This window comes from Leptolyngbya sp. CCY15150 (genome assembly GCF_016888135.1).
In the GTDB taxonomy this organism is placed as follows: Bacteria; Cyanobacteriota; Cyanobacteriia; order RECH01; family RECH01; genus RECH01.
Map to the genome: position 1 here is coordinate 1 of NZ_JACSWB010000129.1, position 57,671 is coordinate 57,671.

Genomic DNA, 57,671 nt, shown 5'->3' on the forward strand with positions numbered 1-57,671 from the left:
CATTGCAACCCGCTACGAGAAGAAGGCTGAGAACTACCTCGCCATGCTGACTCTAGCTTCTATCATGCTGTGGCTATAGTTTTAAAACAGAGCCTAGGGTGCCTATGCTTCATCTCGGGGAACTATGGGGCTGGTGCTGATGTCGTGAAAGGCAGCGATCGCTCCCAGCCGTTGACCTATATCTGTTCTGGATTCTGTTCTGGATAGGATTGTATGGAGATCGAGGCGGGCCAATGGAGCGGAATCGACTATGGTTATGGATGATGTTGTGTGGATAGTAGAGTGAGCTATGGGTTGGCGGCGCGTTTGGTTGGGCCTAGTCGGATTCTTGCTGACCGTTAGTTTATCCTGTGCGCAAGCCCAGACTCCAGTACAGTCGGCTGCTCCAGGGTCTGAGAGTCCAGCTCCGGAGCTGTCAGTGCCGCAGGAGGAATCTCCCGATTTGGCCATGGCTCTGCCGTCGTCTACGGTGGCGATCGCAGCTACGGCTGGCCCAGCGGGATTGTATGACCCACCTCGGGGAGATGTGCGCTTGGCGGTGATCAGCGATTTGAACAGTGCCTACGGTTCCACAGACTACGACCCAGAGGTTGATAAGGCTATCGAACTACTGCCGTTCTGGCAGCCTGATCTGGTGGTTTGCAGCGGCGATATGATTGCTGGGCAAAGCCTGAGCCTCAGTGCCGACCAAGTTCGGCGTATGTGGGATGCTTTTGATGCCCATGTGGCGGCCCCTCTGCGCACCATGGGGTTACCGTTTGGCTTCACCGTGGGCAATCATGATGCCTCGGCTTCTCAGTCATCCAGCGGCGGCTTTACCTTCCAGCAGGAGCGGGATCTAGCCCAGGCCTATTGGCAGCAACCTAATCAGGCCTCGGGTTTAAACTTCCAAGCTCAGGATGACTTTCCGTTCTACTACAGCTTTGTGCAAAACGATATTTTCTTCTTGGCCTGGGATGGATCCTCCAGCCGAATTCCGGCGGACAAGCTGGCCTGGGTGGAGCGAGAATTAGCCAGTCCAGCAGCTCAGCAAGCCAACCTGCGGATTATGCTGGGGCATCTACCGCTCTATGCCGTGGCGGAGGGCCGGAACCAGCCCGGTGAGGTGATGGACAATGCCGACGAGCTGCGACAGATGATGGAGCGCCATAACGTGCATACCTACATCAGCGGCCACCATCATGCCTACTACCCGGCCCATAAGGGCAATCTGCAGCTCCTGCATACGGGCCTGCTGGGTTCGGGGCCGCGATCGCTCCTCGATCAGCCTCAGCGATCGCCTAAGACTCTGACGGTGGTGGATATTACCTTCGATGCACCGGAGCCTACGACCTATACCACCTATGATATTCAAACCCTGGCCCAAGTTGAGAATGCCCAACTGCCTCGATTGTTGACGGGACATAACGGTATGGTGATGCGTCGGGATGTGGCTTGGGATGATTTATCAACGACTGAGTTATCCTTCTGTGAGCAACGTTTAGGGGCAGCGCGTTGCGGTCGGTAGTAGGGGTGACTCACGTAGGTTGTTGACCTAGAATCGATCGGCTCTGGCGCTTATACTATCTGAGATCGTCTAGGATCGGTGCTGCTGAACTGGGAGATGAACCTCTAGCTCCAGGTTCTGAACCTCAACGCAACAGGTTGCGGAATCATGCCGCGATTCAGCAATGCCCTAAGATCCATCGTTGCGATCTGCGCTTATTATCTAGTGAACCCGCAGAGATTCAAAGGGATGTGCTGATGCTAGGGCGTTCGCGGCTAGCATCAGCGGTGTAAAGCTAGGAGAATTCGTTAAAATGGATGGAGCGATCGCCCTCAGAGTTCTAAGTATGGACATTTGTGCTAGGTCGTTTGAGGTCACACCAAAAGGGAGCAGCCCGCATTTACACATTCATAGCCTTCATACCCCAACCCCTTCTCTCAAAACAAGAGAAGGGAAGCCGGATTCCAAGTCCCTTGCCCGACTTGGCAGAGGAATTTAGGGTGAGGGCTACGAGGGCTACAAACGTGGGTGCTCCCCATCACAATCATCAGAGTTGGTTTGAAACCGTATAATCCCTATTTACCGGGAAGCACCATGGGATGTAGGGTATGTTAGCGAAGCATAACGCAAACCTGTAACCATGGGCATCGTCCAACGAATGGGGTATAACGTAACGTCTCATCATGTTCTTTTAATCTAGTATTAATTTATACATGGGCATGGGCGAACGAGTAGAAGTTAGTTCTGATATCCTGATACCCTAGGAAGCTATGGCTTGAGGAGGTCTGCCCAAGGATATCTCTACGAAGAGGTTGGTGTTGCTTAGATGAGAGATGAATTCCCTGAATCAACCCTTGCATCATGGACTGTTCAGAAATGGATTCATCTCAGAAATCAGCAACGTCAAGAGGTTTAATGGAGAGGTTTGATCCGGCGATGGGTGGGCTTGCGTAATGAAATGTCTCGTGATTAGATAAAACGGTCTTGAGTACCTTGCGACGTAATTTGGTTATCTCTCCCACATCTATCAATATTGTAGTTGCTGATAGTACTCCATCTATCGGACAGGATCTGTTGTCCTGTTTGGTGGAACTGGGCTATGGGCCCCAGCGGATACAGCTTATCCAAGATCTGGACAGGGCGTTAGAGGCGGGTACGGTTGACGTATTGTTGCTGTCTGTTCAGTGGTTGGAGCAGGGGCTCGATCTGCAGGCGATCGCTCCTGTTCCTGTGATTTCGTTTGGTTCTGATCAGGAGCGATCGCGGGCCTATGAAGCTGGCAGTATAGACTATCTAACGCTCCCGTTTAGTTCTGCAGAGCTTCAGGCTAAGCTACATATCCACATCCAGCACCAAGCTATGGCAGCTCAGTTGCGCCAACAGCAGCAGCGGCACTACCAACAGGAAGAACGCTGGCGGCTGTTGATGAAAGGCACCGGAGACGGCATTTTTGACTGGGATATCACCACAGGACAGGTGATGATGACAGCCCGCTGGATGTCCATGTTGGGCTACATGGAAGGGGAGTTTGTTGGGACGTTTACCACCTGGACAGATTTGCTGCATCCCGACGATCGCGATCGCACCCTAGCTGCCCAGCGGGCCTATATCGATCACCAAAGTCCAGACTACCAGCATGAATTTCGGCTACGGTGCGCGGATGGTAGCTATAAGTGGATTTTGGCCCGGGGGCAGGCGGTCTGGGATGAGTCTGGCTGTCCAGTGCGCATGGTGGGGTGGCATCAAGATATTAGCGATCGCAAGCAGCTTGAGCTAGCTCTACAGGCTTCAAAGGCTCAGCTCAGTGATATCCTCAATAGTATTGGTGCCTCTATTGGTAGCTTTCGCTACTACGATGACGGTTCATGGGAAACGGTGTATCATTCCCTGGGCTGTGTTGCCGTATTTGGCTATCCCCTAGCGATTTTCCCAGCCGAAAAATGGCTGTCCTGCATCGTACCCGAGGATGCGGAAACCTTTATCCCCCAACTACTCACAACGATTCGGCAGGAGCAAGGCAGTACCTTTGAATACCGCTATCGCCATCCCGATGGTTCCATTCGCTGGATCTCAGACACCATCACCTCTCGGCGCGATGAGATAGAATCCTGCTGGATTGTGACAATGGTGGGGATTGATATTAGCGATCGCCGTCGAGCGGAGCAGGCGCAGCGCGATAGTGAAGCACGCTTTCGGGCCATTTTTGAAGCGGCCCAAATTGGTATCGTGGTGGGTACTGCGCCAGACTATTGGCTATCGTTTACCAATCCTTGCTTTTTAAACCTGTTAGGCTACAGTGCTGAGGAGTTAGCCACCTATCACTGTTTTAATATTTCTTATCCAGATGATTTGCCGGCTGAGCATCAACTCTTCGATGAATGTCTGGCAGGGCAGCGAGACGGCTATCAACTGGAAAAACGATTTATCTGTAAAGATGGTCATATTATCTGGACGCATGTGATTGTGTCGATGGTGCGGGATGTCCAGGGGCAGATCCAGGCTGCGATCGCCTTGGTGGAAGACATCAGCGATCGCAAACGGGCCGATCTGGCGCTGCAGGAAAGTGAAACCCGTTTCCGTGACTTAATTGAGCAAACCTCTGACTGGGTTTGGCAAACCGATGCGGATGATCGATTTACCTACGTCAGTCCCCAGGTGGAGCAGATTCTCGGCTATGCTCCGGATCAAGTGCTAGGGCTGACGACCTTTGACTTTATGGAACCCCTAGAGCGCGATCGGGTGCGATCGATTCTGCGCCCCTACATGGAGCAGACCCAGTCTTTTACGGGGGTAGAGAAAACGCTTATTCATCAATCGGGTAGGCTGGTGACCTTAGAAACGAGCGGTTCACCCATTCTGGATGCCCAGAATGGCCTGTTGGGCTATCGCGGCATCGCTCGGGATATTACAGAACGCAAGCAGGCTGAACTTAAATTACAACTGGCTAAACAAGAGGCAGAAGCAGCCAACGTAGCCAAGAGCCAGTTTTTGGCAAGCATGAGCCATGAACTGCGGACGCCGCTCAACGCTATTTTAGGATTTGCTCAGGTGATGGGATACGATACGCAACTGTCTGCCGATCATCGTAATTTTGTGCAAACGATTTTACGCAGTGGGGAGCATTTGCTAGAGTTGATCAATGAGGTGTTAGACTTATCCAAAATTGAAGCAGGGCATATGTCCCTTGAGTACAGTACGCTCAATCTTCCAGATTTTATCCGAACAAGCTGTGAGATGCTCTACCAACAGGCGGATATGAAAGGTCTGTCGCTCCACTTCGACATTGCAGAGGATACGCCTAGCCATATTATTACCGATGCGCACAAGCTGCGTCAGGTGCTCATTAATCTATTGGGCAATGCCATTAAGTTTACAGAACAGGGACAGATTTTTCTACGGGTTGCAGCTACTGTCCATCCCCATTGCGATCGCCAACAGTTGACCCAGGTTATTCTGACGTTTGAGGTTGAAGACACAGGCATTGGTATTGCACCTGAATATCAAGCCAAGATTTTTGAAGCTTTTGAGCAAGTGTCGGATGGTTCAAAATGTGCTGGTGGCACGGGGCTAGGGCTGACGATCAGCCGCCGCCTGTTAGACTTATTGGGCGGTCAGATTACCCTAGATAGCCAACCTCAGCGGGGAAGCCTCTTCCGCTTTTCTATTCCAGTGCGCCTTGCCACCTCGGCAGATCTTGAGCAGATCCTGCCGAGCAGTGTGGTGATTGGCGTTGCGCCCGATCAGCCAACCTACCGAATTTTGGTGGTGGATGATCAGGACGATAATTGTCAATTTTTGATTCAAACCCTGAGCATCATTGGCTTTGAGACCCAGGCTGCAGATCGAGGCGAGGCAGCGATCGCCCTGTGGAAGCAGTGGCAACCCCATTTGATTTTGATGGATATCAACATGCCGGGAGTGGATGGCTATGCGGCAACTCGTCATATTCGTAGGGTGGAACAGACTAAAGGCGTTGATCAACATTCCGGTCAAACCATCTGCCCAACGCGCATTTTGGCCATGTCGGCTAGTGCCTTTGATCGCGATCGCACCTATGCCCTAGCGGTGGGATGTGATGACTTTTTGACGAAGCCGATTCAACTGCAGACGTTGTTTCATAAAATTGCCGCGCTCATTCCGGTTCGCTATGTTTTCAGCCAAACGATGGATATCGCGCCTGCTCCCCTCGCTGTTTCGTCTGATCAGCTTTGTGCGATGCCCAGGGAGTGGGTTGAGGAACTATACCGACGGGCGATGCTATGCGACTCGACGCATATCGATCAACTGCTCAAGCAGATTCCAGCGCACCACAGGCTTTTGCAAGAAGGATTACAGTCCTACAACGATATGAGCCGGCTTGATATTATCTTGGACTTAGCAGATGCCTGTTTACGCATAAATCAAAGCTAGATTACCCCAGAGAGCGATCGCCAATCTTCAATCATCCAACGTATGATAGGTGTATGGGCGTAGCTGACTAGGATGGGACATCTTCATGGTCAAGATGGCTAGTGTAAACGGGGGGCGATCGCCCCGACTCAAGGTCATTCGTTGGATGGGAGCTTCATGCGAAATCCCCTAACCAGAATGATGGCGGCTACCATACAGTTTTCTAAGGCTGTGAAATCCTGGGGCTATTAACATTGCATGTTTGTTAAAGTATGTGATGTTGGCGAGTATTCATCAAAATTACTGATTATGACTACATATCATCGAGAAAACAACCTAGATTTGTCTGATCAAAATAAGAAGGCTTGGGACTCTTTGTATGCATCAACGGAAGACTTAATCTGGGGCAGTCAACCTGTTGGATTTATTGATATATTTATGCCTTATATTAAGAATAAATTATCTAGGGATCCTCGCATTCTAGATGCCGGCGCGGGAGAAGGGCGCAACCTACCTCAGCTCCTCACCTTATCCGATCATATTGTTGCTTGTGATGCCTCAGAACATGCCCTAGATAAAATTCCCGCACCCCTCCGATCCTTGCTAAAAACAGTCATCTGTGACCTTGAAGCGATTCCCTTGGACGATGGTTTCTTTGATTTTATACTGCTTGCAGATGTGGTCGAAACCTTACCCGATCCGCGCCCCGTCCTGCATGAACTGCATCGCCTGTTAAAGCCAGGAGGTTTGCTGTTATGTAATATTCCTGGCTTTGAAGACAGTATTGCCGACATTGATATGGAGGCGATCGGGGAAAATCAGTATCTCTATCAGGGGCGATATTTCTACCGCTTTGTCTATCAAGATGAAGCGATCGCCCTCTTAGAATCTTGTGGCTTTCAAATGATTCATCATCAGCTTTGCTCATGGGTAGAGGCGGCCCATCCATCGTTCCGCAGTGATGCCCATACGCACTCAAGCTATGTATTTCTGGTTGAGAAAGCCGGTTGACCTCATTCTCCGCTATGAGGGTGCAAGAATAGCCTTCACCTCTTCCACCACACGACGTTTGCTGGCTAGTAAATGCTCTCGGATGGCTTGGATCGCTTCTTCAGTCTGCTGGTGGGTGATCGCCTGATAAACCCGTTGATGTTCGGTATTGATATCTAGGACTCGGGGATTGTGGTGGGTAGTGCGAATGCGTAGGAGGGTCATCTTACTAAAGACCTGATCGAGTAGCCCCAGGAGACATAAATTACCGGAGCTTTCAGCAATTAGACGATGGAAGCGATAATCTAAGTCCAGCATCTGAGATCCTAGATCAACCGATGGCTTTTGCTGAACTAAGGCTCCTGACTCGTTCAAATAGTACTCAAATTGGCGTAATTGCTCCGGCTTAATCCACTGACAGGCTTCAGTGACAGCCAAGGTTTCCAGGGCAATCCGGCAATCATACAAATGCTCAGCTTCGCGAGCGGAGATAGTTGTAACCCTCAGCCATCCGTTACCATCAGCCGTCACCAGCTCTTCTTGCTGAAGTTGGCGAATGGCTTCTCGAATAGGAGTGCGGCTCACTTTAAGATGACTGGCAATTTGAGTTTCTATCAAGCGATCGCCAGGCAATAACTCGCCGGATAAAATACTGCCTCGCAGAGCATCGTAGGTTTGCTCTGACAACGACTTTTGACGCTGAACGACCTGGTTGATCATTCCCAAGATCACAACTCCTAACTGATCTAATAGAAGAGAGTGGGCAATGGCATGATAAGGTTTTACCCTAATACAGGATTGCTACCTAGTATAACCATCCCATGGTCTAAGACGATGACTGGCAGCTTTTCGTCACATACTGCTTTTCGTCACATACCCTAGGACTACAATAGCCTGCACCCGAATAGCCTGTACCCGTCAACCCTTGATAAATGTAGAACGTCCGATAGAGTGACTAATGCTATGGTAACGGAAAATGTTGCCATAAACTGTCGCTAAGCCTAACTCAAGGCTTGCCCCTAATGGAGGATTTGGGAGAGAAACTGCTGGGTGCGCTGATGCTTTGGATGGGTGAAGAACTCTTGGGGGGTAGCCTCTTCCACAAGCTGCCCCTCAGCCATCAGCACAATGCGATCGGCGACTTCTCGGGCAAAGCCTACCTCATGGGTAACACACACCATGGTCATCCCTGATTGGGCTAAGGAACGCATGGCGTCCAACACCTCTCGCACCATCTCCGGATCGAGCGCTGAGGTGGGTTCATCGAATAGCATAATTTTGGGCTGCATGGCCAAGGCACGAGCGATCGCCACCCGCTGCTGCTGCCCCCCGGATAGTTGTCCTGGATACTTATGGGCTTGATCTAAAATTCCTACTCGCTCTAGTAATTCTGCTGCAATGTCTTTGGCCTGTTGTTTACTCCAGCGGCGTACCTCCATGGGGGCAAGAGTAACATTATCCAATACGCTTAAATGGGGAAATAAATTAAACTGTTGAAATACCATACCTACTTCCCTACGAATCGCCTCTACATTTTTCATCTTGGGCGTGAGGGCAATTCCATCGACCTCAATGCTACCCTTTTGAAAAGGTTCTAGTGCATTAAAGGTTCGGATAAACGTAGATTTGCCGGAGCCAGATGGCCCCATGATCACCACAACTTCGCCACGCTGAACGGTCAAACTAACCCCCTTCAAAACATGGAAATCATTGCTGTACCATTTCTCGACCTGATGGGCAATGATGGCAGGGGTACCATCGGCAATGGAATGAGATGAAATGGATTGGGAAGGCTGTACCATAGTTCTGTCCTAGTGAGACGTAAAATTAAGTTACAATACTAAGTCCTTGCTTGACTTGACGCCATAGGTCTTCAATTAAGTCTTCAATCTTGATCAAGTAAGCTGTGATGCTGATAAAAAAGCATTCTATGCGTTCCACAACCTGTTGGGAAGCTAGGATGTTTAATCAGTATGGCTACGAACTCGCTGAACTGGTTCATGAGCGATCGCTAGCGTTGCTGAATCGATAGATGATTTGCCCTCATCCCTAACCCTTATCTCCAAGGGGAAGAGAGCTAGAACTCTTCTCCCCTATCTTTAGAGCTAGGGCAGATTTAGGACGTCATACCTGCTTCAGCAACGCTCGATCGCTTGCCTAGAAGGCAGGAATTTGAAGGGGTTCACCGAACCACTCTTGGGATAGCGTCTCAAATTCACCGGAGAATCGTTTGTGACGGATAAAAACATTGACCCATTGCAGCATATCAAGATCGCCTCGACGCATACCGATGTAGCAGGGAGAGTTTTTCATCACGAACAAATTTTGTAGATCAGCCGTTGGGTTGTCCTGAATGACCTTGCCAGCAATCGTATTTCCTGTGGCGATTAAATCAACCTGACCTGCTAACAATGCGGAAACTGTAATGCTGTTATCCTCAAATCGCTTGATTTCCACTCCTTCAGGAGCCTTATCGGTGACTTCTAGATCTTCTAAAGAACCTTGAGTAACCCCAACACTGTAACCTGATAGATCGCTGTAGTCAGAAATGTCAGCGCTAGATGGGCCATAGACACCGGAGAAAAATGGTGCATAGGGGATGGACGAAAAGTAGATGGATTTAGCCCGTTCTGGGGTAGCACCTAGGCTAGAAATGACTAAATCTGCTCGATTAGTTTGCAGGTAGGGAATTCGGTTGGTACTGGTGACGGGCACCAATTCTAAGTTAACCTCTAGGGCTTCAGCAATAAGTTTTGCAACCTCAATGTCATAGCCTTGAGGCTGTCCATCTGCACCCATTGATCCAAAGGGAGGGGAATCTTGGGGAACTGCTATTTTAACTACCCCTGTACTCAGGATTTGATCAAGCGTGTTGCCTACGGCCACCTCCCCAGCAGACGATGAACTATCCGATGGATCTACAGCGACTTGCTGAGCAGTGATGGATCCGGTAGAACAAGAAACGATGCTAACCGTGAAAAGCAGGCTAATTCCAGTAATAACGGCAGTCTTAAGCCATGTTTGAGGTAGGTTTAACTGAGTGGAAAAGCGTTTGACGATAGCGCTAAGGGCTTGAATCATGATGGGTAATCCTAATAATGGAACGTAAGTGATAGTTGACGTACGAAGACCGGGCTGTACTAACGACGAGATGCATTAGTTGCCATAGGTGAACTGTTTTTCCAGACGTTTACTCCATAAAGAGAGGGGAAAGCATAGGCAGAAATAGATCACAGCAGCTATGGAATAAACCAAGAAAGGCTGAAAGGTGATATTGCTGATAGATGATGCGGAGCGGGTCAACTCGATGAAGCCAATCACTGAAGCTAGGGAGGTTCCTTTGATAACCTGTACGGCAAACCCTACGGTTGAGGGAATAGACATACGAATGGCCTGAGGGAGGATAATGCGCCGTAGCTGTTTGGGGTAGCTAAGTCCTAGGGAACGGGAGGCATCCCATTGACCGTGAGGTACAGCTTCTACAGATCCACGCCAGATATCGGCTAAGAAAGCACTGCTATAAGTTGTCAGGGCGATCGCGGCTGATAGCCATGGAGATAGATTAAGATCGAAGACGACGGATAGCCCGAAAAAAACAAGAAATAACTGCATGAGCAGAGGCGTGGCTTCGAAAAGCTCAATATATAGAATGCTAAGCGATCGCAGCCATGGATTAGGGGAAATACGCAGCAGCATGATCAAGAAACCTGCCAGACCACCGCCCACGAAGGCGATCGCTGATAGAGCTATCGTCCATCGGGTTGCTATTAATAGGTTGACTAAAATTTGGGAAAGGGTGAAGTCTTGCATGATAGATCGCTATTGAGATACCTAAACCACTGAATATATTGACTCCTAGCGGATATATTGCGTAAATGCAAAAAAACGGCGCTGGACTAAAAAGGCGATCGCTTTCAAACACCACACCAAGGCTACATAGATCAACGAAATGGCCAGATAGATTTCAAAACTGCGGAAGGTGCGAGACTGCAAATAATTACCAACAAATGTTAGTTCTTCGGCTGAAATCTGTGACACTACACTACTGAATAGCACAGCGATCACAATCTGACTAACTAGGGCAGGATAAATATTGCCCAATGCTGGAATCAAAACAATATGACGAAATATCTGAAATGGCTTAAACCCTAGGGCTAAACCAGCCTCAACTTGTCCTTTAGCGATTCCTTCTATTCCAGCCCGCACAATCTCTGTAGCATAGGCACCAAAGTTGATGGCCAGGGCCAATACTGCGGCTTGCCAGGGCGACATGCGCACACCAATGCTGGGTAAACCAAAGAAAAAGAAGAAGAGCTGAATCAGAAATGGAGTATTGCGGAAAAACTCCACGTAAGCGATCGCAATTCCATTGGCAATACGATTGTCGGATGTGCGACCAATGGCTCCTAGGATGCCGAGGAGCAACCCAAAGGCGATCGCCACACCGGTAATCTGAAACGTCAACCAGACTCCTTGTATAAAGAGTCCCGCATTGTTCCATACCACCGAAAACTGGGGGTTATAGTCCATGCCCACCTCTCGATTTCTGTATGCTGTGTACTGTATACAAAATGACTGTGGGTTTTTTGTGGGTTGGGATACCGTTTGGACTTGATTTGTTCAATAAATGATGACCTGTGAAGTGATGACCTGTGAAGACGATCCAGATAGCAAGGCTTGCTGCGCCATGGATTGAGTTCTACTAAAGCGATCGCGCCTACAGTGTTGCAAGACAGAAAAACGAAGATAGAAGAACGAAGAGAAATCTCAGAGTATTAGTGATAGGGTGCAGCAACCCGTAATGCCTGTAGAAATGTTTAGTCTAATTCAGCTCCTCAAAGGGTGTGTCTGCAACTTGAATGATCGTTGCTGAATGAGGCCATGCCATCGAAATGCGAACCATTAAGATCGTGGGAGCGTTTCGCTCACGGTTCTTGAGCGCAGCCTGTACGCGATTCAGCAACGCCTAGTCCGAATGCCCATATGGCTCCACACCATGATCGAACGCATGGTTCATGGCGGCAGGCCCCCCACGAACTAAAAGTACCCGACTAGGGTACTGACATCCCTTAGCCTGATCTGCCACCTTGTATACAGATTGAATCAAGGCAAGCGACAGATAAATTAGTTCATCGTCTTTTGTCTGGTTCCTTCAAATTCGTTGTTAACACATAGAGGATATGACAATGACTGCAACACAAATCGCTCCAACGGCTATTTCGACCAACGGCGCACAGCCCCACAAGTCACTGACAGATACGGAAACCTATTCCAAGAATGTTCTAGGCCCAGTGTCCTTTACTCTGAGTAACCTGAATGTTCGTGGTTATGCCGGAGAACCTGAACCCCCTGTTCATGTGGCTCCTGAACAGTCTCAGTACATCATTGCATCGAATGAACAGTTTGAAGTAAGTGTTGATGTTGAATTCAACAACAGCCCTTTGGCGCAATTGATGATGTGTTTGGGCACTAAGGTGTCGGTGTGCTTCTCCTTTGAAGGTATTGGTGCAAAAGCGGTTGAACTGGATCTATCTGACGCGATCGTCACTGAAAAAGGTCGTACGCAGTACACCCTCAAGTGGGTGGGTACGCCTGATGCGGCTAAGCTCACTCCTGGATTCTATGCGATCGCTGCTGTAGCTACCGTTGGCCCTGTCGAACACTCCTGTGCGCCCAAGTGTGCGTTTGGGTTTGGTTATATCGCTAAGGTGCTGCTACAAATCTACAGCGCGTTTGAATGCTAAACCAGCTCAAGGACACCAGACGTTATGTAGCCTTCCTGCTGGTGTCTTAGCTAGGTAAACGACTTGGGGAGGAGCATGATCGTTCCTCCTCTTTCTTTCCCACAGAGCCATTGATATCTCCTGACTCTATCCGTTGAGCGATCGCTGAGGTGACTGCTCAACGGACTTTTTGGATGAATGCTAGTCAACACAGTAGTCAACACAGTAGTCAACACCGTTTGGAGAGGTGGATGGGATACTTATGCTACACTCAACTTTAAGGTTTAACCCACGTGAATGATGTCTGTTTCAAGCCAATCTCCGAGCCAATCTAGCGATCTATGGACGCTGTTCCACGAAAGACCCCATCTGCGGGTTAGCGATGGAGCGGCTGTTCCGTTATGGGAAGATGGTGAATCTGCCCCCTATTTTCTCATCCTCCTCTGGCCCCAGTTAGGCGATTTTGATAGTTTAGAATATGCCTGGTGGCTGCAACGGGATGCCCAACGGCTGCAGGATCTGGGGGTGGCTGTGCGTGCCATTGGCATTGGCGATCGCAACTCTGGGCAGCGATTTTGCACCTACACGGGGTTTCCGGCAGATTGTTTATGGGTGGATCCCACGGCAAGCCTACACCAGCAGCTCAGCCTGTACCCTGGACTTTCCCTCAAACCGCCCGGATTTTCCGCAGCCCAGCGAGCTTGGCTCAACCTTTTGCTGATGTGTGCAGGCATCGGTAGCCCTGGTACCTTAGCTGAAGTGTTCCGTGGTTATCGGGGCGATCGCCAAGCTCCACAGCTCATTGGCGATGATCAAGTTGTCCATGCGGCTCCGCTACCGCCGTTGAGAGGCTCTTGGTTTCAGTGGGCTGGAGGACAAGGGTTTCAGCGCCCTTTTGAGCTAGCAACTCTACGGCTCCGCAATATGGCAGAAGCGCTAGGACATTGGACAACCTACGTACCCAAAGCTGACTATTTAACGCAGCGGGGGGCAACTTTTCTTTTTGATGCCCAGGGACATCTGCTGTATGAACATCGCGATCGCGCCATCTTGGGTTTTTCTGAAACGATGAGCAATCCGCTTGATTTTCTTTCGGCTGTGTCGATGAATCAGGCTGATTCTGGTGTTGCTGAATCGCCTACAGGCTGCGCTCAGGAACCGTGAGCGAGATGCTCCCACGATCTGGATGGTTCACATTTCGATGGCATCGCCTCGTTCAGCAACGCCCGAAATACTACTACTACTCAGCAACACCCGAGATGGATACTAGACTTTATCGGAATTAGGAAAAGCAATCAGTTCTTAGCCTGAAACCAATTGATCTGATGGCTACTACATTCACTACATTCATTTGGATGTCGAGCAACTCATTGCTGATAAAGTCTACTATCCCCGCTGTTTAGACAAGATTGAGGGTTTGGCGCAGTCGAGTTTGGTCACTACTGCTGATTTTGAAGCGACCGTTTTCAACATCGCGAATCCAGCTCTGGCTTTTGCCAAGACGCTCGGCCAGTGCCCGTTGACTGAGATTCAGTTGCTGACGAGCAGCTTTGATGACGTGACTGGATAGGGGATGGGCATGAACTGTGGATGATTTGCTCTGGCGGCGATGTTTGGTGCGGGGCCGTCGCAGGCTCTGCTGCCACTCTTCTGACAACTCAAATCCTAGAATCCGTGCATTGAGCAATCGTTGCCACTTGTTCCGAGGTGCAATATCTGTGAGGCTGAGGGCTTGGTTGGCGTCGTTCGTCCAAAATTCTAGAGCATCATCCGCATCATCCGGAATATCTGCAACCCTTGCCCAAAGGGGTTGAATATCAGATCCGTAGGTATCTGGATCAAACTGTGGCTTGAGTCCGTAATGGTAGATGGCTTCCAAGTCACTTTCAAAGGTTTTGAGTAAGCGCTTGTGGGCTCCGCGAATGGTCATCGCATCGGATAGCCGTTGATTTCCGTAGGCAATGCGCAGTAATGTCCGGACTGTGACGCGGTGATCGCCCCCTAGACGCAGCTTGAAGACAAGCCACAGCAGTAGCCGTACGGCTCCCTCATGCTGCTGCCAGTTTCCCATCACTTCTGTGAGCAGTGACTGAGGTAAGGTACCGTATTGATAAAAAGCGGTTTGTTTACGGTAGTCTTGCTTGTTTAGAAAATGCTTGGCCCAGTCGCCAGTTTGAATGCTGAACCCCAGACCAATGAGGTGGCGATAGCCTTGGTCGTCGATGTCAAAGTAATATTGGGTATCCAGCAACTGCCACACGGGCTGTTCGGGAATTGAGAATCCTGGCACTTTGCCTTGACGTGGCCAGTCTAGAGTGACCAACAGTTGGCAGGCTTGATACACTAAGTCTTTGATTAAGGTAAGCTTTGCCAGTTTTGTGAGGTCTTTGCGTTTGTGAAGTCCTAGGTATTGTTCGATATGTTGATCATTGAGGATAAAGGGCGTTTCCCAAGGACAGTTAAGTGTTGTAGCATAGGCGGCAAAGATCAGATGAATACAGACGGCACGAATATCAAAGTTGCCTAGGGCAGCCGTTCCCAAACTATAGGCCATCGGCGGCGAGTCTGGTAATTCTGGATTGGAGGATAGGCGAAACTGAATATTTCCCTGACCTCGGTGGATGCTGCGTTGGTAGCACAAGTGATCATGGTCATCAGCATACCAAGACAGCGACTCTCGTTGAGCCAAAATGTTGCTAGCTTCCCAGACCACCATGGAGGAGGCAAAGGGCGTCGTTTTACCATTGAGAAAGATTTCGTGGATGGCGGCGGGTAGCAGGGTACTTCTGTTGCGCCCTTTTTTGGCGGGGAGCGGCGTTACCGAGCTAACCGCACAAACGTCCACGCAGCGAGGAGTATCTACATCTGGGCAGCGATCGCACAAGGTTGGATCGATCCAGTAACCAGCGTCAGTGGTCTTAACTGCGCCGTTTGGGCAGCTTGAATGACATTGATCGCAGGCAATACAGCTTGCTTTAACGGCATACGTCATCACTAAGTCCCCCTGTTGAGCTCATTACTCTACTAGGGATAACAATCTATATGTTTAAGTTTTATGCTTCTGAATACGTTTTAATGATCTCTTCGCTATCGTTTTGAATAAGTTTATGGTAAACTTCCCTTAAATATTTTGTGTATCTAAAGTTACCTTTTTGCTGCGATTTGTGTGGTGAAACTCTGACTCTATTGCAAATGTGTAGTAATTAGCAATGGAAGTTGATAAAGGCGTAAGTAACGCGTTACATTGTCTGGATACGACAACAAACGTTAGATCTAGATAAGACTCTATGCAATGCATTGAAGCTATTGGATAGAGTTTAGTCAAGGTTGACCCTCTAGAACAGTCATCCTATCAGGGCATTGCTGAATCGATAGATGATTTGCTCTCATCCCCAACCCTTCTCCCCAGGGAGAACGGAGCTAGAACTCCTGTTTCCTCTCCGTAGGGAGAGGGCTAGGGAGAGGGCGGATTGAGCCATTCATACTTGTTTCAGCAACGCCCCTATCAGTTCTGCTAGCCTGTTATCCCCAGAACTCAGCTTCTTTCTTGAACCTTCGATGACGTAGGATTCAGGTGGCGATCGAGCAGGGCAGATAGCCGGGGGATTTTGACTCGGTTGTAGCGGTGCCGACCGGGCATCACGGTTAAGGTAGGTGCATCGGAACAACGCTTTTGGCAGCCGGTGTATTGAATCTCGACCTGGTGGTGCAGATTGCGATCGCGTAAGGCTTGTTTGAGTGCCGTGACCATCTCCTGCCCGCCGCGTTTTTGGCAGCCAGATTTACGGCATACCTGTAGCTTGATGTGCTGAACAGGTAATGGCGGGGTGCAGGGTACAGGGTTGGCTGGAAGAGCGGTTACAGGGATTGTGGGTTGTATCCTAGGCAAGGTCAAAACTTGATAGGCTTTGAGCTTGATCACGCCAGTTTTTGTATCCCAATGGCTACGACCAATACAGTGAAGGCGATCGCCTGCTTGAAGATGCGATCGCCAAGGGCCGCGCAATTCTTTCCGCAGTTTGATAGCCAGTATCTCGCCCTCCACCTCCAGCCGCATCATTTTGGCTGTTGCTGGGCTATCCCCCAAGAAATCAATAAAAGTGCCGTCAAGATTAAACATCCAGGGGGGAAGCAGATTTGGGTCAGCCATAACGAATCTCCTGTGATAGTGGGTCTTCAATCTTGTAAAATCTCAGAATGCTCGGAATGCTCAGAGCGTGGCGTCTTTGGGCGGTTCTGAATAGCGGTATGATTTTGCAACCTATTGTGTGGCGTTTCAGATCCTGTTGCTAGGGCTCATGTTCTAGTGCAGCTCAGATCCTGTTGCTACGGCTCATGTTCTAGTGTGGCAATCCCCGTTTGAACTAATTTAACTTTCTAGCCTCTACGGTTTGAGGCGTAGTAATGGGTTCACTCAATCCTGAAATCGATAGCTCCCAGCCATTCGACAAGGTCAATCGTTGGGTATTTTCCTCTTGACGTTGGGCAATGACTTCTTCCTCTAGGTCTTTTTTGGCTACATAAACCAAGAGCTTGCCGGCGGCGTTAGTACGGAGCATTACTTTCATGGTGCAGGTATGGTAATGGGGTATGGAGGTTAGAGTGATGATGGTAGATGGTAGATCGATGATGGTAGATGCTAGATGTAGCCATGGTCATGCTGTTTAGAGCCTGTGGCATTGAATCCCCGGCGATCGCTGCTCCCCTACCTAGAGAAGCAGCATGATCGTGATAGATCGGGATCAGCCGGTGGATCGACAGCCTTGCATGGGTAGCGATCGCTCGGTTGCTGAACGCTATAGGGCAGAGTCGCTTCAGTAAGGTTTACGGGTCTCTGTTGGAGAACGGTTGGGATGGGTTAGATCTAGGTGAGGAATACGCACTAAGCTTTGGATAAAATAGCGAAAGATACAAGCGATCGCCATGAAGAAAATAGTTGTGGAGAGAAAAGATATCATGGTAGGTCAATCCTGGGTGTGAGGAATAATAAAGCTTATGGACTTGGAGTGGCTAACTTGGGAGGCTGAGGGTAAGGCTATCCCCAGCAAGGAAGTGATCAACATGGAAGGCACGATCTTCCGTTTTTAGCAAAATGCTGTCGTAGAGGTAGCGGGTGGCGCGATCGCCCACACTTTCTGCCTGGGTTGATAAGCGACGCAAAAGAGCAATCATCGCCTGTTCGGCAGTGAGATCATTCTCTAGCATTTGGCGGCAGGTAAACGCCCCATCAGGCTCAGGTGTAAAACAACAGAGGTCAGCTAAGGTCGCAAAACTGCCCGCTGGAATGCCGCCAAGACCGTTGAGCCGTTCGGCTAAGTCGTGGGCATGGCTTTGAACATCGCCGTAGCTGTCTTGAAAGAATTCGTGGATCGAGTAGAACTCGGCTCCGTCTACAACAAAATGATGCTTTTGGTACTGCAAGTAGAGAGCCTGAAAGCTAGCGAAGGCTAGGTTAAGTCCTTCGCAAACAGCGATGGTGATGTCAAGTTCAAAACCAACGGGGTTGTTGCCAACGTCGCCAAAGGCGCGAACTAGGTTGTTGAGGGTCGTTTCAGTTGTCGTCATAGGGTGACTCCAGTAGGTGGTTATGAGATATGAAACAGGTCAGTCAATCGTCACGCATCAAACTTGGATTGGATGCATACTATCGGAAACGATAGGCTCCCAAGGGCGATCGCTAGCCTATCCAACCAAGTATGAAAGGTGGCTACAGATAGACCATGGTGAGAGAGGAGAGCTTAAGAACAGATAGGTTAAGAGTAGATAGGTTGATGGCAGATAGGTTGAGGACAGACAGGCTTAGGAGTTGGCCAAGCAGGTGACGCGGGTATGCCAACATCGCTCCAACCAGGTCACGCCTTCCTGGCGAGATAGGGAAAACTGGTGTAGGGTGCTGCGAACAAGTAGTAGGGCTAGGGCATGGTTGACCTCAACTCGTAGGCTGCCATCGGCGGGACAGGCACAGGGAATATTCAGCTCCTGAAGACGATGGTGGATAGACCAGCGATCGCACCGCTGAACTGAGACGGCTTGCCCCCAGTCGGAGGGAGCGGCAAAGGATGGATTCATGAGCTAACCTCCAAGGGGGTTTGAGATGGATGGGTGAGAGTTGATGATTGAAGATGGGACTGAAGATGAGTAAGTTGTGCTTCCAAGGTTTCGATTCGATCCAAAAGCGATCGCAACGATGCGGCATCGGTATCGGGAAGCTGAGCATGGTCTAAGGGCGCGGTTCTAGCATTACCACGGGATACGTGACGGCTGGGAATGCCAACAGCGGTGTAGTGGGCTGGTACAGCCCGTAGGACAACGGCCCCAGCCCCAATCCGGGCATAGTCACCAATGGCGATCGGCCCCAAAATCTTGGCCCCAGCTCCGATCACCACATGGCTACCTACGGTGGGATGGCGTTTACCTATGTCCCGGCCAGTGCCCCCTAGGGTGACACCTTGGTAAATCAAACTATAGTCTCCGACCCTAGCCGTTTCGCCAATTACCACCCCGAGACCGTGGTCGATGAAAACACCCCGGCCTATCTGGGCTCCGGGGTGAATTTCGATCCCTGTTAAGAAACGACTCAGGTGGGCCATGAAGCGAGGCAGGAGACGTAGATTCCGTTGATAAAGCCAGTGGGCTAGGCGATGGGCAGCGATCGCGTGCAAGCCTGGATAGCAACAGAGCACCTCTAGCCAATGGTGTGCTGCTGGGTCACGCTCAAAAATAATGGCAATATCATCGAACAGCGGCAGCGATCGATGGAGTCGAGGTAGGGTGCTCTGGACGTGATGGAGGAAGTGGCGGGGTGAGGAGAAAACCATGGTGCGCTGGGGGCTGTGTTTTCCTGCTTATAGCAACCAGCCTTTTGAAGCTGAGGGCAGGGGTGAAGCATCCAGATTTTAAAGCTATTAGCACTGTACTCAGCCGCTATACCGTAGGCGGGCAAACCGTTTTAGATTTCTTTAAGGACAGGGGACAGGTATTTTCGGGTTGGCGCTTAGGTATTTCCTAGGGGAGGGACGAGCATTGTGTACTCACGGGCAATGCCTAGGCCATTCATGGGTGAGCACGATTTTTAGGCATAGATAAGACGTTGAAATGGTGTACTCATTCGCGGTCTTTTCGTAGCCTACTTAACGTTTTTACTAAAAGAACTGTAGCAGACTATGCAGAAGGTCGTCTAATCTCCTCAGTAATCCGTAATCACGCTTGTCGAATGGCTGAGGAAGGGATGTCTGGGCAAGAAACTCAATGGAGTTCAAGCTGGAATCTCTGAAAAGGGCAGCGATCGCTTGATGGCCCAGCGTTGTTGAAGAGAGAAGCAGTGGCGTTGCTGAATCGCAAGATGATGTGCGCCAACGAACTCTGAGCGAGATGCTCACACGCACTATTCCCAATCAAGGTCGTGCGGGTATCTTGCTCCTCCCCGATTTCATCACTTCATTCAGCAACGCCGAGGCAGTCACAATGCTTGATATGGGGTTTCAGGACGTCTTGTTTAAGGTTCATGTCCTGATGCGGTCATGCCGATGGAGCGATCTCTCGTAAGCGATTTCTAGCCATAGACCTACTCGCAATCATGGTGGTTTACATTGCTTAATGCAGAATAGTTAACTCTGCTACTGTTTGATCTTGTAAATAGAAATGATGGATACAAACGCTAGTTCTTATTTTCTTAACAAGTTCTTGATTCTGTATCAATCGCTGCAAAAAGCGTTCATTTGAGTACTCAGAAAACAGTGGATAGAAAAAGGAGCATTTTTACATCAAGTCTTTGCTGGGTAAGAGTTTGACGTGAGTACACAAATACAGATCTGAACGAAAAAAATACCAGAGCCGGCACGTGAAAATACTAGTACCCCTACTATCAAAAAAATATACTTTCCATAGCTAACAAGAGTTTCAGGACTTGAGTACAGTGCTAATCATGTAATAAATCCTATCGGCTCATGAGGCATAGTCCGGGATAGGGCGGTTGCTATAACTCTTTCAACGCCAAGCACCGCAGCATGAAGCGAGAAACGATTCAACTTCAACAGATGACAAGGTGACTCCTGGCTTAGTTCAAGCCTTCTTACCTAGACCTAGATCCATCTTGTTGAGCTCTAACCCCACTACATCCTCAAACCCATGACGCCACCGCCCTCTACTGCCCTGACCTCTGCGCCCCTCGCGACGCCCGATCTGGACATTACCCTAACTAAGACAAAGACTCTAGTTAACTCTGCCGGTGGCTGTGGTTGTAGCAGCAACACCGATATCGATGAACTCAGCGAAAGCATGAGAGCCCGTATCGAAAAGCATCCTTGTTATAGCGAAGACGCCCATCATCATTACGCACGTATGCATGTAGCTGTTGCTCCAGCTTGCAACATTCAGTGTAACTACTGCAACCGTAAATATGACTGTGCTAACGAAAGCCGTCCTGGGGTGGTGAGTGAATTACTGACTCCTGAAGAAGCCGCTCATAAGGTTCTAGTGGTAGCAGGTAAGATTCCCCAAATGACGGTGTTGGGCATCGCTGGTCCAGGTGATCCGTTGGCAAACCCTGAGCAAACCTTCCGCACCTTTGAACTGATTGCTGACCAAGCACCTGATATCAAGCTTTGTCTCTCTACCAATGGCCTGATGCTACCGGACTACGTGGATCGGATCAAAGCTTTGAATGTTGATCATGTTACCATCACGATTAATATGATCGATCCTGAAATTGGCGCTATGATTTATCCCTGGGTACATTATCGCCGGAAGCGCTACCGTGGTATTGAAGGAGTTAAAATTCTCCATGAACGCCAGATGGAAGGACTGCAGGCTCTTAAAGAAGCTGACATCCTTTGCAAGGTTAATTCCGTTATGATTCCTGGCATCAATGACCATCATCTACCAGAGGTCAACCAAGCTATTCGGGAACGGGGCGCGTTTCTGCATAATATTATGCCTCTTATCTCTGCTCCAGAACATGGTACTTATTTTGGACTCAATGGTCAGCGTGGTCCTAGCCCTCAAGAGCTGAAGCAGGTACAAGATAACTGTGCAGGTAACCTAAAGCTGATGCGCCACTGTCGCCAGTGTCGAGCTGATGCTGTTGGCCTCCTAGGCGAAGATCGCAGCCAGGAATTTACGAAGCAAAAGTTCATGGAAATGCCTGTGGATTATAGTGTTGCCCAGCGTCAGGCTGTTCACATTGGCATCGAGCAGGCGAAGGCGGCGGTGGCGGCAAAACGTCAGGCAGCCGTTAGACCTCCCATCGCAACAGCGCAGCCTTCTCCCAAGGTGCTAGTAGCGATCGCCACTAAGGGAGGCGGCCTGGTGAACCAACATTTTGGTCACGCTAAGGAGTTCATGATTTACGAAGTTGACGCAACTGCCGCCAAATTTGTCAGCCACCGTAAGGTAGCCGATTACTGCCAGGGTGGTTATGGCGAAGAGGCGATGCTCAACGGCATTATTACGACCATTTCGGATTGTCAAGCTGTGTTTGCATCCAAAGTAGGGCCTTGCCCCCAGCGTGAACTGGAAAAAGCCGGTTTAGTCGTCGTTGAAGCCTATGACGTGATTGAGAGCGTTGCTCGACAGTTTTATGACGAACATGTATTAACTCGGCAGTCAGCAACGTTCTAGTCAAACGTTTATTGATGCATTGTTTAACAACCTTACCTTTGCTTCCTCCTATGTCCTACACTATCACCCATAACTGCATTGGTTGCCAGCGCTGTCTATCCGTTTGTCCCACCGGAGCGATTCAGTTTAATGGTCTGGCTTTCTGGATAGAAACGAGTCTGTGTAACCAGTGTCAAGGTTCTCATCGTGTTCCGCAGTGCTGGGCAACCTGCCCAACCAATGAAGGCTGTGTAGCCTTGATTCCAGAACTATCTACAGTGCTAACCTCTAAGTCAGAACAGTCAGATGATTACTGGGAATCTTGGTTTGCTACCTATACGCGTAAGGTTGCCCGCCTGCAGGGAGAACAAACCTCAAGTTATTGGTATAGCTGGTTTTCTAACTATGCTAAAGCTCTTTATCAATTACAAAGCGATCGCCTGTCTCTAACGCCCTAACGCTCATCTGCACAGATAATCAGGACAAAAATAGAGTCTTGATGTGTTCCTAGCTGCTCACCTACTTGATTTACACCCATGGTTATCTATCTTGACAACAACGCCACGACTTGCATCGATCCTGATGTTTTAGCTGCAATGATGCCTTACCTAAGCGACTTTTATGGCAACCCGTCATCCATGCATAGCTTTGGTGGTCAGGTAGGAGTGGCGGTACAGGATGCCCGCCGTCAAGTAGCTCAACTGCTCGGTGCTGAAGATACAGAAATTATCTTCAATAGCTGTGGGAGTGAGGGCAACAATACTGCCATCCATGCGGCCCTAGCTGCTCAACCAGATAAGCGTCATATTGTAACGACAGCAGTAGAACATCCGGCCATCCTCAATGTATGCAAACATCTGGAGAAAAAAGGCTATACTGTTACTTATCTTTCCGTCAATGAGCAGGGTGAGCTAGACCTGATGGAGCTGGAAGCAGCTATGACGGGCGGGACGGCGCTAGTCAGTACGATGTATGCTAACAACGAAACGGGCGTCATATTCCCAGTGGAACAGGTGGGGGCGATCGCTAAATATTATGGAGCCACCTTCCATGTTGATGCCGTGCAGGCTGTCGGTAAGGTTCCTATAGATCTTAAATCTAGCACCATTGACCTGCTCACCCTCTCTGGCCATAAACTCCATGCTCCCAAGGGTATTGGTGCTCTCTACGTCCGCCGAGGCTTCCGGTTCCGCCCATTTCTTCTAGGTGGTCATCAAGAACGGGGGCGTCGAGCTGGCACCCAAAATGTTCCTGGTATTGTTGCATTAGGTAAAGCTGCTGAACTAGCACAACAGTATTTACAATCGGTTGATACAGAAGAAGATCACCGAAATACTCTGGAAAATCAGTTGCTGGCTACGATTCCTGACTGTGCTGTTAACGGTGGTGGTGCTCCTCGCCTGCCCAACACTACCAATATTGGCTTCAAATATATTGAAGGAGAAGCTATTCTCTATATGCTGAACCGTGAAGGCATCTGTGCTTCTTCAGGTTCTGCCTGTACCTCTGGTTCTCTTGATCCTTCCCATGTCCTGATGTCTATGGGGCTACCCTATACCATCCTCCATGGCTCTATCCGCTTTAGCCTATCTCGTTTCACCACTGCTGCAGATATTCAGCAGGTGCTGGCGGTCATGCCTGATATTGTTAATCGCCTGCGGGATATGTCGCCCTTCAGCAATGATCAGGCTGGCTGGCTTCAGGAGCGAGATTTAGTAAGAGCAGGTTAGAAAGGTTAGACATTAACTATTCGTGAACGAAGTATAAACTTTATCCACCTCTCACCCCCTTTAAACTGCCATGTGGGACTACTCTGAAAAGGTACTGGAACTCTTTTACAATCCTCTCAACCAAGGGGCGATCGCAGACTTGAATGAGCCTGATGTGTCTGTTGTTTATGGTGAAGTGGGTAGTATTGCCTGTGGCGATGCTCTGAGATTACACCTTAAGATTCAGGTTTCTGCTGATACAGTTCTTGACGCTCGATTTCAAACCTTTGGCTGTACCAGTGCGATCGCTTCATCCTCTGCTTTAACGGAAATTGTTAAGGGTAAAACCCTGGATGAAGCACTCAATCTATCCAATCAAGATATTGCAGAGTATTTAGGAGGTCTGCCCGAAGCTAAGATGCACTGTTCGGTTATGGGGCAGGAGGCTCTAGAAGCAGCTATTTATAAGTATCGTGGCATTGCGATCGCCGATCACGCAGATGATGACGGGACACTCCTCTGTACCTGCTATGGTATCAGTGAGCCTAAAGTTCGTCGCATCATTACTGAGAATCAACTCACCACCGTTGAACAAGTTACTAACTATATTAAGGCTGGAGGCGGTTGCGGTTCTTGTTTAGCTGGAATTGAAGACCTATTGCTAGAGGCACAATCTCCAGAAACTGTAGCTGTTGCAGTTGCTCAGCAAAATAACCTATCTCAAAGCTCTAATCATTCAGCCCCATTCGCTACTGCTAACCCATCGACTTCAACCCTTGCCTCCCCGCCTCTGACCACCATCGAGAAAATTATGCAGATTCAGCAGGTCATTGATGACGAGGTACGCCCCGTGCTGATGGCTGATGGCGGCGATGTGACCCTCTATGATGTCCAGGGCGATCGCGTTCTAGTTAAACTTCAAGGAGCCTGTGGTTCCTGTTCCAGCAGTACAGATACGCTTAAGTATGCCATTGAAGCCCAACTACAGCGCCGTGTGCTTTCAACATTGGTTGTTGAAGCGATCGCTCATTAATTGTTAGCTCAATTACCTTATTTTAGTCATGCCCTATCTTGTTCATGCCGGACGCTCTCCACCCCTCGTCCGTTGCAACTCTCCGCTACAGGTTCTTGCCTACTCTCGAACGAACTGATTTCTTCAATTCAGACTTGATTCCCACTAAGGAGACATTCCCCCATGAGACAGATTGCATTTTACGGAAAAGGTGGCATTGGCAAGTCCACAACCTCCCAAAATACCTTAGCCGCTATGGCTGAAATGGGTCAACGCATCATGATTGTTGGCTGTGACCCCAAAGCAGATTCCACTCGCCTGATGCTACATAGCAAAGCCCAGACCTCTGTGCTACAACTGGCTGCCGAACTCGGTGCCGTTGAAGATGTTGAACTCGATCAAGTGCTGCAAGAAGGCTATCGCGGCGTCAAGTGTGTTGAGTCGGGTGGGCCAGAGCCTGGTGTCGGCTGTGCCGGTCGAGGTATCATCACTGCCATTAACTTCCTAGAAGAAGAGGGGGCGTATCAAGACCTAGATTTCGTATCCTATGACGTCTTGGGTGACGTTGTTTGCGGTGGATTCGCAATGCCTATTCGGGAAGGTAAAGCTCAGGAAATCTACATCGTGGTTTCTGGTGAAATGATGGCGATGTATGCGGCGAATAATATCGCCCGAGGTGTTTTGAAATATGCTCACTCTGGCGGTGTGCGTCTAGGTGGTTTGATCTGTAACAGCCGCAATACCGACCGAGAAATTGAGCTTATTGAAGCTCTAGCTGCAAAGCTCAACACTCAGATGATTCACTTTGTTCCTCGTGATAATGTGGTTCAACATGCTGAGCTACGACGCATGACGGTTAATGAGTATGCACCGACGAGTAAGCAAGCAGCAGAATATACCGCCCTTGCTGAAAAGATCATCAACAACAAGAACCTGACTATCCCCACCCCGATCTCTATGGATGAGTTGGAAGAACTGTTGATTGAATTTGGCATCCTTGATAGCGATGAACAATACGAACAAGCGATCGCCAATGATCCAAATCTCACTCCTGTATAGCTTCTAGTGTAATCAACTGGGGAGATTGAGGTCTCGATCTCCCCGACACGTTCCATCTTGCCTCCTAATCCCCTACCTTATCTAAGAGGGCGCTATGACCACTGTAGATGACAGAAAAGAAATTGTTCAAGAGGTGCTCGCAGCCTATCCCGATAAAGCTAAGAAGCTGCGAGCTAAGCATATCAGCGTTCAAGACGCAGAAAAATCTGATTGTGGTGTTAAATCCAACAAAAAATCTGTTCCTGGAGTTATGACTACCCGTGGCTGCGCCTATGCAGGAGCCAAAGGGGTGGTTTGGGGCCCCGTCAAAGACATGATTCACCTCAGCCATGGACCTGTAGGCTGTGGCTATTACTCCTGGTCTGGTCGCCGCAACTACTATATCGGTACTACTGGTGTGGATACGTTCGGTACCATGCAGTTTACCTCCGATTTTCAGGAGCGTGATATCGTTTTTGGTGGAGACAAAAAACTCGATAAAGTCATTGATGAAGTCGAAGAACTGTTTCCTCTCAGTCAAGGCACCACCATTGAGTCGGAATGTCCTGTAGGCTTAATTGGTGATGACATTGAAGCTGTGGCTAAGAAGAAAGCTAAGGAGTATAGTAAGCCAGTTATTCCTGTTCGTTGTGAAGGTTTTCGGGGCGTTTCTCAATCTCTTGGACACCATATTGCCAACGACACGGTACGAGATTGGGTACTGCCAAAGGCTGACGAGTACCGCAAGCTGCCGGAAGGCTATGAACCCGGCCCTTACGATGTCAATATTATCGGCGACTACAACATTGGAGGAGATGCTTGGCCTAGCCGTCTGCTTCTAGAAGCCATTGGTCTACGGGTAATCTGCCAGTTCTCTGGAGATGGTACCTTCAACGAAGTGGTGATGACTCCTCTGGCTAAGTTTAATCTTATCCACTGCTATCGGTCGATGAACTACATCTGCCGGTTTATGGAGGAAAAATACGGTATTGGTTGGATGGAGTATAACTTCTTTGGCCCTACCCAAATCGCTAAGTCTCTGAGAGCGATCGCTGCTCAGTTTGACGAAACCATTCAGGAAAAAGCTGAACAGGTCATTGCTAGCTATCAAGCCCGCATGGATGCGATCATAGCCAAATACCGTCCTCGCTTAGAAGGTAAAACAGTGATGCTGATGGTAGGCGGTCTACGCCCCCGTCACGTGGTTCCTGCTTTTGTCGATCTGGGCATGAAGATTATCGGCACCGGATATGAATTCGGACATGGCGATGACTACAAACGCACTGCAGACTATGTCGATGATGGCACCGTTATCTATGACGATATCAGTGGCTATGAATTCGAAGAATTTGCTAAACAGCTCAAGCCCGACCTGATCGCTGCTGGCATTAAAGAAAAGTATGTTTTCCAGAAGATGGCTCTACCCTTCCGCCAGATGCACTCTTGGGATTATTCTGGGCCTTACCACGGCTATGACGGTTTTGAAGTCTTTGCCCGTGATATGGATTTAGCCATTAATAATCCGACTTGGAGCCTTATCAAGACTCCATGGTAATAAGGACAATGGGGAGATGAAACGACGTAAGATAAGAATAGACGATCTTGAGGTCTGATTGTTCTTGTAACACAAAAGCTGTTTCTACATCTCCCCACCCTATGAATTACCTCTCTTGATGAATACATTGTCTATCTGCCTTTCCCCCTCCTAAGGAGATCCCCATGACTCTCAACGACGAAAATACTATTCCGGCCCCTTGTGGAGCCGACGATCCGGGTCAAATTAAAGACCACTTTGACCTATTTCAGACTCAACCTTACCAAGATCTGTTTGACTATAAGCGGCAATTCGAAGGTGCCCATAGCCCAGAAAAAATTGCTGAAATAGCTGAATGGACAAAAGGCTGGGATTATCGGGAAAAGAACTTTGCCCGAGAAGCTCTAACTATTAATCCTGCTAAAGCTTGTCAGCCTTTAGGTGCCTTGTTTGTAGCCTCTGGTTTTGAAGGTACGCTGCCCTATAGCCATGGCTCCCAAGGCTGTGTTGCCTATTTCCGTAGCCACCTTACTCGTAACTATAAGGAGCCTTTCCAAGCTGTATCTTCATCCATGACAGAAGATGCCGCTGTATTTGGTGGACTAAGCAACCTGAAACAGGGCTTAGAAAATTCCTATACCCTCTATAAGCCAAAGATGATTGCTCTTTGCACCACCTGTATGGCTGAGGTTATTGGTGATGATATCGGGGCCTATATCACCACAGCTAAAAAAGAAGGACATATTCCCGAAGATCTACCCGTGCCGGCTGCCCACACCCCTAGTTTTGTGGGTTCCCACATTACCGGCTATGACAACATGCTGAAGTCTATTCTCAACACCTTAGTCACGGATAAAAAAGCTGACACGTCAAATGGTAAGGTTAACTTTAACCTAGGCTTTGACCCCTACATCGGCAATATCCGTGAGCTGAAGAGAATTTTAGGTCTGTTTGGCATTGACTACACTATTCTGTCGGATAACTCTGATACCTTTGACTCTCCCAATACCGGCGAGTTCAAAATGTATAACGGTCTCACAACCTTGGCTGAGACAGCCGACGCAATTAACGCTGAAGGAACCGTCTTTTTCCAGACCTACACGACTCCAAAAACCCAAGAGTATATCGCTAAGGAATGGGATCAAAAGACCTATAACTTCCGTCCCTTTGGCATCAAGGGTACGGACGAGTTCCTCATGTCATTATCGGCTATCACCGGCAAGCCCATTCCCCTGGAGCTTCAGCAGGAGCGAGGTCGAGCTGTGGATGCTCTAACTGACTCCCAAGCCTGGATTCACGGCAAGCGAGTGGCTCTCTACGGTGATCCTGACCATACGTTGAATCTGATCCAGTTCTTGCTAGAAATGGGAGCGGAGCCAGTTCATATCGTCGTTACGAACTCCAACGATGAATTTGAAGCAGAAGCCCGTGAGATGCTGACGAACAGCCCTTATGGACAAAATGCTACGGTATGGGGTAAGAAAGACCTCTGGCACTTGCGATCGCTCATGTTTACTGAGCCGGTAGATTTGCTAATTGGCAATTCCTACGGCAAGTATCTGTGGCGTGACACTGGCACACCCCTTGTGCGTATTGGTTATCCGATCTTTGATCGCCATCATATGCATCGCTATGCAACGCTTGGCTATCAGGGTGCTATCAACCAGTTCAACTGGATTATTAATACCATCCTGGATGAACTGGATCGCAAAACCAGCACAATTGCCAAGACTGATATTTCCTTTGATTTGATTCGCTAGTCCAATCTGGCCAGATACATTCGGTGTATCTGGCCAGTATTCCCAGGAATAAATGATGACTCTTTCAGAAAACATTGAACTTGATGCTCCACCCGTTTTTGAGCTAGGCAACCGAGTACGAGTTCGCAGGCTAATCCGCAATGATGGTACATTTCCCGGTAAAGATATTGGCTTTCACCTAGCCCAAAAGGGAGATATCGGTTACGTGATTGGTATTGGAACCTATTTGCAACGAGTGTATATCTACTCTGTGCATTTTCTGGAAAGCAACTATGTTGTTGGTTGCCTTAGCAAAGAATTAGAGCTTGCTGAAGACCTTGCTCATGTATCTGTCGCCGACTCGCTCACCTAATGTTTGCTTTAGTTCACTTCTTTATTCCTACCTACCATGACTCTCACCCAAGGCAAACTCAACCAACTCCTAACCCAGCCCGGCTGTGAGCACAACCACAAGAAAGGTGGTCAAGGTAAACATAAAGCGTGCCAACAACAGGCTCAACCTGGTGCAGCTCAGGGTGGTTGTGCTTTTGATGGAGCCAGCATTGCGCTTGTTCCGATCACTGATGTGGCTCATGTCGTCCATGGCCCAATTGCTTGTGCCGGGAACTCATGGGGTAGCCGGGGTAGCTTGTCCTCAGGGCCGATGATCTATAAATTAGGCTTCACCACCGACTTAAGTGAAAATGACATTATCTTTGGCGGTGAAAAGAAGCTCTATCAAGCCATTTATGAAGTCAAGACACGCTACAGTCCTGCTGCCGTTTTTGTATATCTAACCTGTGTTACAGCGCTAATCGGAGATGATTTAGAAGCCGTATGCCGGGTAGCTAGCCAGAAATTTGAGATTCCTGTGATTCCTGTGACCTCTCCTGGATTTGTTGGCAGTAAAAATCTGGGCAACCGTATCGGCGGCGAAGCACTGCTCACCTATGTGGTAGGAACGGCTGAGCCTGAGATCACAACGCCCTATGACATTAATTTAATCGGTGAATATAATATTGCAGGAGAAATGTGGGGAGTGCTTCCCCTTTTGGAACAGCTAGGTATTCGTGTTTTAGCTAAGATAACTGGAGATGCTCGCTACCATGATGTGGCCTGTGCCCATCGGGCTAAGCTCAACGTGATGATCTGCTCCAAGGCACTGATCAATATGGCTCAAGCAATGGAGGAACGCTACGGCATTCCCTACATCGAAGCCTCAATCTACGGCATTGAAGATATGAATCACTTACTGCGTAGTATCGCAGCTAAGCTAGGAGATGCTAATTTGCAGGCTCGGGTTGAGACCCTCATCGCCCGTGAAACAGCCCACCTAGATGACGTTCTTGCTCCGTACCGCGATCGCCTCCGTGGTAAACGAGTCGTGCTTTATACTGGAGGCGTTAAAAGCTGGTCTATTATTTCTGCTGCTAAAGACCTAGGAATTGATGTGGTGGCCACCAGCACTAAAAAGAGTACAGAGGAAGATAAGGCTCGTATCAAGACTCTGCTGGGTCAAGATGGCATCATGATGCAGAAGGGCAACGCTCAAGAATTGCTGACCGTGATTGCTAAAACCAAGGCGGACATGTTGATTGCTGGTGGACGCAATCAGTACACTGCTCTCAAGGCCCGCATCCCTTTTCTTGATATTAACCAGGAGCGCCATCACCCCTATGCTGGTTATGTTGGCATGGTGGAAATGGCTAAGGAACTGGATGAAGCGCTGCATAGCCCGGTGTGGCGGCAAGCACGGTTAGCACCGCCCTGGGATAAGCGTGAGCCGATCGATGATGTCTCACCCGCGTCTGATGATTTGACCTCTATCACCCAGGTGCTCTCTCGTCAAAAGTCTCTCACGGTCAATCCTCTCAAGCAAAGTCAACCTCTGGGGGCAGCTCTAGCCTTTCTGGGGATTCAGGGGATGATGCCCCTATTCCACGGCTCCCAGGGCTGTACAGCCTTTGCCAAGGTTATGCTAGTGCGTCACTTTCGCGAAGCTATTCCCCTTTCCACCACAGCCATGACGGAAGTCAGCACGATCTTGGGCGGTGAGAGTAATGTGGAAACTGCAATTTTAACCTTGCTAGAAAAATCCCAGCCCCAGATCATCGGTCTTTGCACCACAGGATTGACAGAAACCCGAGGCGATGACATGCCGGATATTCTCCGCACTATCCGCGATCGCCACCCGGAGCTAGTCAATTTCCCCATCCCCTTGGCGGCAACACCTGATTTTAAGGGAGCGTTGCAGGATGGCTATGCGGCAGCCGTTGAGGCGTTGGTGCGGGATGTACCGTTTGACCTGGAGATTGCTCAGGCGGCTTGTCAGGACAGCGATCAGGACAGCTTCAAAAATCAGGATAGCGATCAGGGAAAGCGATCGCCCTCTGACAACCACCTGACTTCCCTTGCTTCTCGCTTGTCCAGAAAACAGCTTCAGATCACAGTTTTAGCAGGGCCATCCCTGTCTCCTGGAGATGTGCAGGCTGTGAAAGATATGATCGAGCTGTTTCATATGACGGCTGTGGTAGTGCCCGATCTTTCCGCCTCCCTCGATGGTCATTTAGCCAACGATTATCAAGCCGTTACTACTGGCGGTACCCCACTATCCCATCTGCGTTGCCTGGGTGACTCTGTCTTTACCCTTGCCCTAGGTCAGTCTATGGCTGCTGCTGCTGCCCAAGTACACCAACGCTTCGGCACAGAGTTTGAGGTTTTTCATAGCCTCACCGGGCTAGAAGCGGTTGATCGCTTTCTACATCGGCTATCGCTTGTCAGCCAACAGCCTATGCCTGAAAAAGTTTGGCAGCAGCGCCAGCAGTTACAGGATGCGCTGCTCGATACCCACTTTTTCTTTGGTCGCAAACGAGTGGCTCTAGCCCTAGAACCCGATCTACTCTACCGTATGGCATGGTGGTTGACGACAACTGGTTCCACTGTCCATGCCGCCGTTACGACTACCAAATCTCCCTTGCTTAAACATCTACCCATTGATACCGTCACGATTGGTGACCTAGAAGATCTGGAAGATCTGGCTGTTGGCGCAGATCTCATTATTGCTAACTCCAATGCTAAGGGACTAGCCCAGCGCTTGGGTATCCCTCTCTACCGTCTTGGCTTTCCCATTTTTGATCGCCTCGGCAACGGGCGTCATTGCACCGTTGGCTACAGCGGCACAACTCAACTCCTGTTTGACATCGGCAATATCTTTCTTGATGCTGATGAGGCCGCAGCCCACGCCTTGGTGTATGGGTGGCAAGAGGGCGATCGCTCTGCTAAGACTGGATAATGATGGTCCTTGACCCAACTGTTTCCCGATTTCCATTTATGATGAGGAGACCTCACGATGAAAATTGCCTTCACCACCAACGACTCAGTTCACATTAATGCGCACTTCGGCTGGGCCAAGCAAGTCGATGTCTATGATGTCAATACTGAAGGTTATACCCAATTAGAAACCTTAGAATTCCAAGGGGATCTAAAAGAAGATGGTAATGAAGATAAGTTAGAGCCCAAACTTAAGGCGCTGCATGACTGCACGATTATCTATGTTGCTGCCATTGGCGGCAGTGCAGCAGCGCGGCTCATCCATCGAAATATTACCCCCATTCAGGCAAAATCAGAGCAGGACGAGATCCAGGATGTACTCGATCGCCTGGTAGAGACGTTGAAAGGCAGTCCACCGCCCTGGCTGCGTAAAGCCCTCCTGAAGGGACAACCTCGTAATTTTGATGATGTCTTGACAGATACTGTAAACCCTAGCCAGCAGGAGGTTGTCCTATGAGCCCTGTCGAAACGACCACTACCCTGGATGCCGCCCTCTTGATCGATGCTTCTCCCTTTCTTAAAGCCATCGTGCAGCAAATTCGCGCTAATGATGCCTATGGTACCTTACGCAATTGGTCAGATGAACTCTTACTCAAGCCCTATGTAATCAGCAAAGCCCAAAAGCGTGAGATTTCTGTAGAAGGTGAGGTTAACGCTATCACCCAAGGTCGGATTATGGCCTTCCATAGAGCGATCGCTTATCGTATTGAAGAAGAAACAGGCCAGCTTTCCCAGGTGGTGATTGACCTGAGCCACGAAGGATTTGGCTGGGCATTAATTTTTTCCGGTCGGCTGATTCTAGTTAGTAAAACCCTGCGTGATGCCCAGCGCTTTGGTTTTGACTCCCTTGAAAAACTTAGCACGGAAGGAGAAAAACTAGTGGACAAAGGGATTGCGCTAGCCCGGCAATATCCTGAAGTCTGTGATATCTAACCTGCTCTAATCTATGGTTGTGGCTATGACTCAAGTAACCCAATCTGCTACCGTCGATGAGTTACGACAACAGATCAAAAAGTTGAACAGTAAAGCCGGTCAGCTCAAGATGGATCTTCATGATATTGCTGAAGGTTTACCCGCCGACCTAGATCAACTCCTCGATACTGCTGCCCGCACTCATGCCATCTATTGCCAGCTTCGTGACCTTAAGCAACAGCTCAAAACGTTAGAGGATAAGCTATGATGACGCTACGCCCCACCCTTGCCCAGTTTAACCAGATTAAAGATGCGGAGGCCTACTTTGAGTTTTTTGGATTGACCTATGATCCGCATATTGTCAATGTCAATCGCTTACATATTCTGAGAAAGTTTTCCCAACTGGTGAGTGCTGAAGATTCATCCCAGGATGATGATCAACTGCTCAAGGCTTACAGGCAAGCTCTACAAACGGCTTATAACCTGTTTGTGACTTCCAACTCTGTTGAACAAAAGCTGTTCAAGGTTTTTCAAGACAGACCTAAGAATATCGTAATGTTGTCTGACATTGGTATGGAGTAAGATCTAATAACCTCTAACATAATGGAGCGATCGCCCCCCAATCCAGGCTAGGCGTTGCTGAATCGATATATGATTTGCTCGCGTTCCGATGTCATAGCCTCATTCAGCAACGCCCCATGCTAATCTATCTCAGTCTTACGGATCATATTGCTGTTGTTCGTTGCATTCCTACGTTTTAACCCTATGCTTCCCCTTCTTACGCCCATTGAACTTGAACGTTACCACCGCCAGATCATGCTACCTGGTCTAGGAGAGATGGGCCAACGTCGCCTTAAGAATACAACTGCTCTGGTTACTGGCGTTGGTGGCTTAGGGGGAACAGCGGCACTCTATCTAGCAGTGGCTGGCGTAGGGCGACTGATTCTAGTGCGAGGCGGCAACCTCCAGCGCGACGATCTCAATCGCCAAATTCTGATGACGGATGACTGGGTCGGTAAGCCTAGGGTGTTTAAGGCTCAGGAAACCTTAGCCCATCTCAATCCCGATATTCAGATTGAAGCGGTCTGTGAATATGTCAATGCGGATAATATTGACTCCCTCGTGCAGCGTGCAGACATCGCCCTCGACTGTGCTTTTGATTTCAAAGAGCGTGACTTACTGAATGCTACCTGTGTGCGCTGGGGTAAGCCGATGGTCGAAGCAGCTATGAATGATATGGATGCTTACCTAACCACGATTGTGCCAGGACAAACTCCCTGCCTTGCCTGCATTTTTCCTGAAAAGCCAGACTGGGATCGTTGGGGCTTTGGAGTTTTGGGCGCAGTATCCGGTACTCTGGCTTGTCTAGCGGCTTTAGAAGCTATCAAACTGGTGACGGGACTGGGTGAGCCTCTGCTAGGAAAGCTGTTGACGATGGATTTAGCAAGAGCAGAGTTTGCCAAGCGCCGCGCCTATCATGATCCGAATTGTCCGGTTTGTGGAACATTCAAACAGGAGTCTTCCAGACCATATTGTTTAAGTCAAAGGATAAGATAATATGAACTACGAGCGAGATCCACCCTGCTTGAGGAATCTTCTGACCGCCATGACTAGATGGGACAAACGAATCAACGTGGTGTCCCAGATATTCTCTAGCAAGTGAGAACTCCCATGACCATTACCCTGACTGAACTAGCAGAGCTCCGCCTTCGTGCGGTGGTTCGCAGCACTCCCAACAACAGCCCAACCCGAGGTATTCGCTTAGCGGTTAAGGATGGAGGCTGTAACGGTTACGAGTATGACATTAAAATTTCCGACGCTCCCAAATCTGATGACCAAGTCGTAGAGTCTGGTAGTCTCAAGGTATTCATCGATCCCAAAAGTGCTCCTTTACTTGAGGGTATTGTGGTAGACTATATCGATAGCTTACTGGAGAGTGGCTTTAAGTTTACTAACCCCAATGCTACCGATACCTGTAGCTGTGGCAAATCGTTCCAAGCTGGAGAATGTAGTCCGGCAGGGGTGCCTTGTTCATAATCCTCAACCACACTCAACGTTGACTGCGTTCATTTTTATCTCTGTCCTCTACAAGGAGATCGATGATGACAACCTATCAGGTTCGATTGATTAACAAAAAGCGTAATATTGACGTCACAATTCCTGTTCCCGACGATATGTATATCACGGATGCAGCGGAAGAACATGATATTGAACTCCCCTCCTCCTGCAAATCTGGGGCTTGTTCTACCTGTGTTGGTAAGCTCGTAGAAGGAGACATTGATCAGGAAGATCAATCATTTTTAGATGATGAGCAAATAGCCAAGGGTTTTGTGTTGTTGTGTTCAACCTATCCTCGATCAGACTGCACGATTAAGACCCACATGGAAGCTTATTTGGTTTAACCCTAATTGCTCAAACCACCTTAAATTCACACGAGAGGAACCTATCATGGCTACATTAACTGGACTTACCTTTGGAGGTCAACCCTGGATTCCCGAGTTTTTGCAGCGCATTAACTGGGAAACCTGTCTAGGCTGTGGTCGCTGCTTCAAAGTTTGTGGCCGAGGCGTTATGTCCCTGATTGCCCTGAATGACGAGGGAGAGATCGTGGATGAAGACGATGATGATGATGAAGTTGAACGGAAAGTGATGCATGTTATCAACGCAGCTAACTGCATTGGCTGTCAAGCATGCGATCGCGTTTGTCCAAAAGGCTGCCATGCCTATGCTCCCATGCCTGCCTAGAGCGATCGCTTCTCATCTGATAATTCTGGGTAGAGAGAGAAGCACCAACTCTACCCAATCCTTATCCTAGAAGAACCATGACTGAGATGCTCCATCAAGATTGGTTTGTGGATGCTAACGGCCAGTGTCAACCCTGCCTTACCCCGCGTCCGTGGGGGCTCTTGCAGGATCATTATTATCTGCATCAATTCCTCAGCGATGTCTTGCATAGTCTGACCCATTCTCCCCATGAACTCGATCAGCAAGACTATTTACCCCTCATTCGCTGTAAGGTTCGACAACTGATTCTCAACTCCTACTGGCTGAGAACTCAACGTAAGCATCCTGATCCTAAAACAGGGACTGCCGTGATCACCCTCTACGATGAAATCGGCTATCCCCTGACCGTCCAAACCGTTACGACTAATCCTGGTACCATTACTCCCATTCATAACCACGGTACATGGGGCGTGGTCGCTATTCTCAAAGGACAGGAACACCATACCTTTTGGCGTAAGTTGGCTAATCCTGACCGGCTAGCGATCGCTGGACAACAAACTCTTCAGGTTGGGGAAATCATCAGCTTTGTGCCTGATGCTATCCATCAAGTGGAAACAATTGGCCCAACCCCGGCTCTAACGTTTCAACTTTACGGAGATACTCAACCCAAGACTCGCTTCCAGTTTGAGCCTGATCCATTGGTTGTTAAGCCTTTCTAGATACGTTCTATCTAGAGTGCAATGTGTCTCTTCACTCACATGATTACCCACACTATTACTCACATTATCATTCACCTTATGTTTTGATGAACCTCAAACCTATTCCTACCTAGTTGAATAGAATCCTAGAGGGGCTAACCTAGCCTAATCTTCATGTGCGATTTTTTTAACCGTTGGCCCATACCTGATACAGTGAAAGCAACGGAGGGAACGATGAAATTTGAACCGAAGTGGCTTCAGTACTATCAAGCTGTTCAAGGGCGTCCACCCCGAACGACGCTGGTAAAAGCCTTAGACTACTGCGCTCAAGATGTCCAGCCTCTGAGACGTTTTGCCGTAGATTTGGGCTGTGGTGATGGACGGGATACGGTCGAACTGCTCCGTCAAGGCTGGCGAGTGTTAGCGATTGAGGGGGAGCCAGAAGCGATCGCCCGCCTGCGACGACGACCCGATATTGATCGCACCTACTTAGAGACCAGGGTGCAGCGGTTTGAAGACCTCACCTTACCGCCGGACGTCAGCTTGCTGAATGCTAGCTTTTGTCTACCCTTTTGCCCTCCAGACTATTTCCCTGATCTGTGGGAGGATATTGTGGCTGCCCTAGCACCAGGAGGACGCTTCTGCGGGCAGTTATTTGGCGATCAAGACTCTTGGTCTGTTTATACAGATATGAACCATCATAGTCGTGAGCAAGTGGAGCAACTCTTATCTCCTTTTGTTTTAGAAGTCTTTGAGGAGGAAAATCATCCTGGTAAAACGGCTTTAGGAGAGGATAAGCACTGGCATATCTTTAATATTGTGGCTCGTAAGCGCTAGAGTGGCGTTGCTGAGTCGCAATAGGATTGGCTGAGGAACTGTGAGATATCCACACTACTTTAGATACAAACAATACGAAAATTAAGGTCAGTTACTAAAGAGTCTCTGAGGTAGATGTCGATGTTTCATTTGAGCTAGGTCAATGGCAGGGGTGTAAGACCAAAGGTCGTCTAGGGAGCGATCGCTTGTCTGCTGTATCACCTGATGGATATCGGGTGCAAGGGCTGTGATTATCCGCTGGGCGTGAATATGTCCTACGGCACCTAGGCGAATGGCGACGCCGGCTAATCCGGTTAACCAGCTATGTAAATAAGCGAAGACCGTATCATCAGCGTCTAATCCTGCAGCTCTGCCAACGACGGCAAATACAATGGGATGTAGCCCATGAATCTGCTGCTTCAACACATCAGCTTGGAGGCTCTCCAGTTGCTCATCGGGCCAGGTCGATCGGGCTACCATCAGCAAGGCTTGCCCACTTTTTTGCTGGGCCTCTCTCGCCGACTGCACTAGGGTATAGGCAAAGAGCATCTGATCGGCTCGCCGCACCTGCTTGAGGTCTCCTACTACACTCCCGTGATGGGCTGCTAAGAGGGCGACAACATCCGACGATCCGACTTTGTTGTGCAACAGAATTTGTAGATAGGTTGTCACATCATCAGGCGATCGCACCTGTCCCGACTGCACCAGAGACTCTAGACCATGAGATAAGGTAAATGATCCAGAAGGAAAAAACGAATCTGAAAGCTGCATCAGCGCCAAACGGCGATCGCAGTCTGTGGTGGTGATAGAAGGAGTCATGGGTGGCTGTGGGGAGAGGACGGTAGGGGATGATCCAGCGATCGCACGCCGTAGTCGATCACTAAGCCGGGAATATGTAGATGTTGGAGGGTGGTTTCAATCACGGAGCGATCGACAACGAGCTGAACATAGATCGTCTGATCCACGATGGACATGGGCCAATGGTGATTGCCGAGGGTATAGCCCAGCAACACGAGCTGTTGAGCATAATCTGTGGTGTCTTGGGTGAATCGCAGGATCATCACGTCGGGGATTTGCACATGGATCAACAGCAGGCGACCCTTCTCGGTTTTAAATAGATCCCCTTCCCTCAGCGACCAGCCCCGATCTTTGATAATCCCAACCTGCCTACCAGCAGACTCTACGGTAATTCGACTTTTGCGACAATCATCTTCAGTGAGCTCCACCTCAATACAGCATCCTTCTGCATGGGCAAGGGCCACCTGCTGCTGAAGGACGGGATCGTGCAACATGTTGCCTAGATAGTGCTGAGCGATGATCGTCATTTGGGCACCTCGGGTAAGGGCGACTGTCCTTCTAGGAGCCTCACCGCGTTTAGGGCTTGGTCAAAGCAGCGTTTGATTCGGCTGATGCAGTCGGCGGTGGCCCGAATCACGAACCCGTTGCAGTTTGGTAAGGACGAATAGCTAGCCTCTATTGTAGCAGCCGGCTGGTTAGCGCATACTTGCCCAAGGACTGCTTCAAGCTGAGCCTGCTCAATATTGGGATAGATGAGCAGGAGAGTCGCTAAAATTGGCTGACGGGCAAAGAGAGGGCTGTGGCAAAAGGGATGGGATTGCCCCTCTAAGCGCAGCGCATCACCAAGGATTAATCGTCCGTCGGGGGAGGACACCGTGAGCCGACTGGAATAGTGGTGAAATTGATAATATTCTTGCCGTGCTAAGCGTCCCGGTACGATGATCTCGCTGAGGCATAGCTGCGCGCTGGGATGCAGGATCACCTGGGTATGCTGGTTTAACGTAGATTCGTTATAGAGAATCAGCGGTTCTGGCAAGAACTCTAGGCTACCCCCCGCTGCAACTTGCAGGATATAGTCCACCGTTGCCGGTCTGTCAGGTGTGGGCATTCGATGGACTTTGGTGGCTGCTTGATCGGTGAGATAAAGATGGGCTTGGGCATCCACTTGGACACCAATACGAAAGCGATCGCCCTCCATCAAACCTGGTGAGGTATTCATGAGATAGACATAGGCGCGATCGCTCTGTGCCTGATCTATCTGGGCCTGCTTGACCTGCTCTTGATCTAAGCGAAAGACATTGGAGACCCGAAAGGGATGGGTGGCATATTGCCGAGATACGAAGCTTTGCCGATGGCGATCGCTCTGCACCCGCAGATAGACATCAAAATCAGTGACGGCTCCTAGTCCATGGTCAGGGTGAGAGATCTGAGACTCCTGTGGGGACGGAGATCGATGGATCGATGGATCGAGTTGAGAAACCATGGCTAGGCAACATCTGTTCTAGGGTTGTTTGAGCGGTGAAACAGGAGTTTTTCGTCAATGAAGTCTAGCACCTGCTCCAGACCCTCGCCGGTTTTACAGTTGGTGTAGGCGGTGGGCTTATGGCGACGACGTTCGGCAGCGTCGCGGCGGATCACCTCTAGATCGGCACCCACGTAGGGGGCAATATCAATTTTGTTGATCACCACCAGATCTGCCTGCAAAAATCCCGGCCCATTTTTGCGGGGAATATCATCCCCTGCGCCGACGTCTAAGACAAAGATATAGGCATCAATCAGGTCATAGCTAAAGGTCGAGGCTAAATTATCGCCGCCACTTTCAACAAAAATTAGATCAAGCTGGGGATACTGTTGCTCCAGTGCAGCGATCGCCAATAGATTCATCGTGGGATCTTCACGAATGGCTGTATGGGGACAGCTTCCGGTTTCGACGCCAACAATACGTTCCTGAGGCAAAAATCCCTTTCGCTTGAGGCGATCGGCATCTTCCTGGGTGAGCAGGTCATTGGTGACCACCGCCACCTCAATGCCTCGCTGGGTCAGCAACGGCACCAAGCATTCCAGCAGGGCGGTCTTGCCGCTGCCCACCGGGCCACCCACCCCTAATCGCGCTACAGATGGTTTCATGATCGTTTCTATCCGTCATTTCTATCGAAACATATACAGCCGTCCCAGGGGAACGGATTGGGCTGGTTCACAGGTGGCCAATTGTCCATCAACGCGCACCTGAAAGGTATCCGGATCCACTTCAATGGCCGGACAGGCGTCGTTACGTACCATATCTGCCTTAGACAGCGATCGCGTTCCCTTCACGGGCAGGAGCTGTTTCTGTAAACTCAGGCGATCGGCTAGACCATTGGCGATCGCTGCCTCGGTGACAAAGCAGGTGGAGGTGGCCGCACTGGCCGCCCCGTAGCTGCCCCACTGGGGACGATAGAGAATCGGTTCACAGGTCATCAGAGAGGCATTGGATTCACCCATGGGCGACCAGGCAATAAATCCACCTTTGATCACCAATTCTGGGCGCACGCCAAAAAAGCCGGGCTGCCACAGCACAATATCGGCTAATTTACCGGGTTCAATGGAACCGACGTAATCGCTGATGCCACAGGTGCGGGCCGGATTAATCGTATATTTCGCTAAATAACGCAGCACTCGATGATTATCGTGGCGATCGCTATCTTCCGGTAGAGAGCCGCGCTGATCTTTCATCTTCGAAGCCAATTGCCACGTGCGACGAATCACCTCACCGATCCGCCCCATGCCTTGACTGTCCGACCCCAGCATACTGATGGCCCCCATATCATGGAGAATATCTTCAGCTGCGATCGTTTCTGCCCGAATTCGAGACTCGGCAAAGGCTACATCTTCTGGAACCCGTGGATTGAGATGGTGACAGACCATCACCATATCCAGATGTTCATCAAAGGTGTTGACCGTGTAGGGATTGGTGGGATTGGTGGATGACGGGAGACAGTGGGAATAGGATGCCACCTTGATAATATCGGGAGCGTGACCGCCGCCAGCTCCCTCGGTGTGATACATGTGGATCGTGCGACCGCGAATCGCCGCTAGGGTATCTTCCACATAGCCCGACTCGTTGAGGGTATCGGTGTGAATTTGCACCTGGCAATCGTAGTTGTCGGCGACCGATAGACAGGTATCAATCAGGGCGGGCATGGCTCCCCAATCTTCATGGATCTTGAGACCAAAAGCACCGTTTTCCAGTTGTTCATTCAAGCTAGCCGGTAGGCTAGAACTACCTTTGCCTAGAAAGCCAAAGTTAATGGGAAATGCTTCCGCTGCTTTCAGCATCAGACCTACGTTGTAAGCGCCGCTGGAACAGATACCGACGGTAACTGGCCCAAGTCCACCCCCCAGCATGGTAGTGAGTCCACTGGACAAGGCCTCAGCACAGAGACCGGCACTATCAAAGTGGACATGGCAATCCAGTCCCCCAGCGGTGGCAATCAGTCCCTCACCGGCCCGCACGTCGGTGCCAGCACCCACGATCAAATTAGGCGTCACACCGTCCATAATGCCAGGATTTCCAGCTTTACCGATGCCGACAATCCGACCATCTTTGATGCCAATGTCGGTTTTGATAATCCCCTGCATGGGATCAATCAGCACCACATTGGTGATCACCAAATCCAGCGCGCCCTGGGCCGACGTAACTCCAGGAGCCATACCCAGACCGTCTCGCAGGGTTTTGCCGCCGCCAAAGACACATTCATCACCGTAGACCGTGGTATCTCTTTCCACTTCTACGATCAGAGAGGTATCGCCCAAGCGAATGCGATCGCCCGTGGTGGGGCCAAAGAGTTCGGCATACCGTTCGCGACTAATCTCCATCAGCATCCTCCATCGTCATAAAGCCAGATGTTTGGGCCTGAGCTAGGGCCGCTTCTCGAACGCCCTGATCGTCTAAACATCCGTTGACCAATCCGTTCAGCCCGTAGATCGTGCGACTACCAGCGATCGCCACCAAGGTGACCGATTTAGTATCCCCCGGCTCAAACCGCACTGCCGTTCCTGCCGGAATATCTAAGCGAAATCCCAACGCCTGAGCGCGATCAAACTGTAGAGCACGATTCACTTCAAAAAAGTGATAGTGAGATCCCACCTGAATAGGGCGATCGCCCCCATTGGCTACCTCAAGCTGGCGCTGTTCCCGACCCGCATTGAGATGGAGCGTACCGGGGTCACAGAGAATCTCTCCGGGGCCTGATCCATGCGAACTTGCCATTACACAGACTCCTGGGGCATCCGAATAGGATTGTGAATACTGACTAGCTTGGTGCCGTCGAGAAAATGGGCCTCAACCTGAATCAGGGGAATGAGTTCCGGGACACCGGGTAGCACATCATCGACGGTGAGCCACGTTGCCCCTTCTGACATCAGCTCTGCCACGCTTTTGTCCATGCGCGCACCTTCCAAAACTTGGTCGGTGATGAAGGCGATCGCTTCGGGAACATTGAGTTTCACGCCGTTCTCTTTGCGCCGCCGGGCAATCTCTGCGGCGGTAAAAATCAAGAGTCGATCGAGTTCATGGGGAGTGAGGTACATAACCCGACACTGCCTCAACTTAGTAAAACATAGGGACAAGCAGCTAAGCGCTTAACGTAGGTCAAATTTAATTTTGAGGTTAACTATTAAGCGCAGCTTATGAGGAATATAGGCGGTTTTAGGGAAGGTAATAGTTAAAAATTTATAAAGGAGTGAGGAAACCATGACCTACTAGGCTCGGCATGGGGGATTGACCGGTCATGTCAAATCTGGAAAATTACTTCACACTTACCTTTGTAGGGTATCGCCCACTCTAATGGCACTTTATCTATTTGTCTGACTAAATGATCGACCATTAGGTAGGTGGACTTAATGAAATGGAGCTAAGTTTCCGGGGTTCGACTACGCTCAGCCCTCTTCTCCTAAGGATTGGAGCATTGAGCGACGTCGAAAGGCCTGCCAATAGCTACATCCTCCCACTTACCAGGGTAACGGACTACCGTCCCAGGAGAAGAATCCACCACTATTGACGGTATCGAGATTGTCGATCACGTCCATCAGTTGCTGAACTGTGCGATCGCAGGAAAATAATTTTTCGGGAGGGACACTGCGCTGAAAGGGTTTGGACAGACGGGTGTCGGTGGTTCCAGGATGGAGGGTGACGAGGATGGTCTTGGCCCGCTTGCGCTGATACTCGATCGCTGCGGTATGCATGAACATATTCAGGGCGGCTTTGGAGGCGCGGTAGCCATACCAGCCGCCGCTATAGTTATCGCCAATGCTGCCAACCTTGGCGGAAATGGTGGCAAAAACACTGCGATCGCCATGGGAGAGCAGGGGCAAGAGGTGTTTCGCCAACAGAATCGCACCAATGCTGTTCACCTCAAAGTAGCGCAGCAGGTGTTCGCAGTTAATCTGCCGTAGGCTTTTCTCGGGCTGCAGATCGCCATCGTGCAGTAAGCCCACGCAGTTCACCACCAAATGTAAAGAAGGCGTGGTGCGGCTGATATGAGCGATCGCTTCCTCAATCTGGATTTCATCCGTCAGGTCTACGGGCAAGCAGGTTAACCGATCATCAGCGATCGCCAGCAGATGCTCTGCTGAACTAGGCGATCGATAGGTGGCATAAACCTGAGCGGTCGTCTGCTGCTGCAAAAGATACTGCACAAAGCCTAAACCAATTCCCTGACTTGCTCCCACAATCAGTGCATGAATCACCGCTAACGCCATCCTTAAAACACAACTTGTTCTATTGTGACGTAGCCAAGCGATCGCTGCAGGTGTAGTGACGCTGACGATGAGACCATGACCTGAGACAATAGAAACACTTCACCTGTCGCCAACTATCTACCTATGACCGTGCCGCCCTCCGATTCCATCACTGTTGTCATCTCAGAACTTGTTGAACCGACACGCATTCACGAGTATGAAGCCTGGACACAGGGATTTAACCAAGCTGCCCAGCAGTTTGACGGATTTTTGGGTGTAGAGATCATTCGTCCCCGTGATCACGATTTTCCAGAATATGTGATTATCATCCGATTTGATAGCTACATCCATTTGCGTGAGTGGCTCACCTCACCCACCTATTATCAATGGCGATCGCGATCGCCTGAGTTTGTAGCAGCCCGCTCTCAGCAAGAGCTATCCAGCAGTCTAGAGCTATGGTTTACCCTGCCCTCAAACTCAGCATCCAAGTATTCCCAGCCCGCCTACTATAAGCAGGTGATCCTCGGTGTCATCGCGGTTTATCCCTTAATTTTGCTGTCTAACCTGGTGTTTTCTCCCTTGGTTAAAGATTGGCCGCTGTGGGTAGGTCTATTGCTGACTGTCCCTGTCGTTTCTGCCTTACTCACCTATCCCGTCATGCCTTGGCTCACCAAGCTATTTAGCCCTTGGCTCTACCCATCTTTATCTGAGCGCGATCGCTCTTCCATACGGTAATCAAATATTGCCCCAAGCGATGGCTGCTGATCTCAGCTCTACCAAGCCACTCAAGATGGGGCATGATGGAAGATCAATCTGGACAACCAACCCCAACGATGACTCAAATGATGATTGATCTCCGCAGCGATACGATTACCCAGCCTACCCCAGAGATGCGTCAAGCGATCGCCCAAGCGCCGGTGGGCGATGATGTTCTAGGTGATGATCCCACGGTGCAAGCGCTAGAAACCTATGTGGCTCAGCTTCTGGGTAAAGAGGCAGCGGTCTATATGCCCTCGGGCACGATGACCAATCAAGTGGCTCTGCGGGTGCATACGGAGCCGGGAGATGAGGTGATTCTGGAAGCGGAAGCCCATATCTACTACTATGAAGGCGGTGGGCCGGCGGCTCTTTCTGGGGTCATGTGCCGCTTAGTGGCTGGACAACAGGGCATTTTCACGGCCCAGGATTTACTATCGGTGCTGCGGCCGTCCGATCCACATTTTCCTCGCACCCGCTTGGTTTGTTTAGAAAATACCCATAATCGCGGCGGCGGTCGTATCTTTCCTTTGGCAGACATCCAGGCTATTGCGGAGATCTGTCGCGATCGCCATCTAAACCTGCATCTAGACGGAGCCCGCTTTTGGAATGCTTGTGTCGCGACAGGTCTATCGCCCGCAGACTATGCTGCCCCCTTTGACACCATCAGCGTCTGTTTCTCGAAGGGTTTAGGTGCGCCGGTGGGGTCTGCGTTGGTCGGATCAGCGGCAGATATGCAGCGCGCTCGACGGTTTCGTAAGCTATTCGGCGGTGGAATGCGTCAGGCCGGCCTCTTGGCTGCCGGTGCCCTCTATGCCCTGCAGCATCACTACGATCGCCTGGCTGATGATCACGCCCACGCGCAGATTCTGGCTCAATCCCTAGCTGAAATTCCCGGTATTCAGGTGCATCCTGCGGATGTGCAGACCAATATCGTCGTGTTCCAAACGCCCGATCGAGATGCTGTGGCGGTAGCCAAACAGCTTGACCAGCAAGGGGTTAGGGTCTTGCCCGTTGGCCCCCACGCCCTGCGGGCCGTGACGAACTTGATGGTGTCTAGGGCACAGATTCAACAGGTGCCGGAACGGGTGCAGGCTGTGCTGGGATCAGGCATCGCCCTATCCTAGGTTCTGAAATCTTTTCTGTGTCGTCTCTGTAATACTACTGGGGCAGTGCGGAGAGACTAGGATATAGTTGAAAAGCCTTGATGTTCACGGATAATTAACCGACGTTACTGCGCCCTTAACTTTTCCTGTATTGTATAGCTGCAATAGAGACTGGTGTCGGGAATGGCGTTGCTGAATTGTGTAGTATGACTCTGCAAAGGTTTGCAGGCGGTTTCAGTGTTTCTCATTCAGGTTCATACCCTGATTCAGCAACACTCTGGGAATTAAACTATTATGTCCTGAACTGAGATCACTATGAACTATCGTCTATGTGGGTATGGCGGATCGCTGCTGCTGGCTGTGTGGAGTGGGATGGCGATCGCTCCCAGAAGCGTAGCCCAATCCATCATGCCAGCCAATGACGGCACAGGTACAGAAGTACGCCAAGTTGACGGTCAATTTGATATCGACGGTGGGCAGCTATCCCAGGATGGTCGTAACCTATTCCATAGTTTTGAGCAATTTGGCTTAGATGAGGCGCAGATTGCAAATTTCTTATCTCAACCTGAGATTGACAATATCCTAGGTCGGGTTGTCGGTGGTAGTCCCTCGATCATCCAAGGCATTCTTCAGGTGAGTGGTGGTGCATCGAATCTGTATTTGATGAACCCGGCGGGGATTGTGTTTGGAGAAACGGCTAGCTTGAATGTGCCGGCCAGCTTTACGGCTACCACGGCCGACCGTGTTGACTTTGCCGAAGGCTGGTGGATGATCGGGGAAACGCCAGTTGATCAAGACTTAGTCGGTGATCCAACGGCATTTAGGTTTGGGCCAGAGTCGTCGGGCGCGATCGTCAATGCCGGTACCCTGCAGGTGTTGCCGGGAGAACATCTGACCCTGTTGGGTGGCACAGTAGTCAGCACAGGGCAACTGATTGCACCGGGAGGCACCATCACCCTAGCCACGGTGCCGGGAGGCCATGGTGTCCGCATGAGCCAGCCAGGGCAGGTGTTGAGTCTGGAGATTCAGCCTATGGGGGAGGGGGAGATCACGGAAGCGCCGGAAATAGCGATCGCCTCTTTGCCCCAGCTCTTGACCCGTGCTGACATCGGCCATGCTCAAGGGGTGACGGTGATGGAGGATGGTACCGTCTACCTGAACGGATCAGGGATAGCGATCGCCGAGGGTGATCTAGCCGTTCAGCAGTTGGCTGCACAGGACGCGATTCTATCGTCTAGCAGAATTATCTCCTTGGTGGAAAGTGAGTTGATCACCGACGGTGATTTATCTCTACGGGCAACGGATACGCTCACCCTCCGGGACAGTGTGACCACGCCTTTGGTGATTCAAGCAGGCGGAGATCTGATACTCCAGGGCGATCGCTCGGTGGATATTCTAGCGCTCAACCATCCAGCCTTTCCCCTGCAAAGCGGCGGTTTATTCCAACTGATCAGCGATGGGGTGATTTCCACCGATGCGCATTTTGTATCGGGTGGGGCATTTTCTATTGTGAACTTGTCAGGGCAACCGGCCTCCTTCGTCAGTCTTTATGATCCAATTATCAGCGCTGATGGAGATGTGCAATTTGGAGACTATACCGGCGCTGCACTCTTAGTAGAAGCCACGGGAAGTATTGAGGGTGGTACAATCACTATCACTCAACCGGATTTAACCTACAGCGTTATTCCAGATTGGGAAATCGTTGGTGTGGGGCGGGTAGAATTTTCCAATTATGATGCCGCTAATGCCGATGTGGTGCCTGCTCAAGTTGTGATTACGACCAGAGATCTGAATGGGGCAAATGGACTAAATAATGCAAGCGTGCCAGCGGCGGAGCTAGAAGCGTTCTTAGAGTTAGGTGCAGGTGACTTATCTAGTCTGGGAAATGGTGCAGCAGTTGATGGATCAGGCATGCGCACGACGGTAACGGTTGCGGCAGGTGATGTTATTCGTCTTAACTGGCAGTTCTTCAGCAATGGATTAAATGACTTGTTGCCAGGTACGAATAACTTTGCCGTTGTTTCTCTGTCTGGGCCAGACGTTGTCGTAACGGAGTTGGTGAATACAGACTTCCCAGGAGGATTTCCTCTCATTTCAGCAGAGGTTAATCAAGCTCTAGATAACTTTCTATCCTCCGTGACCGAGGTTTCTGGTGCCTTGCCGCAAACCATTGAAATTCCCGTTGCGGTAGCAGGTACCTACACTTTAGGTATTGCTGTGATCAATGCTGATGCGGTGGAGTCTGCGACACTGCTGGTAGACTCAATCACGCCCAACCCGATTACAATTGACGATCGCTCCTTGCTAGCTTCCAGCCCGGCACTCATCCTTCGGGCAGGTGTCGAGACATTACAGTATGCCCCCAATGTTCCACAAGTTGACGTGCCCACGGTACCCACTGATTTTACTTCATCGGATACAACTACATCCCCCGCTAGCATTCGCGTGGGCGATATTAATACAGAATTTTTTAATTCAGATGGCATGCGCCGTGGAGGTGGCCCAGTTGTCCTTGCTGCGCCGGGCGATATTCAAGTTGGATCGATTACGACGGGAGGAGAGTTTGAAGATACGGAAGTGGGCGGCTTTGTTAGCCTGACAGCAGGACAAGATATTGAGGTCGTGACGATTGATACCTCAGGTTTTGATGGTGGGGATGTAACCATTCGCGCTGGCGGCACGTTTCGTGCAACGGGAACATTCTTGAGTGATGATTTTGATTTTGATCCTAGCAATGATGCCATTAATAGCGGGCCCGGAGACGGCAGCACCATTCCTGCTCGTCAAATTCCTACCAGCATCAATGCGACTGCTTTTGCTGGCGGTGCAACGATTACGATTGAACATGGTGGACGGGAGTTCTTGGTGGGCCCTATTTTTGAGCGAGACTTCGAGGGCCGTGTTGTTTATGTGAATGATGCCGGTAATGTTGTTACCTACCTGAATGCAGAGGGTGCGATCAACCGAGATCCAGAGGGAAGGGTTGTTTTTACAGATGCTGATGGTAACGAAACCCTGGATGCGACTCCGCTTTATGCTTTCCTAGATGTTGATGAGTTATCCGATGATGTCAGCTATACTGCTGGTGCGATTACCTCCAATCAAGCCAATGCTGGAGCCGTTACCTCGTTTAGGGATCGCCCGTTTCTGACGGATGAGTCTGTATCTCTTGGAGATGGGCGAATTCAAGTTTTATCCAACTATACACCGCCGGACATTCCCGGTGGCGAGACTCCGGGCGGTGAGACTCCGGGCGGTGAGACTCCGGGCGGTGAGACTCCGGGCGGTGAGACTCCGGGCGGCGAGATTCCAGGCGGTGAGACCCCGGGTGGCGAGACCCCGGGTGGCGAGACTCCGGGTGGCGAGACTCCGGGCGGTGAGACCCCGGGCGGCGAGACCCCGGGCGGTGAGACTCCGGGCGGCGAGACCCCGGGCGGTGAGACTCCGGGTGGTGAGACTCCGGGTGGCGAGGCTCCGGGTGGCGAGACTCCGGGGGGCGAGACTCCGGGCGGCGAGACTCCGGGCGGCGAGACTCCGGGGGGAGATTCTGGCGTCGATCGCCCCCGCCCTAATGAAACCCTCGCCAATGATCCCTGTAGCGCGAATTCCTTGTTAGCGTTTCAGGTTAGCAATGATGCCATCTTAGAACTGGATGATTCCATTGTTGCAGAGTTACAAACGAGTCGTGCGGGTCAAAATGCGTTGTGCAATCAGCCGGAACCGTCCCGCCCTGATCGCGTACGATCGCCCTCCCAGGATGAACTCCAGTCTCAGGATGAACCTCAGTCCCAAGCTGTCCCCAATCGAGTCGGAAGCGATCGCCCGATGGAGCTACCGCAGGTTGACCAACCGGAGGTACAGATTTGATGCGGCGTTTGATGTTGGCGTTACTGGGATTGGCGATCGCCCTTTTGCTTGCCCTACCGATGTCCCAGCCTACCCTAGGGGCTGAATCTCAATCCTTACCTGTTCCAGATAGGGTGGATGGTACTGAGGGCGATCGCTTGTTTCAGATGGGTATCGACCAGTATCAAGCCAATAATTTCGAGCAGGCGATCGCCTCTTGGCAGCAAGCGCTGGAGATTTATCAACAGATATCCCACACGGCCCAAATTCAGGCAACAGTCAGTAATCTTGGAGCTGTGTCCCTTGCCCTTGGGCGCTACACTGAGGCTGTTACCTGGTTAGAAATTGCCCTAGACTACGCACGACAGGAGGAACATTCCCTAGCTCAGGCGCGCACGTTAGGTAACCTAGTTATTGCTCATCGTTCCTTAGGGCACTATGACCGCGCCATTGCCGTCAGTCAGGAAGCTCTGCAGATCATGCGAGATCTAGGTAACCTTGCCGGGGAGGAGCAGGTGCTCAGTAATCTTGGTAATGTTTATGAACGTATCGGTGACTATGACAGGGCGATCGCTACCTATCAACAGGGGCTGACTCTAGCGCGGGCCTTAGGCGATCGCCAAGCAGAGGGAATTATCTTATCCAATGTAGGAGGAGTCTATGCGGCTCAAGGGGATCATGACCGAGCGATCGCTACCTATCTATCAAGTCTAGCGATCGCCCAATCGATCCATGATGTAGCAGGGGAAGCCCATACGCGCCTCAATTTAGGATCTGCATACTTCATCACCCATCAAGATGCCCTAGCTCTTGATTATTATCAACAGAGCCTATCTCTAGCCCAAGCGCTAGGCGATCGCCCGTTGGAAAGTCGTGTGTTGAATGCTCTGGGCATGGCGATGGCGGCAGGAGCAGACTATGAACATGCCATTGCCTATCAAGAACGCAGCGTCGCGATCGCTCGCTTGGTGAGCGATGTGAAGGAGTTAGCTGCGGGCTTGAATAACCTAGGACATAGTCTATTTGATGCAGGACGATTACCCGAGGCAGAGGTGCATCTCAGGGAGGCGATCGACCTTTGGGATCAGCTTCGAGACAATAACCGCGAGAATGATCTCTATGCCATCTCGGTGTTTGATACCCAGGTCTTTAGCTATAACCTCTTGCAGCAGGTGCTGGTAGAACAAGGAAAGATAGAGGCGGCGTTGGAGATCTCTGAGCAGGGGCGATCGCGGGCTATGTCTGCTATCCTAGCCGATCGACAAACCCAGGACGGCGATCCCCCTTTGGAGGGTGGAGTGGCAGAATCTACATCATTTACCCTGGACGACATTCGTCAAACGGCTGAAACTCATCAGGCAACGATCGTTGAATATTCTATTATTCCAGATGATAGCTTTCGCTTCCAAGGTAAACAACGGGGGCGAGAACAGGAGTTATTTATCTGGGTGATACAGCCGACGGGCGAGTTGAGCTTTCACCGAGTGGATCTCAGCAGTCTTTGGTCGGAGCGATATCCAAGCTTGGCTAACTTAGTGGAGTTTGCCCGCCAGCGCCTAGGTGCCCGCAGTGAGGCTGCTCCCAGTCCCGTGCAAGCGCCAGATACTCGGTTTATTGCTGCCCAACTGCGGCAGCTCCATGCCTTACTCATCGAGCCAATTGCCGATGATCTACCGACGGATCCTAGCGATCGCGTTGTGATCATTCCCCATGAGTCTCTCTTCTTGGTTCCATTTGCAGCCCTGCAGGACTCAGATGGACGCTATGTGCTAGAACAACATACCTTATTGACGGCTCCATCCATCCAGGTGCTAGCTCTCGCTTCTGATCCGTCTCGCTTATCTCATCAATCCACACCTTGGAGCTTCGATCGCCCTGCTGATAGCCTCGTAGTGGGTAATCCAACCATGCCTATGGTGCGATCGCCTAATTCAGAGCCCTACCAGCTTGCACCCCTCCCTGGTTCTGAACAAGAAGCCATCGCGATCGCCGCTTTTTTGAATACGCAACCCCTGATTGGCGAAGCTGCTACTGTATCAGCGGTGCTAGAACGCTTACCTCAAGCGCGGCTAATTCACTTGGCTACCCACGGTCTGTTGAGCTATGTGGAGTATGACGCCCCATCGTCGCGTGATTCTTTAGCATCGGTCAGTACCTCGCTGCTTTCCCCAGGCGCGATCGCCTTGACTCCCTCGGATGATCATAATGGATTGCTGACGGCGGAGGATATTCGTCAACACCATCTGAATGCCGATCTTGTGGTGTTGAGTGCCTGTGATACTGGTCGAGGGCAGATTACTGGAGATGGGGTGGTTGGCTTATCGCGATCGTTCCTAGTGGCTGGAGCTGAGACGCTGGTTGTGACTCTGTGGGCGGTGCCGGATGCCTCTACGGCCTTTTTGATGACTGAATTTTATCAACATCTTCAACATGGTTTAGATAAACCTACTGCTTTACGCTTGGCGATGTTAGCAAGTTTAAATAATGATCAGCAGCCCCTAGACTGGGGCGCTTTTACGTTGATTGGGGCTCCCTAGGACTTGGCTTGATGATCACCATGATGCCGCTGGTGTTGCAATCACGGCAAATAATCTGGAGATCATCCATGAGATCGACCGCCGATAGATGGCTAAAACGCTGGATGAAGTCCTCAACTCGGTGATCTATGCAGGGGTCTCTGGCTACGGTTAAGACCCAAGGACGTTCATGGTCTAGGGTGTGGTGCTGATGTTTGAGATGGGCTGTTTCATAACTCCAATGGTCAAGCGTGAAGGTCTGATCGTTGGAGGATACGAATAGACAATGCAGGTTTTGGATAGCGAAAAGTGGGGTTGCTTGAGCGATCGCTTCTGGACAGGGACGAACCTTGAGGAGCTGTTGGAGCAGGCTAACGGTGGCGGATGTATCGATCAGGCTATCCAATTGAGCAGCCTGATCAGGTATAAGATTGCCAAGAATAATATAAGTACCTTGTTCTGTATGACATGTGTCCAAAAAGTCTGTAGAACGGCGATCGCCCTCGAAGATATCCCCAGCTATCTCAATATCAGTTGTTTGCAAACGAATACTATGATTCACCGTACTTTGATAGGTTTTTGCCAGGGTGGAGATGGTTCTAAACCGTTCATTTTCCACAAGGCTGCGCTTGGCCCGCATCAAGGTTTCACCCATGACGCTACTCATGGTGCTCAAGGTATTGCTGAGATCTCGAACCTCTTGAATCATATCGATGTCAAACTGTTGATCATAGTTACCAGCGGCTACAACCTCGGCAGCATCTGCTAGCTGACGAAGTTTTCGAGTCATCAGGGTGGCAATAGAGAGGGTCAATATCAATCCAGTCGCAACAATCACTGTGGTTGAAGCGAGCACTTTCTGCCGACTCAGGGTCATTTGCTGGAGAAAGGGATTAGCGCTAATGCCAGTACATAGGATGCTTGTGGAGGTGCCACGATCGCTGATGGGGGTACAGCTTTCGAGGATAGAAATATCGGCATTCAAAAATCGAAGGGGGCTAATCCAAATGCCATCACTTTCTAGAGACTGCAGGGCTTCTTGGGGTAATGCCTGATGTTCATCTTGGGGATGGCCTGTGGAAACGTGGTGGAGTAATTCTTGCCCATCCAGCGATCGCGTTAGAATATACTTAGCTTGCCCTCGGAGTAAAATGCGCTCTAGACTCCCCTGCAGGTCTTCGAAGTCTGTGGTGTTTTCAGTATCTTCAGGGCTGGAGGACAGAACACGATTATAGCGATCGCTCTTCATAAATTCGGCAATGGCTATGGTGAGGGCGATACTCTCTTCTTCTAGGGCCCAGCGATTTTCCTGCTGCTCAGAGGTATAGGTTAAAAATCCATTGATGGCAGCTACGCTAATAAAAATAGGAAGAATGGCTAAAACGCTCTGAGTACGAATTTTCATAGGATTATCAAACGTATAAAGAACAGTTCAGGTTGTGTATGAGGGGATAAACAGCGACGGGGTATCAACGGTTGTATGGCAGAAGCCGAGCAGGAGCGATGGGCATTCGTAGACCATGGTGAAAAAGTTTTCTTTTCTAAATAAGAGGCAGGTGGCTCCTTCTCTATCTGCATGAAGATCATGGGCGATCGCTCGATTGAACAGCAAGGATTCTTCTCCAAACACCCTTGGTAGTCGGATGGGGGGAGATGTTTGAACACAGAGACTACCCTGGATAGTGATATAGAGGTAACTTAAGGGTCTGCCTCCTCGGTAGACTAGGCTACCGGGTTCATAGTGGCGCTCTTGGGCTAGGTTGGCCAGCAAAATTAGCTCTGGATCGTTGAGGCGATCAAAGGGCGGAGAAAGCTTGAGGGAAAAGAAGTGATGCTTAGGACTCATGGATGGTGTCGATCTCTGAGGGATCAGGGGTCTGCTCTAGCGTTAGAACCCAGGCTTCTGGGCGTTAAGGCACTGTGGCAACGAAAATGGGAGTGCTGCGCGTTGGATGATGACTTGCTGCGGTGAGCACCTCGTCTAACATCTGTAACAGGTCATTTAGTTCAGGGATATTCAAGAGATCATTGAGAGCATTGGAAGTATTCTGGTCTATCTGGGTGGCTCCGGAAAGCACCACGATCACTTGATGGGGTTCTAACTGAAGTTCGGGCGTGTCCAAGAAGTTGCCGATTTGGTAAGGTTGGTGGAGGCTCAGGAGGATGAAGGGGCTAGAATGACGGGCGATCGCCCGCAGGCTGTGGGTAGTTGCGTCGTAAAAGATAAAGCTCGTGACATCAAGCGGGAACAGGGGGTCTAGGGTTGTTCGAATCGAATGCCAGTCCACATAATGTTGGAGTAGGCGAGATGTCATACGCTCCAGTTCTTTGTATTGACGGGCTGCTAATAAGCGCGACTGCTGACGTTGAATGTAGGTAACCATCTCGGTATCATCGTGGGGCATGAGGGGCGAGGGGCTATCTAGTTTGGGGTCTATTAAGTTAGTTTGGGGATGGGGCAACCATACCAAGATGCGATCGCCCTCAGACACCCAGCCGGCTGCATAATGAAGCGGATCGGGTGTATAGAGCTGGATGACCGGCGGATGGTGACGCTCTGGCGGTGCTGGCTGCATTTGCCCCAGCATTTCAATCAATTCCTGCTGGCGTCTAACGGTTTCTAGGCTTTCATTGGTATCCTGTAGGGTAGCTAAGTTATCCTGTAGCGCTACGCTCATATGATTGAAGGACTGGACGAGGTCGGCAATTTCTTGGGGTTGGGAAATAATCATCTGCTGTCCATAGTGACCGGCGGCAATTTTTAAGGCCATAGCTTTCACCGATTCGATGGGCTGGGTCAACCGTCGTGAAATATAAACAGAGGCGACGATGCCAACCAGTAACGATACAATCCCGACGCTCATGACTCGCAGGAGGGCAGCGCGGGTTTTCTGAGTGATGATGGAAATATTGACATCTGCTCCGGCCATGGCTACAACCTGCCCAGTCTCGTTCAAAATTGGAGCATAGGCGACTTTGAGCAATCCCCATTCTTCCCAGGGTTTAATATCAGATAAGTAAACGCGTCCTGTCGAGGCTACTCTTTCGACACCGCTAAATTCTTCCTCGGTCAGGTTTTCAACCCAACCAATAGGCGTATGTTCTTCGCCTTCGGTGGCATCTAGAACGTAGGTAATGGTGCGATCGCCACTGACAATTTGGGTATAAACATAGGTAAGATTTAGGCGATTATTAATCCGCCGCATGGGCTGTACGTAGCCTTGGTAGTCAGGCGTTGCTTCGCTGCGATAGCCGCTGGCAAAGTCTGTCTGAATAACCTGAGTGTTTACGTTAACTTTAAAGAGTTGCTGGCTGCCAGCGATGAGCAACTGACGATCCGGTGTGAGGTCAATCCCCAAGATCGGCTGCTGGGTCTTGGCCATCAGCTCGTCCATGAAGGGCAGGGGTAGGGGGGTGACGGTGGCTGGATCGATGGCGATCAGGGGCTGATCTTGGATGGTGGTGCCGTAGAGAATACCGCTGTTGATGCTCAGGGATCGCACAAAGGTCGGCAGGGTGCCGGTTGGGGTGACGGTGCCCGTGGTGGGATCAATCGTCGATAGGGATCGATGACTGCCGTATAGAATATCAGCGTCTTCATCGTAGGCAATGCCGGATACGGCGGTACTGAGCGGCAGCGATCGCGTATCGCCATGGTGAGGATCAATCGTGATTAATTGTTGACCAGCTCCATTCACGCCGTAGAGCAGATCCTCGTCGCTATGGTAGGTGATGTCGGTGAGGTTGTAGAGGCTGCTGGATTGCACGGGCAGGGCTTCCCCCGTGGTCAGATTAATCTCATACAGGTGGCCGCTGGCATCAAGACCATAGAGGCGGCGATCGCGACTATCGTAGGCGAGGTTGCGAATATCTATGGGACGGTAGATCGAGGCATGGACGTCGGGATCGACGAAGGAGGCTGTCACCGTACTCACGGCAAATAGCTTTTGGTCGAAGCCGCGCATAATTAACTGGCGAATATCGAAGTAGTGGCTGACGGCGATCACGGTGGAAATCATCGCCAGCAGCGGCGTAACGCCGAGCAGAATTAGGGTCTGAAGCTTAACGTTTGGCATGGGATGGGACGGTGAGCTTGGTTTCTAGCAGCTTGATGGCAATGTTCGGGTAGGTCTCGGCGGCCCGCAGCAGGGAGCTGGCCGATATCACTAGGGCATGGAGATGCTGGGTCTTGGCGGTATGGGTGCGATCGCGTTGGCCATATAAACAGTCTTCGCCAAACCAGTCCCCTTCTGTGCGATCGCCGGTGTCGAGATAGACGATGCCGGACAAGATGTAATAGACCTGCTCGGCAGGATCCCCAGGCTGGTAGAGCAAGGCGTCGATATACCGAACCTCGGTGGCATCCTGCGCAATGGCTTCTAGCTCCCGGATACTGAGGGCGGCGAAAAATCGTCCTCGCGATAGCTGGGCAATGCGTTCAACCAGGTTCAGGCGGTCTGGGATCTGAGTTTCGGAGGGCGATGCTCGAAAGAGGAGCGACATCACCGTCTCGCGAACCATGCCACTCTGGGCAGACTGGTGCAGCATGGGGCGCAGGCGATCGCTAGCATTGTCTTGCTGATCCCAGATCGCCTGCACCGCCGCTGCCCGCTCCAGCTCATGGGTACTGGTCAGCGACTGGTGGAGCACCTCCTCGGCGGAGTCATAGGACTGGTCGCGTCCCACAGGAAGGCGATCGCGGAAGTTGCGGGAGTCCAGCAGGGGCAGCAGCGCTTGGAAAATGGCGCGACTAACGCCCTGCTCAATGGTTTCAATGGCATTACCGCGCTCTTTGAGGTTGTCGGATCGCAGAGAGGCTCGCAGCAGTTCAAAGTCGGGGAGCCGTCCGCCTAGGGTGAGCATTTCCAAGATAAAGCTAACCGCCGTTTCGCGACCATCTTGATACATCAGCGTCAACACGGTTGCGCCGGGGCGCTGGTCTTGGGTGGCCTGAAGGATCGCTTGATGGTGCAGGAAGCGGTAGGCTTGCTCAATCTCCGTGGTAATCAGCCGAGGAAAAATGGCTTCAAACTGGGCAAAGGCTAGACGGCTAATGGCCCGTGCGGCCATCGATCGCGCATCGTAGGATTGCCCTGTATCCTGAAAGATGGCGATCGCCGCCGGGATAGCTTTCAAGCCAATCTGCAGCACCACATCTTCTGCCTGGCGTTTTTCCACCGGTGTGAGATGTTGGCTGAGGGTGAGCAGCGGCGAGACGCAACTGGAGTCATTGA

52 protein-coding genes (1 of these 52 running past the window's edge) are annotated in these 57,671 nt (G+C 50.4%); 28 read left to right on the forward strand and 24 right to left on the reverse strand.

Going from position 1 to position 57,671, the window contains the following annotated elements; all coding sequences use genetic code 11:
- The first annotated feature begins 289 nt into the window (after positions 1 to 289).
- The 3 genes from JUJ53_RS02910 to JUJ53_RS02920 all read left to right on the forward strand — a co-directional run bounded on the left by JUJ53_RS02910 (position 290) and on the right by JUJ53_RS02920 (position 6,886).
- The gene (locus JUJ53_RS02910; protein ID WP_204150479.1) at positions 290 to 1,507 is read left to right on the forward strand and encodes a metallophosphoesterase; all 1,218 of its coding nucleotides are present in this window, start codon (positions 290 to 292) and stop codon (positions 1,505 to 1,507) included.
- 963 nt (positions 1,508 to 2,470) lie between these two features.
- Entirely contained in the window at positions 2,471 to 5,896 is a 3,426-nt protein-coding gene (locus JUJ53_RS02915) for a PAS domain S-box protein (protein ID WP_204150480.1), read from the forward strand.
- 288 nt (positions 5,897 to 6,184) lie between these two features.
- On the forward strand, positions 6,185 to 6,886 hold the full coding sequence (locus JUJ53_RS02920) for a class I SAM-dependent methyltransferase (protein ID WP_204150481.1): 702 nt from the start codon (positions 6,185 to 6,187) through the stop codon (positions 6,884 to 6,886).
- A gap of 12 nt (positions 6,887 to 6,898) precedes the next feature.
- Here the strand turns inward: JUJ53_RS02920 and JUJ53_RS02925 are convergent, their stop codons facing one another.
- The 5 genes from JUJ53_RS02925 to JUJ53_RS02945 all read right to left on the reverse strand — a co-directional run bounded on the left by JUJ53_RS02925 (position 6,899) and on the right by JUJ53_RS02945 (position 11,395).
- Positions 6,899 to 7,585: a GntR family transcriptional regulator gene (locus JUJ53_RS02925; protein ID WP_204150544.1), complete on the reverse strand. Its 687-nt coding sequence runs from the start codon at positions 7,583 to 7,585 to the stop codon at positions 6,899 to 6,901.
- A 299-nt stretch (positions 7,586 to 7,884) separates the two neighbouring features.
- The gene (locus JUJ53_RS02930) at positions 7,885 to 8,667 is read right to left on the reverse strand and encodes an amino acid ABC transporter ATP-binding protein (protein WP_204150482.1); all 783 of its coding nucleotides are present in this window, start codon (positions 8,665 to 8,667) and stop codon (positions 7,885 to 7,887) included.
- Between the two features lie 355 nt (positions 8,668 to 9,022).
- Positions 9,023 to 9,946 (reverse strand): transporter substrate-binding domain-containing protein, encoded by a 924-nt coding sequence (locus JUJ53_RS02935; protein WP_204150483.1) that lies wholly within the window; start codon positions 9,944 to 9,946, stop codon positions 9,023 to 9,025.
- Between the two features lie 75 nt (positions 9,947 to 10,021).
- Positions 10,022 to 10,675, reverse strand: coding sequence for an amino acid ABC transporter permease (locus tag JUJ53_RS02940; protein ID WP_204150484.1), 654 nt, complete (start codon positions 10,673 to 10,675; stop codon positions 10,022 to 10,024).
- Between the two features lie 45 nt (positions 10,676 to 10,720).
- Positions 10,721 to 11,395 carry an amino acid ABC transporter permease gene (locus JUJ53_RS02945; protein WP_204150485.1) on the reverse strand — a complete coding sequence of 225 codons (675 nt, stop codon included), beginning with the start codon at positions 11,393 to 11,395 and terminating at the stop codon, positions 10,721 to 10,723.
- 656 nt (positions 11,396 to 12,051) lie between these two features.
- On the opposite strand from JUJ53_RS02945, the gene JUJ53_RS02950 reads away from it, so the two are divergent.
- Entirely contained in the window at positions 12,052 to 12,609 is a 558-nt protein-coding gene (locus tag JUJ53_RS02950) for a hypothetical protein (RefSeq protein WP_204150486.1), read from the forward strand.
- A 279-nt stretch (positions 12,610 to 12,888) separates the two neighbouring features.
- Positions 12,889 to 13,752 carry a peroxiredoxin-like family protein gene (locus JUJ53_RS02955; protein WP_204150487.1) on the forward strand — a complete coding sequence of 288 codons (864 nt, stop codon included), beginning with the start codon at positions 12,889 to 12,891 and terminating at the stop codon, positions 13,750 to 13,752.
- A 235-nt stretch (positions 13,753 to 13,987) separates the two neighbouring features.
- Here JUJ53_RS02955 and JUJ53_RS02960 read toward each other — a convergent pair whose 3' ends face one another.
- The 7 genes from JUJ53_RS02960 to cysE form a co-directional block, all read right to left on the reverse strand.
- The gene (locus JUJ53_RS02960; protein WP_204150488.1) at positions 13,988 to 15,580 is read right to left on the reverse strand and encodes a helix-turn-helix domain-containing protein; all 1,593 of its coding nucleotides are present in this window, start codon (positions 15,578 to 15,580) and stop codon (positions 13,988 to 13,990) included.
- A 543-nt stretch (positions 15,581 to 16,123) separates the two neighbouring features.
- A complete protein-coding gene (locus JUJ53_RS02965; protein ID WP_204150489.1) occupies positions 16,124 to 16,738 on the reverse strand; it encodes a (2Fe-2S) ferredoxin domain-containing protein in 615 nt (204 codons plus the stop codon).
- A 214-nt stretch (positions 16,739 to 16,952) separates the two neighbouring features.
- Complete coding sequence (gene nifT / locus JUJ53_RS02970; protein ID WP_204150490.1) at positions 16,953 to 17,156, reverse strand: putative nitrogen fixation protein NifT; 204 nt, start codon at positions 17,154 to 17,156, stop codon at positions 16,953 to 16,955.
- A 246-nt stretch (positions 17,157 to 17,402) separates the two neighbouring features.
- Positions 17,403 to 17,546, reverse strand: coding sequence for a hypothetical protein (locus JUJ53_RS02975; RefSeq protein ID WP_204150491.1), 144 nt, complete (start codon positions 17,544 to 17,546; stop codon positions 17,403 to 17,405).
- A 52-nt stretch (positions 17,547 to 17,598) separates the two neighbouring features.
- Entirely contained in the window at positions 17,599 to 18,153 is a 555-nt protein-coding gene (locus tag JUJ53_RS02980; RefSeq protein ID WP_204150492.1) for a DNA starvation/stationary phase protection protein, read from the reverse strand.
- A gap of 234 nt (positions 18,154 to 18,387) precedes the next feature.
- Positions 18,388 to 18,657, reverse strand: coding sequence for an Asr1405/Asl0597 family protein (locus tag JUJ53_RS02985; RefSeq protein WP_204150493.1), 270 nt, complete (start codon positions 18,655 to 18,657; stop codon positions 18,388 to 18,390).
- The gene (cysE, locus tag JUJ53_RS02990; protein ID WP_204150494.1) at positions 18,654 to 19,406 is read right to left on the reverse strand and encodes a serine O-acetyltransferase; all 753 of its coding nucleotides are present in this window, start codon (positions 19,404 to 19,406) and stop codon (positions 18,654 to 18,656) included. Before cysE ends, JUJ53_RS02985 begins: the two co-directional genes overlap by 4 nt.
- A 1,309-nt stretch (positions 19,407 to 20,715) precedes the next feature.
- Between cysE and nifB the strand changes: the two genes are divergently transcribed.
- From nifB to JUJ53_RS03085, 19 genes are all read left to right on the forward strand, one after another.
- On the forward strand, positions 20,716 to 22,206 hold the full coding sequence (gene nifB, locus JUJ53_RS02995; protein ID WP_204150495.1) for a nitrogenase cofactor biosynthesis protein NifB: 1,491 nt from the start codon (positions 20,716 to 20,718) through the stop codon (positions 22,204 to 22,206).
- A 50-nt stretch (positions 22,207 to 22,256) separates the two neighbouring features.
- Positions 22,257 to 22,643, forward strand: coding sequence for a 4Fe-4S binding protein (locus tag JUJ53_RS03000; RefSeq protein WP_204150496.1), 387 nt, complete (start codon positions 22,257 to 22,259; stop codon positions 22,641 to 22,643).
- Between the two features lie 78 nt (positions 22,644 to 22,721).
- The gene (nifS, locus tag JUJ53_RS03005; protein WP_204150497.1) at positions 22,722 to 23,915 is read left to right on the forward strand and encodes a cysteine desulfurase NifS; all 1,194 of its coding nucleotides are present in this window, start codon (positions 22,722 to 22,724) and stop codon (positions 23,913 to 23,915) included.
- A gap of 70 nt (positions 23,916 to 23,985) precedes the next feature.
- Complete coding sequence (gene nifU / locus JUJ53_RS03010) at positions 23,986 to 24,927, forward strand: Fe-S cluster assembly protein NifU (protein ID WP_204150498.1); 942 nt, start codon at positions 23,986 to 23,988, stop codon at positions 24,925 to 24,927.
- 162 nt (positions 24,928 to 25,089) lie between these two features.
- Positions 25,090 to 25,965, forward strand: coding sequence for a nitrogenase iron protein (gene nifH, locus JUJ53_RS03015; protein WP_204150499.1), 876 nt, complete (start codon positions 25,090 to 25,092; stop codon positions 25,963 to 25,965).
- Between the two features lie 94 nt (positions 25,966 to 26,059).
- Positions 26,060 to 27,499, forward strand: coding sequence for a nitrogenase molybdenum-iron protein alpha chain (gene nifD / locus JUJ53_RS03020; protein WP_204150500.1), 1,440 nt, complete (start codon positions 26,060 to 26,062; stop codon positions 27,497 to 27,499).
- 164 nt (positions 27,500 to 27,663) lie between these two features.
- Positions 27,664 to 29,238: a nitrogenase molybdenum-iron protein subunit beta gene (gene nifK / locus JUJ53_RS03025; protein WP_204150501.1), complete on the forward strand. Its 1,575-nt coding sequence runs from the start codon at positions 27,664 to 27,666 to the stop codon at positions 29,236 to 29,238.
- Positions 29,239 to 29,293: 55 nt separating this feature from the next.
- Positions 29,294 to 29,590 carry a nitrogen fixation protein NifZ gene (locus JUJ53_RS03030; RefSeq protein WP_204150502.1) on the forward strand — a complete coding sequence of 99 codons (297 nt, stop codon included), beginning with the start codon at positions 29,294 to 29,296 and terminating at the stop codon, positions 29,588 to 29,590.
- Between the two features lie 36 nt (positions 29,591 to 29,626).
- A complete protein-coding gene (gene nifE, locus JUJ53_RS03035; protein ID WP_204150503.1) occupies positions 29,627 to 32,509 on the forward strand; it encodes a nitrogenase iron-molybdenum cofactor biosynthesis protein NifE in 2,883 nt (960 codons plus the stop codon).
- A 57-nt stretch (positions 32,510 to 32,566) separates the two neighbouring features.
- Positions 32,567 to 33,004 carry a nitrogen fixation protein NifX gene (nifX, locus tag JUJ53_RS03040; RefSeq protein ID WP_204150504.1) on the forward strand — a complete coding sequence of 146 codons (438 nt, stop codon included), beginning with the start codon at positions 32,567 to 32,569 and terminating at the stop codon, positions 33,002 to 33,004.
- A complete protein-coding gene (locus JUJ53_RS03045; protein WP_204150505.1) occupies positions 33,001 to 33,480 on the forward strand; it encodes a NifX-associated nitrogen fixation protein in 480 nt (159 codons plus the stop codon). Before nifX ends, JUJ53_RS03045 begins: the two co-directional genes overlap by 4 nt.
- 25 nt (positions 33,481 to 33,505) lie before the next feature.
- On the forward strand, positions 33,506 to 33,727 hold the full coding sequence (locus JUJ53_RS03050) for a CCE_0567 family metalloprotein (protein WP_204150506.1): 222 nt from the start codon (positions 33,506 to 33,508) through the stop codon (positions 33,725 to 33,727).
- Positions 33,724 to 34,041: a nitrogenase-stabilizing/protective protein NifW gene (gene nifW / locus JUJ53_RS03055; RefSeq protein ID WP_204150507.1), complete on the forward strand. Its 318-nt coding sequence runs from the start codon at positions 33,724 to 33,726 to the stop codon at positions 34,039 to 34,041. The genes JUJ53_RS03050 and nifW overlap by 4 nt, the downstream gene beginning before the upstream one ends.
- Positions 34,042 to 34,224: 183 nt before the next feature.
- Entirely contained in the window at positions 34,225 to 35,016 is a 792-nt protein-coding gene (locus JUJ53_RS03060; protein WP_204150508.1) for a HesA/MoeB/ThiF family protein, read from the forward strand.
- Between the two features lie 114 nt (positions 35,017 to 35,130).
- Entirely contained in the window at positions 35,131 to 35,496 is a 366-nt protein-coding gene (locus JUJ53_RS03065) for an iron-sulfur cluster assembly accessory protein (protein WP_204150509.1), read from the forward strand.
- A gap of 65 nt (positions 35,497 to 35,561) precedes the next feature.
- The gene (locus JUJ53_RS03070; protein WP_204150510.1) at positions 35,562 to 35,861 is read left to right on the forward strand and encodes a 2Fe-2S iron-sulfur cluster-binding protein; all 300 of its coding nucleotides are present in this window, start codon (positions 35,562 to 35,564) and stop codon (positions 35,859 to 35,861) included.
- Positions 35,862 to 35,907: 46 nt separating this feature from the next.
- Positions 35,908 to 36,204 carry a ferredoxin III, nif-specific gene (fdxB, locus tag JUJ53_RS03075; RefSeq protein WP_204150511.1) on the forward strand — a complete coding sequence of 99 codons (297 nt, stop codon included), beginning with the start codon at positions 35,908 to 35,910 and terminating at the stop codon, positions 36,202 to 36,204.
- 77 nt (positions 36,205 to 36,281) lie between these two features.
- The gene (locus JUJ53_RS03080) at positions 36,282 to 36,902 is read left to right on the forward strand and encodes a cupin (RefSeq protein WP_204150512.1); all 621 of its coding nucleotides are present in this window, start codon (positions 36,282 to 36,284) and stop codon (positions 36,900 to 36,902) included.
- A gap of 213 nt (positions 36,903 to 37,115) precedes the next feature.
- Positions 37,116 to 37,718, forward strand: a complete 603-nt coding sequence (locus JUJ53_RS03085) for a class I SAM-dependent methyltransferase (RefSeq protein WP_239124736.1) — start codon at positions 37,116 to 37,118, stop codon at positions 37,716 to 37,718.
- Between the two features lie 87 nt (positions 37,719 to 37,805).
- Here JUJ53_RS03085 and JUJ53_RS03090 read toward each other — a convergent pair whose 3' ends face one another.
- The 8 genes from JUJ53_RS03090 to JUJ53_RS03125 form a co-directional block, all read right to left on the reverse strand.
- Positions 37,806 to 38,516 carry an urease accessory UreF family protein gene (locus tag JUJ53_RS03090; protein ID WP_204150514.1) on the reverse strand — a complete coding sequence of 237 codons (711 nt, stop codon included), beginning with the start codon at positions 38,514 to 38,516 and terminating at the stop codon, positions 37,806 to 37,808.
- Complete coding sequence (locus JUJ53_RS03095) at positions 38,513 to 39,022, reverse strand: urease accessory protein UreE (protein ID WP_204150515.1); 510 nt, start codon at positions 39,020 to 39,022, stop codon at positions 38,513 to 38,515. The genes JUJ53_RS03090 and JUJ53_RS03095 overlap by 4 nt, the downstream gene beginning before the upstream one ends.
- Positions 39,019 to 39,978: an urease accessory protein UreD gene (locus JUJ53_RS03100; RefSeq protein WP_204150516.1), complete on the reverse strand. Its 960-nt coding sequence runs from the start codon at positions 39,976 to 39,978 to the stop codon at positions 39,019 to 39,021. The genes JUJ53_RS03095 and JUJ53_RS03100 overlap by 4 nt, the downstream gene beginning before the upstream one ends.
- Before the next feature lie 2 nt (positions 39,979 to 39,980).
- Positions 39,981 to 40,622 carry an urease accessory protein UreG gene (ureG, locus tag JUJ53_RS03105; protein ID WP_204150517.1) on the reverse strand — a complete coding sequence of 214 codons (642 nt, stop codon included), beginning with the start codon at positions 40,620 to 40,622 and terminating at the stop codon, positions 39,981 to 39,983.
- A 21-nt stretch (positions 40,623 to 40,643) separates the two neighbouring features.
- Positions 40,644 to 42,353, reverse strand: coding sequence for an urease subunit alpha (gene ureC, locus JUJ53_RS03110; RefSeq protein ID WP_204150545.1), 1,710 nt, complete (start codon positions 42,351 to 42,353; stop codon positions 40,644 to 40,646).
- Positions 42,340 to 42,744, reverse strand: a complete 405-nt coding sequence (locus tag JUJ53_RS03115; protein WP_204150518.1) for an urease subunit beta — start codon at positions 42,742 to 42,744, stop codon at positions 42,340 to 42,342. The genes ureC and JUJ53_RS03115 overlap by 14 nt, the downstream gene beginning before the upstream one ends.
- A complete protein-coding gene (locus tag JUJ53_RS03120; RefSeq protein ID WP_204150519.1) occupies positions 42,744 to 43,064 on the reverse strand; it encodes an urease subunit gamma in 321 nt (106 codons plus the stop codon). The genes JUJ53_RS03115 and JUJ53_RS03120 overlap by 1 nt, the downstream gene beginning before the upstream one ends.
- A 420-nt stretch (positions 43,065 to 43,484) precedes the next feature.
- On the reverse strand, positions 43,485 to 44,234 hold the full coding sequence (locus tag JUJ53_RS03125; RefSeq protein ID WP_204150520.1) for an SDR family NAD(P)-dependent oxidoreductase: 750 nt from the start codon (positions 44,232 to 44,234) through the stop codon (positions 43,485 to 43,487).
- Positions 44,235 to 44,357: 123 nt separating this feature from the next.
- Here JUJ53_RS03125 and JUJ53_RS03130 point away from each other — a divergent pair, with 123 nt between their 5' ends.
- The 4 genes from JUJ53_RS03130 (at position 44,358) to JUJ53_RS03145 (ending at position 52,458) form a co-directional block, all read left to right on the forward strand.
- Positions 44,358 to 44,948, forward strand: a complete 591-nt coding sequence (locus JUJ53_RS03130) for an antibiotic biosynthesis monooxygenase (protein WP_204150521.1) — start codon at positions 44,358 to 44,360, stop codon at positions 44,946 to 44,948.
- A gap of 107 nt (positions 44,949 to 45,055) precedes the next feature.
- On the forward strand, positions 45,056 to 46,096 hold the full coding sequence (gene ltaE, locus JUJ53_RS03135; protein WP_204150546.1) for a low-specificity L-threonine aldolase: 1,041 nt from the start codon (positions 45,056 to 45,058) through the stop codon (positions 46,094 to 46,096).
- A 294-nt stretch (positions 46,097 to 46,390) separates the two neighbouring features.
- Positions 46,391 to 49,942 (forward strand): filamentous hemagglutinin N-terminal domain-containing protein, encoded by a 3,552-nt coding sequence (locus JUJ53_RS03140; protein WP_204150522.1) that lies wholly within the window; start codon positions 46,391 to 46,393, stop codon positions 49,940 to 49,942.
- Positions 49,942 to 52,458, forward strand: a complete 2,517-nt coding sequence (locus JUJ53_RS03145; RefSeq protein ID WP_204150523.1) for a CHAT domain-containing tetratricopeptide repeat protein — start codon at positions 49,942 to 49,944, stop codon at positions 52,456 to 52,458. Before JUJ53_RS03140 ends, JUJ53_RS03145 begins: the two co-directional genes overlap by 1 nt.
- Here the strand turns inward: JUJ53_RS03145 and JUJ53_RS03150 are convergent.
- The 4 genes from JUJ53_RS03150 to JUJ53_RS03165 form a co-directional block, all read right to left on the reverse strand.
- Complete coding sequence (locus tag JUJ53_RS03150) at positions 52,436 to 53,842, reverse strand: HAMP domain-containing protein (RefSeq protein ID WP_204150524.1); 1,407 nt, start codon at positions 53,840 to 53,842, stop codon at positions 52,436 to 52,438. The genes JUJ53_RS03145 and JUJ53_RS03150 overlap by 23 nt on opposite strands.
- A gap of 27 nt (positions 53,843 to 53,869) precedes the next feature.
- A complete protein-coding gene (locus JUJ53_RS03155) occupies positions 53,870 to 54,283 on the reverse strand; it encodes a cyclic nucleotide-binding domain-containing protein (RefSeq protein ID WP_204150525.1) in 414 nt (137 codons plus the stop codon).
- Between the two features lie 64 nt (positions 54,284 to 54,347).
- Positions 54,348 to 56,513 (reverse strand): HAMP domain-containing protein, encoded by a 2,166-nt coding sequence (locus JUJ53_RS03160; RefSeq protein ID WP_204150526.1) that lies wholly within the window; start codon positions 56,511 to 56,513, stop codon positions 54,348 to 54,350.
- Positions 56,500 to 57,671 carry the end of a cyclic nucleotide-binding domain-containing protein gene (locus tag JUJ53_RS03165; RefSeq protein WP_204150527.1) on the reverse strand. It continues 2,008 nt past the right edge of the window, so the window shows 1,172 of its 3,180 coding nt (coding positions 2,009-3,180); its start codon lies off the right edge, out of view — the gene reads right to left on this strand; it ends in the stop codon at positions 56,500 to 56,502. The genes JUJ53_RS03160 and JUJ53_RS03165 overlap by 14 nt, the downstream gene beginning before the upstream one ends.

What these genes read in the sequence shown, in the direction of transcription:
- nifU (WP_204150498.1), top strand. Translation starts at nt 23,986, where the DNA reads ATGTGGGACTACTCTGAAAAGGTACTGGAACTCTTTTACAATCCTCTC.
- JUJ53_RS03115 (WP_204150518.1), bottom strand. Translation starts at nt 42,744, where the DNA reads ATGGCAAGTTCGCATGGATCAGGCCCCGGAGAGATTCTCTGTGACCCC.
- JUJ53_RS03080 (WP_204150512.1), top strand. Translation starts at nt 36,282, where the DNA reads ATGACTGAGATGCTCCATCAAGATTGGTTTGTGGATGCTAACGGCCAG.
- nifW (WP_204150507.1), top strand. Translation starts at nt 33,724, where the DNA reads ATGATGACGCTACGCCCCACCCTTGCCCAGTTTAACCAGATTAAAGAT.
- JUJ53_RS03100 (WP_204150516.1), bottom strand. Translation starts at nt 39,978, where the DNA reads ATGGTTTCTCAACTCGATCCATCGATCCATCGATCTCCGTCCCCACAG.
- fdxB (WP_204150511.1), top strand. Translation starts at nt 35,908, where the DNA reads ATGGCTACATTAACTGGACTTACCTTTGGAGGTCAACCCTGGATTCCC.
- nifB (WP_204150495.1), top strand. Translation starts at nt 20,716, where the DNA reads ATGACGCCACCGCCCTCTACTGCCCTGACCTCTGCGCCCCTCGCGACG.
- JUJ53_RS02920 (WP_204150481.1), top strand. Translation starts at nt 6,185, where the DNA reads ATGACTACATATCATCGAGAAAACAACCTAGATTTGTCTGATCAAAAT.
- ltaE (WP_204150546.1), top strand. Translation starts at nt 45,056, where the DNA reads ATGATGATTGATCTCCGCAGCGATACGATTACCCAGCCTACCCCAGAG.
- JUJ53_RS02975 (WP_204150491.1), bottom strand. Translation starts at nt 17,546, where the DNA reads ATGATATCTTTTCTCTCCACAACTATTTTCTTCATGGCGATCGCTTGT.
- JUJ53_RS03150 (WP_204150524.1), bottom strand. Translation starts at nt 53,842, where the DNA reads ATGAAAATTCGTACTCAGAGCGTTTTAGCCATTCTTCCTATTTTTATT.
- JUJ53_RS02965 (WP_204150489.1), bottom strand. Translation starts at nt 16,738, where the DNA reads ATGGCTGACCCAAATCTGCTTCCCCCCTGGATGTTTAATCTTGACGGC.
- JUJ53_RS02910 (WP_204150479.1), top strand. Translation starts at nt 290, where the DNA reads ATGGGTTGGCGGCGCGTTTGGTTGGGCCTAGTCGGATTCTTGCTGACC.
- ureG (WP_204150517.1), bottom strand. Translation starts at nt 40,622, where the DNA reads ATGAAACCATCTGTAGCGCGATTAGGGGTGGGTGGCCCGGTGGGCAGC.
- JUJ53_RS03160 (WP_204150526.1), bottom strand. Translation starts at nt 56,513, where the DNA reads ATGCCAAACGTTAAGCTTCAGACCCTAATTCTGCTCGGCGTTACGCCG.
- JUJ53_RS03095 (WP_204150515.1), bottom strand. Translation starts at nt 39,022, where the DNA reads ATGACGATCATCGCTCAGCACTATCTAGGCAACATGTTGCACGATCCC.
- nifD (WP_204150500.1), top strand. Translation starts at nt 26,060, where the DNA reads ATGACCACTGTAGATGACAGAAAAGAAATTGTTCAAGAGGTGCTCGCA.
- JUJ53_RS03120 (WP_204150519.1), bottom strand. Translation starts at nt 43,064, where the DNA reads ATGTACCTCACTCCCCATGAACTCGATCGACTCTTGATTTTTACCGCC.
- JUJ53_RS03125 (WP_204150520.1), bottom strand. Translation starts at nt 44,234, where the DNA reads ATGGCGTTAGCGGTGATTCATGCACTGATTGTGGGAGCAAGTCAGGGA.
- JUJ53_RS03070 (WP_204150510.1), top strand. Translation starts at nt 35,562, where the DNA reads ATGACAACCTATCAGGTTCGATTGATTAACAAAAAGCGTAATATTGAC.
- JUJ53_RS03050 (WP_204150506.1), top strand. Translation starts at nt 33,506, where the DNA reads ATGACTCAAGTAACCCAATCTGCTACCGTCGATGAGTTACGACAACAG.
- JUJ53_RS03155 (WP_204150525.1), bottom strand. Translation starts at nt 54,283, where the DNA reads ATGAGTCCTAAGCATCACTTCTTTTCCCTCAAGCTTTCTCCGCCCTTT.
- nifE (WP_204150503.1), top strand. Translation starts at nt 29,627, where the DNA reads ATGACTCTCACCCAAGGCAAACTCAACCAACTCCTAACCCAGCCCGGC.
- JUJ53_RS03145 (WP_204150523.1), top strand. Translation starts at nt 49,942, where the DNA reads ATGCGGCGTTTGATGTTGGCGTTACTGGGATTGGCGATCGCCCTTTTG.
- JUJ53_RS02945 (WP_204150485.1), bottom strand. Translation starts at nt 11,395, where the DNA reads ATGGACTATAACCCCCAGTTTTCGGTGGTATGGAACAATGCGGGACTC.
- JUJ53_RS03140 (WP_204150522.1), top strand. Translation starts at nt 46,391, where the DNA reads ATGAACTATCGTCTATGTGGGTATGGCGGATCGCTGCTGCTGGCTGTG.
- JUJ53_RS02925 (WP_204150544.1), bottom strand. Translation starts at nt 7,585, where the DNA reads ATGATCAACCAGGTCGTTCAGCGTCAAAAGTCGTTGTCAGAGCAAACC.
- JUJ53_RS03030 (WP_204150502.1), top strand. Translation starts at nt 29,294, where the DNA reads ATGACTCTTTCAGAAAACATTGAACTTGATGCTCCACCCGTTTTTGAG.
- JUJ53_RS02930 (WP_204150482.1), bottom strand. Translation starts at nt 8,667, where the DNA reads ATGGTACAGCCTTCCCAATCCATTTCATCTCATTCCATTGCCGATGGT.
- JUJ53_RS02960 (WP_204150488.1), bottom strand. Translation starts at nt 15,580, where the DNA reads ATGACGTATGCCGTTAAAGCAAGCTGTATTGCCTGCGATCAATGTCAT.
- JUJ53_RS03130 (WP_204150521.1), top strand. Translation starts at nt 44,358, where the DNA reads ATGACCGTGCCGCCCTCCGATTCCATCACTGTTGTCATCTCAGAACTT.
- cysE (WP_204150494.1), bottom strand. Translation starts at nt 19,406, where the DNA reads ATGGTTTTCTCCTCACCCCGCCACTTCCTCCATCACGTCCAGAGCACC.
- JUJ53_RS02950 (WP_204150486.1), top strand. Translation starts at nt 12,052, where the DNA reads ATGACTGCAACACAAATCGCTCCAACGGCTATTTCGACCAACGGCGCA.
- JUJ53_RS02955 (WP_204150487.1), top strand. Translation starts at nt 12,889, where the DNA reads ATGTCTGTTTCAAGCCAATCTCCGAGCCAATCTAGCGATCTATGGACG.
- nifT (WP_204150490.1), bottom strand. Translation starts at nt 17,156, where the DNA reads ATGAAAGTAATGCTCCGTACTAACGCCGCCGGCAAGCTCTTGGTTTAT.
- JUJ53_RS02980 (WP_204150492.1), bottom strand. Translation starts at nt 18,153, where the DNA reads ATGACGACAACTGAAACGACCCTCAACAACCTAGTTCGCGCCTTTGGC.
- JUJ53_RS03065 (WP_204150509.1), top strand. Translation starts at nt 35,131, where the DNA reads ATGACCATTACCCTGACTGAACTAGCAGAGCTCCGCCTTCGTGCGGTG.
- JUJ53_RS03060 (WP_204150508.1), top strand. Translation starts at nt 34,225, where the DNA reads ATGCTTCCCCTTCTTACGCCCATTGAACTTGAACGTTACCACCGCCAG.
- JUJ53_RS02935 (WP_204150483.1), bottom strand. Translation starts at nt 9,946, where the DNA reads ATGATTCAAGCCCTTAGCGCTATCGTCAAACGCTTTTCCACTCAGTTA.
- JUJ53_RS03085 (WP_239124736.1), top strand. Translation starts at nt 37,116, where the DNA reads ATGAAATTTGAACCGAAGTGGCTTCAGTACTATCAAGCTGTTCAAGGG.
- JUJ53_RS03090 (WP_204150514.1), bottom strand. Translation starts at nt 38,516, where the DNA reads ATGACTCCTTCTATCACCACCACAGACTGCGATCGCCGTTTGGCGCTG.
- JUJ53_RS02940 (WP_204150484.1), bottom strand. Translation starts at nt 10,675, where the DNA reads ATGCAAGACTTCACCCTTTCCCAAATTTTAGTCAACCTATTAATAGCA.
- JUJ53_RS02985 (WP_204150493.1), bottom strand. Translation starts at nt 18,657, where the DNA reads ATGAATCCATCCTTTGCCGCTCCCTCCGACTGGGGGCAAGCCGTCTCA.
- nifX (WP_204150504.1), top strand. Translation starts at nt 32,567, where the DNA reads ATGAAAATTGCCTTCACCACCAACGACTCAGTTCACATTAATGCGCAC.
- nifK (WP_204150501.1), top strand. Translation starts at nt 27,664, where the DNA reads ATGACTCTCAACGACGAAAATACTATTCCGGCCCCTTGTGGAGCCGAC.
- JUJ53_RS03045 (WP_204150505.1), top strand. Translation starts at nt 33,001, where the DNA reads ATGAGCCCTGTCGAAACGACCACTACCCTGGATGCCGCCCTCTTGATC.
- nifH (WP_204150499.1), top strand. Translation starts at nt 25,090, where the DNA reads ATGAGACAGATTGCATTTTACGGAAAAGGTGGCATTGGCAAGTCCACA.
- JUJ53_RS03000 (WP_204150496.1), top strand. Translation starts at nt 22,257, where the DNA reads ATGTCCTACACTATCACCCATAACTGCATTGGTTGCCAGCGCTGTCTA.
- nifS (WP_204150497.1), top strand. Translation starts at nt 22,722, where the DNA reads ATGGTTATCTATCTTGACAACAACGCCACGACTTGCATCGATCCTGAT.